This window comes from Bacillus sp. 37MA (assembly GCF_000372765.1).
GTDB lineage: Bacteria > Bacillota > Bacilli > Bacillales > Domibacillaceae > Domibacillus > Domibacillus aminovorans.
This window is the reverse complement of record NZ_KB889752.1, coordinates 3,185,163-3,231,010: the sequence shown is the minus strand read 5'-3', so window position 1 is coordinate 3,231,010 and position 45,848 is coordinate 3,185,163. Positions and strand designations below refer to the sequence as shown.

Annotated in this window: 47 protein-coding genes, 2 tRNA genes and 1 rRNA gene; 3 read left to right on the top strand and 47 right to left on the bottom strand. The window is 42.3% G+C overall.

Annotation, left to right across the window (positions count from 1 at the left end; genetic code table 11):
- Positions 1-330: 330 nt before the first annotated feature.
- From lysS to spoIIE, 14 genes are all read right to left on the bottom strand, one after another.
- The gene (gene lysS / locus A3M5_RS0117685; protein WP_018395124.1) at positions 331-1,815 is read right to left on the bottom strand and encodes a lysine--tRNA ligase; all 1,485 of its coding nucleotides are present in this window, start codon (positions 1,813-1,815) and stop codon (positions 331-333) included.
- A gap of 24 nt (positions 1,816-1,839) precedes the next feature.
- A complete protein-coding gene (dusB, locus tag A3M5_RS0117680; protein WP_018395123.1) occupies positions 1,840-2,838 on the bottom strand; it encodes a tRNA dihydrouridine synthase DusB in 999 nt (332 codons plus the stop codon).
- Positions 2,839-2,858: 20 nt separating this feature from the next.
- Positions 2,859-3,371, bottom strand: coding sequence for a 2-amino-4-hydroxy-6-hydroxymethyldihydropteridine diphosphokinase (gene folK / locus A3M5_RS0117675; protein ID WP_018395122.1), 513 nt, complete (start codon positions 3,369-3,371; stop codon positions 2,859-2,861).
- On the bottom strand, positions 3,371-3,733 hold the full coding sequence (gene folB / locus A3M5_RS0117670; RefSeq protein ID WP_018395121.1) for a dihydroneopterin aldolase: 363 nt from the start codon (positions 3,731-3,733) through the stop codon (positions 3,371-3,373). The genes folK and folB overlap by 1 nt, the downstream gene beginning before the upstream one ends.
- Complete coding sequence (folP, locus tag A3M5_RS0117665) at positions 3,726-4,547, bottom strand: dihydropteroate synthase (protein ID WP_018395120.1); 822 nt, start codon at positions 4,545-4,547, stop codon at positions 3,726-3,728. Before folP ends, folB begins: the two co-directional genes overlap by 8 nt.
- A gap of 92 nt (positions 4,548-4,639) precedes the next feature.
- On the bottom strand, positions 4,640-5,560 hold the full coding sequence (gene cysK, locus A3M5_RS0117660) for a cysteine synthase A (RefSeq protein WP_018395119.1): 921 nt from the start codon (positions 5,558-5,560) through the stop codon (positions 4,640-4,642).
- Between the two features lie 143 nt (positions 5,561-5,703).
- Complete coding sequence (hslO, locus tag A3M5_RS0117655) at positions 5,704-6,579, bottom strand: Hsp33 family molecular chaperone HslO (RefSeq protein ID WP_018395118.1); 876 nt, start codon at positions 6,577-6,579, stop codon at positions 5,704-5,706.
- 1 nt (position 6,580) lies between these two features.
- Entirely contained in the window at positions 6,581-7,357 is a 777-nt protein-coding gene (locus tag A3M5_RS0117650; RefSeq protein ID WP_018395117.1) for a type III pantothenate kinase, read from the bottom strand.
- A gap of 109 nt (positions 7,358-7,466) precedes the next feature.
- Positions 7,467-9,476 (bottom strand): ATP-dependent zinc metalloprotease FtsH, encoded by a 2,010-nt coding sequence (gene ftsH, locus A3M5_RS0117645; RefSeq protein ID WP_018395116.1) that lies wholly within the window; start codon positions 9,474-9,476, stop codon positions 7,467-7,469.
- 103 nt (positions 9,477-9,579) lie between these two features.
- A complete protein-coding gene (gene hpt, locus A3M5_RS0117640; protein ID WP_018395115.1) occupies positions 9,580-10,134 on the bottom strand; it encodes a hypoxanthine phosphoribosyltransferase in 555 nt (184 codons plus the stop codon).
- Positions 10,135-10,157: 23 nt separating this feature from the next.
- A complete protein-coding gene (gene tilS / locus A3M5_RS0117635) occupies positions 10,158-11,612 on the bottom strand; it encodes a tRNA lysidine(34) synthetase TilS (protein ID WP_018395114.1) in 1,455 nt (484 codons plus the stop codon).
- On the bottom strand, positions 11,555-12,442 hold the full coding sequence (prkT, locus tag A3M5_RS23275; protein WP_018395113.1) for a serine/threonine protein kinase PrkT: 888 nt from the start codon (positions 12,440-12,442) through the stop codon (positions 11,555-11,557). Before prkT ends, tilS begins: the two co-directional genes overlap by 58 nt.
- Positions 12,426-13,127, bottom strand: a complete 702-nt coding sequence (locus A3M5_RS0117625) for a hypothetical protein (protein WP_018395112.1) — start codon at positions 13,125-13,127, stop codon at positions 12,426-12,428. Before A3M5_RS0117625 ends, prkT begins: the two co-directional genes overlap by 17 nt.
- Before the next feature lie 53 nt (positions 13,128-13,180).
- Entirely contained in the window at positions 13,181-15,634 is a 2,454-nt protein-coding gene (gene spoIIE, locus A3M5_RS0117620; RefSeq protein ID WP_152333478.1) for a stage II sporulation protein E, read from the bottom strand.
- Between the two features lie 216 nt (positions 15,635-15,850).
- Between spoIIE and A3M5_RS0117615 the strand changes: the two genes are divergently transcribed.
- Both A3M5_RS0117615 and A3M5_RS0117610 read left to right on the top strand, forming a co-directional pair.
- Positions 15,851-15,924 (top strand) — tRNA-Met (locus A3M5_RS0117615).
- Positions 15,925-16,071: 147 nt separating this feature from the next.
- Positions 16,072-16,143 (top strand) — tRNA-Glu (locus tag A3M5_RS0117610).
- A gap of 115 nt (positions 16,144-16,258) precedes the next feature.
- Here the strand turns inward: A3M5_RS0117610 and A3M5_RS0117605 are convergent.
- The 23 genes from A3M5_RS0117605 to metG all read right to left on the bottom strand — a co-directional run bounded on the left by A3M5_RS0117605 (position 16,259) and on the right by metG (position 38,390).
- On the bottom strand, positions 16,259-17,332 hold the full coding sequence (locus A3M5_RS0117605) for a dipeptide epimerase (RefSeq protein WP_018395110.1): 1,074 nt from the start codon (positions 17,330-17,332) through the stop codon (positions 16,259-16,261).
- A 186-nt stretch (positions 17,333-17,518) separates the two neighbouring features.
- The gene (locus tag A3M5_RS0117600) at positions 17,519-17,962 is read right to left on the bottom strand and encodes a S1 domain-containing RNA-binding protein (RefSeq protein ID WP_018395109.1); all 444 of its coding nucleotides are present in this window, start codon (positions 17,960-17,962) and stop codon (positions 17,519-17,521) included.
- Positions 17,963-18,049: 87 nt separating this feature from the next.
- Positions 18,050-18,448: an FtsB family cell division protein gene (locus A3M5_RS0117595; protein WP_018395108.1), complete on the bottom strand. Its 399-nt coding sequence runs from the start codon at positions 18,446-18,448 to the stop codon at positions 18,050-18,052.
- 17 nt (positions 18,449-18,465) lie between these two features.
- Positions 18,466-18,945, bottom strand: a complete 480-nt coding sequence (gene yabQ / locus A3M5_RS26685) for a spore cortex biosynthesis protein YabQ (RefSeq protein ID WP_018395107.1) — start codon at positions 18,943-18,945, stop codon at positions 18,466-18,468.
- Positions 18,942-19,202: a YabP/YqfC family sporulation protein gene (locus A3M5_RS0117585; protein ID WP_018395106.1), complete on the bottom strand. Its 261-nt coding sequence runs from the start codon at positions 19,200-19,202 to the stop codon at positions 18,942-18,944. Before A3M5_RS0117585 ends, yabQ begins: the two co-directional genes overlap by 4 nt.
- A gap of 102 nt (positions 19,203-19,304) precedes the next feature.
- Positions 19,305-19,565: an RNA-binding S4 domain-containing protein gene (locus tag A3M5_RS0117580; RefSeq protein WP_018395105.1), complete on the bottom strand. Its 261-nt coding sequence runs from the start codon at positions 19,563-19,565 to the stop codon at positions 19,305-19,307.
- Positions 19,562-21,031, bottom strand: coding sequence for a bifunctional methyltransferase/pyrophosphohydrolase YabN (yabN, locus tag A3M5_RS0117575; protein ID WP_018395104.1), 1,470 nt, complete (start codon positions 21,029-21,031; stop codon positions 19,562-19,564). The genes A3M5_RS0117580 and yabN overlap by 4 nt, the downstream gene beginning before the upstream one ends.
- Before the next feature lie 6 nt (positions 21,032-21,037).
- Positions 21,038-22,597, bottom strand: coding sequence for a putative polysaccharide biosynthesis protein (locus A3M5_RS0117570; protein WP_018395103.1), 1,560 nt, complete (start codon positions 22,595-22,597; stop codon positions 21,038-21,040).
- Positions 22,598-22,676: 79 nt separating this feature from the next.
- Entirely contained in the window at positions 22,677-23,213 is a 537-nt protein-coding gene (gene spoVT / locus A3M5_RS0117565; protein WP_018395102.1) for a stage V sporulation protein T, read from the bottom strand.
- 75 nt (positions 23,214-23,288) lie between these two features.
- Positions 23,289-26,822 (bottom strand): transcription-repair coupling factor, encoded by a 3,534-nt coding sequence (gene mfd / locus A3M5_RS0117560; RefSeq protein WP_018395101.1) that lies wholly within the window; start codon positions 26,820-26,822, stop codon positions 23,289-23,291.
- A 73-nt stretch (positions 26,823-26,895) separates the two neighbouring features.
- Positions 26,896-27,456: an aminoacyl-tRNA hydrolase gene (pth, locus tag A3M5_RS0117555; protein WP_018395100.1), complete on the bottom strand. Its 561-nt coding sequence runs from the start codon at positions 27,454-27,456 to the stop codon at positions 26,896-26,898.
- A 110-nt stretch (positions 27,457-27,566) separates the two neighbouring features.
- Positions 27,567-28,190, bottom strand: a complete 624-nt coding sequence (locus A3M5_RS0117550) for a 50S ribosomal protein L25/general stress protein Ctc (protein ID WP_018395099.1) — start codon at positions 28,188-28,190, stop codon at positions 27,567-27,569.
- A 138-nt stretch (positions 28,191-28,328) separates the two neighbouring features.
- On the bottom strand, positions 28,329-29,288 hold the full coding sequence (locus A3M5_RS0117545; RefSeq protein WP_018395098.1) for a ribose-phosphate diphosphokinase: 960 nt from the start codon (positions 29,286-29,288) through the stop codon (positions 28,329-28,331).
- A 20-nt stretch (positions 29,289-29,308) separates the two neighbouring features.
- A complete protein-coding gene (gene glmU, locus A3M5_RS0117540) occupies positions 29,309-30,685 on the bottom strand; it encodes a bifunctional UDP-N-acetylglucosamine diphosphorylase/glucosamine-1-phosphate N-acetyltransferase GlmU (RefSeq protein WP_018395097.1) in 1,377 nt (458 codons plus the stop codon).
- A gap of 236 nt (positions 30,686-30,921) precedes the next feature.
- Entirely contained in the window at positions 30,922-31,236 is a 315-nt protein-coding gene (gene spoVG, locus A3M5_RS0117535; RefSeq protein WP_018395096.1) for a septation regulator SpoVG, read from the bottom strand.
- 121 nt (positions 31,237-31,357) lie between these two features.
- Positions 31,358-31,735, bottom strand: coding sequence for a RidA family protein (locus tag A3M5_RS0117530; protein ID WP_018395095.1), 378 nt, complete (start codon positions 31,733-31,735; stop codon positions 31,358-31,360).
- Positions 31,732-32,577 (bottom strand): pur operon repressor, encoded by an 846-nt coding sequence (gene purR, locus A3M5_RS0117525; protein ID WP_018395094.1) that lies wholly within the window; start codon positions 32,575-32,577, stop codon positions 31,732-31,734. Before purR ends, A3M5_RS0117530 begins: the two co-directional genes overlap by 4 nt.
- 68 nt (positions 32,578-32,645) lie before the next feature.
- Positions 32,646-33,515 carry a 4-(cytidine 5'-diphospho)-2-C-methyl-D-erythritol kinase gene (gene ispE / locus A3M5_RS0117520; protein WP_018395093.1) on the bottom strand — a complete coding sequence of 290 codons (870 nt, stop codon included), beginning with the start codon at positions 33,513-33,515 and terminating at the stop codon, positions 32,646-32,648.
- Between the two features lie 136 nt (positions 33,516-33,651).
- A complete protein-coding gene (gene veg, locus A3M5_RS0117515; protein WP_018395092.1) occupies positions 33,652-33,912 on the bottom strand; it encodes a biofilm formation stimulator Veg in 261 nt (86 codons plus the stop codon).
- A gap of 197 nt (positions 33,913-34,109) precedes the next feature.
- Positions 34,110-34,985: a 16S rRNA (adenine(1518)-N(6)/adenine(1519)-N(6))-dimethyltransferase RsmA gene (gene rsmA / locus A3M5_RS0117510; protein ID WP_018395091.1), complete on the bottom strand. Its 876-nt coding sequence runs from the start codon at positions 34,983-34,985 to the stop codon at positions 34,110-34,112.
- The gene (gene rnmV, locus A3M5_RS0117505) at positions 34,982-35,539 is read right to left on the bottom strand and encodes a ribonuclease M5 (RefSeq protein ID WP_018395090.1); all 558 of its coding nucleotides are present in this window, start codon (positions 35,537-35,539) and stop codon (positions 34,982-34,984) included. The genes rsmA and rnmV overlap by 4 nt, the downstream gene beginning before the upstream one ends.
- Positions 35,540-35,582: 43 nt before the next feature.
- Positions 35,583-36,350 carry a TatD family hydrolase gene (locus A3M5_RS0117500; RefSeq protein WP_026221793.1) on the bottom strand — a complete coding sequence of 256 codons (768 nt, stop codon included), beginning with the start codon at positions 36,348-36,350 and terminating at the stop codon, positions 35,583-35,585.
- Between the two features lie 45 nt (positions 36,351-36,395).
- Complete coding sequence (gene metG, locus A3M5_RS0117495; protein ID WP_018395088.1) at positions 36,396-38,390, bottom strand: methionine--tRNA ligase; 1,995 nt, start codon at positions 38,388-38,390, stop codon at positions 36,396-36,398.
- A 379-nt stretch (positions 38,391-38,769) separates the two neighbouring features.
- Between metG and abrB the strand changes: the two genes are divergently transcribed.
- A complete protein-coding gene (abrB, locus tag A3M5_RS0117490; RefSeq protein WP_018395087.1) occupies positions 38,770-39,054 on the top strand; it encodes a transition state genes transcriptional regulator AbrB in 285 nt (94 codons plus the stop codon).
- Positions 39,055-39,074: 20 nt separating this feature from the next.
- Here abrB and rsmI read toward each other — a convergent pair whose 3' ends face one another.
- The 10 genes from rsmI to rrf all read right to left on the bottom strand — a co-directional run bounded on the left by rsmI (position 39,075) and on the right by rrf (position 45,840).
- The gene (gene rsmI / locus A3M5_RS0117485) at positions 39,075-39,974 is read right to left on the bottom strand and encodes a 16S rRNA (cytidine(1402)-2'-O)-methyltransferase (RefSeq protein WP_018395086.1); all 900 of its coding nucleotides are present in this window, start codon (positions 39,972-39,974) and stop codon (positions 39,075-39,077) included.
- Positions 39,946-40,233: a GIY-YIG nuclease family protein gene (locus tag A3M5_RS0117480; RefSeq protein WP_018395085.1), complete on the bottom strand. Its 288-nt coding sequence runs from the start codon at positions 40,231-40,233 to the stop codon at positions 39,946-39,948. Before A3M5_RS0117480 ends, rsmI begins: the two co-directional genes overlap by 29 nt.
- Positions 40,202-40,963 carry a tRNA1(Val) (adenine(37)-N6)-methyltransferase gene (locus tag A3M5_RS0117475; RefSeq protein ID WP_018395084.1) on the bottom strand — a complete coding sequence of 254 codons (762 nt, stop codon included), beginning with the start codon at positions 40,961-40,963 and terminating at the stop codon, positions 40,202-40,204. Before A3M5_RS0117475 ends, A3M5_RS0117480 begins: the two co-directional genes overlap by 32 nt.
- A gap of 60 nt (positions 40,964-41,023) precedes the next feature.
- Positions 41,024-41,338, bottom strand: coding sequence for a DNA replication initiation control protein YabA (gene yabA, locus A3M5_RS0117470; RefSeq protein WP_051080882.1), 315 nt, complete (start codon positions 41,336-41,338; stop codon positions 41,024-41,026).
- A 49-nt stretch (positions 41,339-41,387) separates the two neighbouring features.
- Positions 41,388-42,215 (bottom strand): PSP1 domain-containing protein, encoded by an 828-nt coding sequence (locus A3M5_RS0117465; RefSeq protein WP_018395082.1) that lies wholly within the window; start codon positions 42,213-42,215, stop codon positions 41,388-41,390.
- Positions 42,208-43,215 carry a DNA polymerase III subunit delta' gene (gene holB, locus A3M5_RS0117460; RefSeq protein WP_018395081.1) on the bottom strand — a complete coding sequence of 336 codons (1,008 nt, stop codon included), beginning with the start codon at positions 43,213-43,215 and terminating at the stop codon, positions 42,208-42,210. Before holB ends, A3M5_RS0117465 begins: the two co-directional genes overlap by 8 nt.
- A 15-nt stretch (positions 43,216-43,230) precedes the next feature.
- On the bottom strand, positions 43,231-43,560 hold the full coding sequence (gene darA, locus A3M5_RS0117455) for a cyclic di-AMP receptor DarA (protein ID WP_018395080.1): 330 nt from the start codon (positions 43,558-43,560) through the stop codon (positions 43,231-43,233).
- A 43-nt stretch (positions 43,561-43,603) separates the two neighbouring features.
- On the bottom strand, positions 43,604-44,233 hold the full coding sequence (gene tmk / locus A3M5_RS0117450; RefSeq protein WP_018395079.1) for a dTMP kinase: 630 nt from the start codon (positions 44,231-44,233) through the stop codon (positions 43,604-43,606).
- Positions 44,234-44,236: 3 nt separating this feature from the next.
- A complete protein-coding gene (locus tag A3M5_RS0117445; RefSeq protein ID WP_018395078.1) occupies positions 44,237-45,646 on the bottom strand; it encodes an aminotransferase class I/II-fold pyridoxal phosphate-dependent enzyme in 1,410 nt (469 codons plus the stop codon).
- Positions 45,647-45,724: 78 nt separating this feature from the next.
- Positions 45,725-45,840, bottom strand: a 5S ribosomal RNA gene (gene rrf, locus A3M5_RS0117440).
- Between the last annotated feature and the right edge of the window lie 8 nt (positions 45,841-45,848).

Below are 45,848 nucleotides of genomic sequence, written 5' to 3'. Positions count from 1 at the left end.
AACTCTCCAAAAAGTGTTTGACTTGCTCATTTGTTTATCTGCAGATGACAGGCATCTGCCAGATAAGATTTAAAACTAAAACGTTGACGTTTTTATTGATTTTGTTCAGTTTTCAATGTTCAATTCGTCATTTGCGACTTTAATATCTTAACATCTTCAAAATACAATGTCAATTATTTTTTGAAAATGTTTTTTCATTTCGTTGTTCTATGTTGCTGACAACGTTTATAAATATACCACCGTGCTTTTCTAGAAGCAAGTACTTTTTTTCATTTTCTCATTTTTTTTCAAAAACATAAAAACCCCGGCTAATTCGCCGGGGATACTCATTTAATCTTTATGTCTCATAAGCGGGAATAACAGCACATCACGAATAGACGGAGAATTTGTCAAAAGCATAACGAGACGGTCAATCCCAATACCTAGTCCTCCTGTCGGTGGCATGCCATACTCTAGTGCTTCAATAAAGTCATCATCCATTTCATGCGCTTCATCATTTCCTTGCTCACGCTCTTTTAGCTGCGATTCAAAACGTTCGCGCTGGTCGATCGGGTCATTTAATTCCGTGAATGCATTGGCATGCTCACGCCCTACAATGAACAATTCAAAGCGATCTGTGAAACGTGGATCTTCTGGATTTTTCTTCGCCAAAGGTGATATTTCAACCGGATGACCATAAACAAAGGTAGGCTGAATAAGCTCTTCCTCCACTTTTTGCTCAAAAAATTCATTGATAATATGACCGAATTGCATCGTTTCTTTATATTCAATACCATGTTCTTTTGCAAGCTGACGTGCTTCTTCATCGCTCATTTCACGCCAAAAATCTACACCTGTGTATTCTTTTACAGCATCAACCATATGAAGTCGTCTCCATTCAGGTTTCAACTCTACTGTATATTCACCATATTCAATTGTTGTTGTACCAATGACATCTTCAGCTACGTGAGCAATGACGTTTTCAGTTAACCGCATAATATCGGTAAAGTCTGCATATGCCTCGTACAATTCAATCATTGTAAATTCCGGATTATGCCGTGTTGATACACCTTCATTGCGGAAAACACGACCGATTTCATATACTTTCTCCATTCCGCCAACTATCAGACGTTTCAAATGAAGTTCAATTGCGATTCGCATATATAATTCCATGTCGAGTGCATTATGATGTGTGACGAATGGACGGGCGGCTGCACCACCAGCAATGGAATGCATCATCGGTGTTTCCACTTCCAAATAGCCATTGTTATCAAGGTAACGACGCATCGATTGGATAATGCGACTGCGGGCGATAAAAGTTTGCTGACTTTCCGGGTTTGTCATCAAGTCCAAATAACGCTGACGATAGCGTTGTTCAATATCTTTCAGCCCATGATGTTTATCTGGAAGAGGCCGAAGTGATTTCGTTAAATACACGTATTCTGTTGCTTTCACAGATAGTTCGCCTACGTTTGTTTTAAATACTTTCCCTTTGATGCCGACAATGTCTCCGAGGTCAGTCATTGTAAAGAGATCATACGCGTCTTCTCCAACAGTATCTTTACGAACGTAAATTTGAATTTGACCGTTTAAGTCCTGAACGTGGGCAAATCCCGCTTTCCCTTTCCCACGCTTCGTCATAATACGTCCAGCAATGACAACTTCTGCTTCTTTTTCTTCTAACTCTTCTTTTGAAAATGAATCAAACTGCGCTGTAATTTCTTCTGATGTATGCGTACGCTCGAAACGGCCTCCAAACGGATCAAGTCCTTTATCTTTTAAAGACTGCAATTTTTCTCTTCTGACCAACAGCTGGTCGTTTAATTCTTCACTCATTTTTCCGTTCACTCCTATATTCAATTAAACCGCCTGAATCGACGCTTCCTTTTCTTCCACTTTGTCTACAAATGTTGTTAATAATGTGACGAGGTCACTTCTCGTTTCACATGTATTGATCTCTTTACGTACTTGTCCGTTTCCACGTATGCCTTTCAAATACCATGCGGCATGTTTGCGCATTTCACGTACAGCAATGTTTTCATTTTTCAAGTTAATTAAACGGTCTAAATGAAGAAGACATACGTCGATTTTTTCGCGCGCTGTCGGTTCATCTGCAAGCAGGCCTGTTTCAAGGTATTGCACCGTCCGGTAAATCATCCACGGATTTCCAAGTGCAGCACGGCCGATCATCACCGCATCGCACCCTGTTTCATCAAGCATACGTTTCGCATCTTGTGGTGTTTCCACATCGCCATTTCCGATCAATGGAATATTAATTGAGTTTTTCACTTCTTTAATAATGTCCCAGTTCGAATGGCCTTCGTACATTTGCACGCGCGTACGGCCATGAAGCGCCACCGCCTGACCTCCTGCACGCTCAACGGCGCGGGCGTTCTCAACCGCATAAATATGGTCTTCATCCCAACCCATACGCATTTTAACCGTTACAGGCTTGTCAACTGCATCGACGACAGCGGATACCATTTCATAAATTTTATTCGGATCAAGAAGCCATTTCGCTCCTGCATCACACTTCGTAATTTTCGGTACCGGACAGCCCATGTTAATATCAATAATGTCTGCATTTGTATTTTTATCAACAAAACTTGCCGCTTGTACGAGCGATTCTCTTTCACCGCCAAAAATTTGAAGGCTAAGTGGTTTTTCGCGCTCATCGATATAAAGCATATTCATGGTTTTCTCGTTTTGAAGTACAATTCCTTTATCACTGACCATTTCCGCGCATACCATTCCGGCACCGAATTCTTTTACTGTCAAACGGAAAGCAGAGTTACATACGCCGGCCATTGGCGCGAGCACTACCCTGTTTTTCAGTTCAACCGGTCCGATTTTCAACATAAATAATCACCTTTCTGTTTTCATAAGGACGAAAAAGCGTCCGCCGTTTTCCAGAGGTTGACGCCTTCTCTTCCCTGAACATAATGTAAATATTGTTCCAGCGGCATTCCTGTATCAGGAATTTCGATCGTTGCATCTATTTCTGCCAGCGGAATAAGTACGAAAGCACGCTCTTTCATCCGCGGGTGAGGAATAATAAGGTTCTCTGATTTAATATTGTCGTGATTATACAACAAAATGTCAAGGTCTATTGTCCGCGGCCCCCACCTTAAATCCCGCTTCCGTCCAAGCTCATTTTCAATTTCCATACAGACGTCAAGCATCTCAACCGCCGACAATGATGATTTCACTTTCAATACGATGTTTAAAAAGGGCGGCTGATCCGTAAAACCAACCGGGTCTGTTTCATATATAGAAGAGATCGCTTTAATATGCATCTTTTCTTTTTGACGGAGAAGCTTCACGGCTTCCTTCAAGAAGAGTTCACGATCGCCCATATTCGTTCCGAGAGATAAATAAACTAGATGATTCATTATTCACGACCTCTCGTAATTTCGATCGCGACAAAGTCATAATGTCCCGCAATGGGAGGGTCTGGTTTAATCACTTTTACTGTACATGACTGCACAGTAATAAACTTTTCTAGAAGATCGCCTGCTATTTTTTCAGCCAGCGTTTCCACAAGCTTCACTGGACTGCCTTCCATAACTGCTTTACACGCTTCATAAATCTCCCCATAATTGACCGAATTCTTAAGATCATCTGTTTCGCCTGCTTTTTTAAGCGAAACATCAAGTGTCACATCTGCCCGAAAACGCTGACCGAGTTTATTTTCTTCAGGAAAAACACCGTGATAGCCGTAAAATTCCATACCTGTCACATAGATTTTATCCATTGTGATGCCCCTTTCCGACTAGCGCATCCATCATTTTCATCATGCGCGCGATTGGCAATACATCATGAACCCGAACAATATGACACCCTTTTTGAATACCAAAACAGCAAGTTGCACCTGTCCCTTCCATCCGCTCCTCTACCGGTACATTCAATACATAATCAATCATTCGTTTACGTGATGTACCTAGCAATACCGGGAAACCGAGCGCCGCAACACGATCAAGGTTTTGCATCATCTCCATATTTTGCTCCATCGTCTTTGCAAAACCAATGCCCGGGTCAAGAATAATATGTTCATCTGGCACACCAGCTTTTTTTGCAATTGTAATGCTTTCATATAAATCTTGTAAGCAATCCCTCATAAAATCTCCGTAATTCATTTGTTCCCGGTTGTGCATTAAAATAATAGGTACTTCTTTTTCAGCAGCGACTGCTGCCATATCTGGATCTTTTTTCGCACCCCAAATATCGTTCAGGATCGACGCTCCGGCTTCAACTGCTTTTTCAGCTGTTTTTGCTTTAAACGTATCGATAGAAATTGGAACGTCTACTGAGCGATCGATTGCTTCAATAATCGGCTGCACCCGGTTGATTTCATCTTCGGTAGAAACTGGTGTATAGCCTGGGCGAGTGGATTCACCGCCGATGTCTATAATATGTGCCCCGTCCTTTACCATTTGAACAGCGTGGTGAACAGCTGTATCATGCTCGTTAAACCGACCGCCGTCTGAAAAAGAATCCGGCGTCGCATTTAAAATGCCCATCACGTACGTTTGCTGTTCAAAATCAAGTGTGTATTTTCCCGCTTTCATATTGTACATCTCTCCAGTTTCTTTAATCATTCTTTTTATTTTAACATAAAAAAAAAACAGACTGCGCGAATGCAGTCTGTTGCGGTTTTAGCTTAATCGAATTGGTAAAGCGGTGTGCTAAGGTAGCGTTCGCCATTTGATGGAAGAATCGCCAATACTTTTTTGCCTTTACCAAGTTTTTTTGCCACTTGAATAGCAGCAGCAATCGCTGCGCCTGAAGAGATACCTCCAAGGATCCCTTCTTCACGTGCAACAAGGCGCGCTGTTTCAAATGCTGTATCATTGTCAATTTGGATAACTTCATCGTAAATTTTCGTATCAAGAATAGCCGGAATAAAGCCCGCACCGATTCCTTGGATTTTATGAGGACCCGGTTTACCACCTGAAAGAACCGGTGAATCTGTCGGCTCCACTGCATAAATTTTTGCATTTGGCCATTTTTCTTTAATGACTTGTCCTGAACCTGTAATTGTCCCACCCGTACCGATACCGGATACGAAACCATCGAGTTGGTCAAATTGCTCAGCAATCTCTTTCCCTGTTGTCAAACGGTGAATTTCAGGATTTGCTTCGTTTTCAAACTGCTGCGGCAAGAAATAACCGTTTGCATCAGCAAGTTCTTTCGCCTTGCGGATTGCTCCACCCATTCCTTCTGGTCCCGGTGTTAATATAAGCTCTGCACCATAAGCACGAAGCAAGTTGCGGCGCTCCATGCTCATTGTTTCAGGCATAACAAGGATTGCTTTGTATCCTTTTGCTGCTGCGATCATCGCAAGGCCAATTCCTGTGTTGCCGCTCGTAGGTTCAATTAATGTGCCGCCTGGCTGCAAGTTTCCTTTTTTCTCCGCTGCTTCAATCATTGCAAGTGCGATCCGGTCTTTTACACTGCTTCCTGGGTTCATGTATTCAAGCTTTACGTACACTTCTGCACTGTTTTCATCTACTACATTATTTAATCTTACAACTGGTGTTTGACCGACTAAATCGGCTACTGAATTCGCTACACGTACCATTAATTATTTACCTCCATTTAAATGCCGAGTATTTTCATTGGTTATATAGAATTTATCAGCTTTTGATTGAAAAGTCAACCATTTTGATTAAGTTCGAGGTCACATAGATAAAAACCTGCCAATTTTAGCAGGTTTTATAAAGATCAGGCCTCTTCTTTTAGTTGTTCAAGTTCTTCTTTTGAAAATATATATCGTTCGTTACAGAAATGACATTGTGTTTCAGCACCGCCATCTTCTTTAATCATTTCTTGAATTTCCCCACGTCCAAGACTGACAATTGCATTGCCAAATCGCTCTTTTGAACATGTACATTCAAATTGAACCGGCATTGTTTCCAAAAACTTTACGTTCCCTTCACCGAAAATGTACGTTAAAATCTGCTCCGGTACTAATCCTTTTTCAATGAGCTTAGATATAGGCTCCATATTCGTAATGCGTTCTTCTAAAATCGTAATCGTCGCATCATCTACATTTGGCATGAGCTGAATAATGAAACCGCCCGCAGCCAGTATCGAGTTATCTGGGTTAACAAGCACACCGACACCAACCGATGATGGTACTTGCTCAGATACGGCAAAATAATACGTAAAGTCCTCTCCAAGCTCACCTGAGACAATCGGTGTTTGACCGCTGAAGTTTTCACGAAGGCCAAGATCTTTTACGACTGTCAGCATGCCGTCTGTTCCAACGGCACGACGTACATCAAGTTTGCCATTTTCGTTCAAATCAAAGTGGGTTTGCGGATAGGTAATGTAGCCACGCACATTTCCATTCGCATCACTGTCAACGAGAATCGGACCCGCTGCGCCACCACCTTCAATTTTCAATGTGATTTTTTCGTTTCCTTTCATCATTGCACCCATCATGACACCTGCTGTCATGGAGCGGCCGAGTGCTGCAGACGCTGTTGGCCATGAACCGTGTCTTCTTTGCGCTTCCCCAATTGTTTTCGTTGTATTTACTGCATAGGCACGGACCTGTCCGTCAAAAGCCAATGCTTTTACTAAATAGTCACTCACTCTAATCTTCCTTTCCTACATTTCTTTTATAAATTAACAAAAGACCTTTTAATGTTAATTCCAGATCGACGACATCAATCTCATCACACTCTTTAGCAATGAGTGCCGCGAGACCTCCCGTTGCAATAACTGTTGGATCGATATTACTTTGGCTTTTCATTCGTCTGACTATACCTTCTACTTGACCAACATATCCATATAAAATACCTGCCTGCATCGCAGAAATCGTGTTTTTGCCCACAATATTATCCGGCCGTGCAATTTCAATACGCGGAAGCTTTGATGCACGCGTATAAAGCGCTTCTGTTGAAATACCTATTCCAGGTGCAATTGCACCGCCCATATAATTGGATTTTTCATCTATATAGCAGTATGTGGATGCTGTCCCAAAGTCGACAATAATAAGCGGAGAACCGTATTCATGAATGCCCGCTACTGCATTGACAATTCGGTCTGCTCCAACTTCGCGCGGATTTTCATATTTAATATTTAAACCGGTTTTCACACCAGGGCCGACAACAAGCGGATGAACGTGAAAATATTTTTTACACATGCGCTCAAGTGCCGCCATAATCGGTGGTACAACGGATGAAATGATCACACCATGAATTTGTTCAAATTGCAAACCGTCATGCTGAAATAAGTTTTTAATTATCATACCGTATTCATCTTCTGTTTTATTACGGTTCGTTTCAATACGCCAGTGATACTTTAATTTTTCTCCTTCGTACACACCGAGCACTGTATTTGTATTTCCCACATCCAGTACAAATATCAACGTTCTCACCACACCTGTTCATCTATTTTTTTCGTGTTTTATCATATCACACTATTCAAAAATGAAAACAAAAGACGCCCGAAAAGAATACTTTCCGGGCGTCTGTCTATTATGCTTTTGGTTCTTCACCGTTTAAAGGCATTTTAAGATCGTCTCGCACTTCCGGTACATCCACAGCGTTTTCCGGCAAATTCGTCGTTTCCGTTGCTGGTGTTCCTTCTGTCGCGTCTGTCTTTTCAAGCACTACTGTATTGTCTTTTAACTTTTCTTCACCGTCAGAACTGTAGTTTCGTTCCGGCAATGTCCCATGATCAGACAAGTGTTTAATTTGTGCTGCATCAAGCGTTTCGATTTCAAGTAGTGTATTCGCAATGAGTTCGAGCTTATCACGATTTTCTGTCAAAATCTGTTTCGCTCGTGCATAGCACTCTTTAATAATCGTTTGAATTTCCACATCAATTTCATACGCAATGCGGTCTGAGTAATTTTGTTCGCTATTAAAGTCGCGGCCTAAAAATACTTGTCCTTGCGATTGACCAAATTGAAGCGGTCCCAGTTTGTCACTCATTCCGAATTCCGTGACCATACGGCGGGCAATACCTGTTGCACGTTGGAAATCATTGTGAGCACCTGTTGAAACTTCACCAAAAATAATATCTTCCGCTACACGGCCGCCAAGAAGACCGGTAATTTTATCAAGAAGTTCCGGCTTTGTCATGAAATAACGGTCTTCTTTCGGAAGCATGACAGCATAGCCCCCTGCCTGTCCGCGTGGAACAATCGTCACTTTATGAACCATGTCCGCTTCATCTAGTACAAGACCGATGACGGTATGTCCCGATTCATGGAACGCGACGATTTTTCGTTCTTTTTTGGAAATGACGCGGCTCTTTTTGGCAGGTCCAGCAATGACACGGTCTGTTGCTTCATCTACATCAGACATATCGATTTTTTTCTTATCTGTACGAGCAGCCACAAGCGCGGCTTCATTTAGTAAGTTCTCAAGGTCTGCACCAGAGAAACCCGGTGTACGCTGTGCAATCGCACGCAAGTCAACAGATTCATGAAGCGGCTTGTTGCGGGCGTGTACACGAAGGACTGCTTCACGGCCATTTAAATCTGGACGGTCAACCGTAATTTGACGGTCAAAACGTCCCGGACGAAGAAGTGCAGGGTCAAGAATATCAGCACGGTTTGTTGCCGCAATCATAATAATTCCTTCGTTCGCACTAAATCCATCCATTTCAACGAGCAATTGGTTGAGCGTTTGCTCACGTTCGTCATGACCACCGCCCAGTCCAGCGCCACGCTGGCGTCCAACCGCATCAATCTCATCGATAAAAATGATACATGGTGAGTTTTTCTTCGCATTCTCGAACAAATCACGAACACGGGAAGCACCGACACCGACGAACATTTCAACAAAGTCCGAACCACTAATCGAGAAGAATGGCACACCCGCTTCGCCAGCCACCGCTTTTGCGAGCAATGTTTTACCTGTACCTGGAGGTCCTACAAGAAGCACTCCTTTTGGAATACGGGCACCGAGTTCAGTAAACCTGCGCGGATCTTTCAAAAATTCAACAACTTCAACAAGTTCTTGTTTTTCTTCATCTGCGCCCGCTACATCGTCAAAGCGGACTTTTTTCTTTTCATCGTTGTAAAGGCGCGCTTTACTTTTGCCGAAGTTCATCACACGGCCGCCGCCGCCACCCTGTGCCTGGTTCAACAAAAAGAAGAAGAAAATAAAGATAATGAGGAATGGGATGATCGTTGTGAAAAACTGTACCCATCCACTTGTTTCTTTTGCCGGAAGAATGTTCACTTCCGCATTTTGAGATGCAGCATTTACTTGATTCAGCATCGTATCATTGCCCGTTACATATGTAACGAACATTTCATTTTCCTCAGCCCCTTTTAGCGTTCCGCGTATTTCATATACGCCACGCTCCGGCTGCATAGTAAAGGTTTCAACATCATCTTGCTTCAGATACGTCAGAAATTCATTATATGTGACATTATTCGTTGGTGCGTTATTGTTGTTGAAATAGCTAACAACACCAATAATGACAAGAAAAACGAGTAAATAAAATATGGTGTAACGAAAAATTCTGTTCATCCCTTACCTCCTCCCAAAAAAGCTGACTATATGCAATGTTATCATATAGAAAGTTAGTGTTACAACTATTTGAACCTTCTTTTAGCCTGTTTAATCCGCTCACTTATTTACCTTCAGCCGCCATATAAATAATTGGTTTTAATACACCAATATATGGAAGATTACGGTAGCGTTCTGCGTAATCAAGACCGTAGCCAACCACGAATTCGTCCGGAACAGTAAAACCTATCATATCTACTTTGATTTTTGCTTTCCGGCCAGTAGGTTTATCCAGAAGAGTAGCAATTTTCACTGATTTCGCTTTCCGATAATGAAATAACTCCGCTAGATAGCTTAAGGTCAAGCCGCTGTCAATAATGTCTTCGATAATTAACACATCGCGTCCTTCTACAGATGTGTCCAAATCTTTAACAATTTTCACTTCACCAGATGACACCGTTGATTTCCCGTAGCTTGAGACGTCCATAAAATCAACTTCAAGATGTGTATCCACACGTTTAATAAGGTCAGACATAAATGGCATAGCACCTTTTAATACACCTACAAACAGTGGATAACTGTCTTTATACTCTTCTGTCAACTCCGCGCCAAGCTGTTTTACTTTCGCCTGTATTTCCTCTTCCGAAATAAGCACCTTCTCAATATCGTTACTTAACAATAGACTTTCCTCCCAGAATTGGCTTATTCCTTTTCATAAATTAACAGCAACGGCCCAGACTGCTCATGAATGGATTTGCGGACACCCGGTACCCAGAGCAGTGTTCCATCTGCATCCGTCACAACCGGAAGATCATCCCGGTATGCTAAAGGGATCTTTTCGTCAATAAATAAACGGGCTAGCTTTTTCGAACCACTCATTCCTTTTAACTGAATTTTGTCGCCTTCTTGACGCGTTCGAATGCAGATCGGCCATTGTATATGATCCGAATCCAATTTAAAACATGCTAATTCAGCTGAACATTCCCCTTCTGTTTGAACCCTAAATGTGCCTCCAGATGGCCACTGTACAACGTCCCCAGGATAAAGAAAAAGCGGTTCGCTCTTTTTTTTCGACTCCCCCGTTTCAAATGAAAATAAACAATCGTCTCCAATTTTCTGAACAGTAAGACTAGATGGAAGGTTCAATTTCCCCGATGGAGAAGATGATTGAAGCAGTTGTAAAGTGTGCTGAATATGTAGAAATGAAAACGCTGTTTTTCCATGATAGAGATAGTTTAATATTAGATGAATTGCCCTTCTTTGTAAAGGCAAAGGCACTGTTTTGAACGGATCAGTTTTTAGAGATACGTCCCGATGTTTCCATATTGTCATATTCTCGATTTTCTGCCGGGCAAGTACTGTTAAAAATTCTTCATCTTCTCTCTTCTCTTCACTGAAACGCTGCACATGAAAATGCGCTTTCTTATTTTCTTTTTTAATGAAAGGCAGTAAGTTATGCCGGAACCGGTTGCGTGTGTAATCGTTTTTTTCATTGCTCGGGTCATCACGGTATTGAATGTTATTGGATACGCAATAAGTAAGAATATTTTCTTTCGTTACTGTCAGAAAGGGACGGATAATAGATCCCCCTGCAAATGATCGCTCAGATGGGATACCTGTATATGTATGGGATCCTCTCGTCAACTGCATAAAAACCGTTTCAATTTGATCGTCCGCATGATGAGCAGTAGCCAGTTTAGCAGTACTATATTCTTTCATCACTTGCTCAAAAAAAGAATAGCGGACACTCCTGGCGGCTTCTTGAATACCCGCTCCTGTTTTAATTGACTCGGCGCTTGCATCCACCTGCCCTGCTTTAAACGGAATATTTCGCTCCCGACAAAATGACTCCACAAACAGCAAATCTTCGTACGATTCGTTTCCACGCAGCATATGATCTACATGAATGGCACTAATCCGAATAGACATGTCCTTTTGATTCTCATAGAGAAAATGAAGAAGCGCCATTGAATCGGATCCTCCTGAAACAGCAGCGACTACATGATCGCCCGGTCGAATGAGTTTATGTGTATAGATAAATGCTTTTACCTGTTTTTCAAAAGACTGCATATCTTCCGCTCCGCTTCTCATCGTTTCTTTTAGTGTAACAAAAATACCATGAGGATGAACGTAAAAAAAACCAATACCACAGGCCATTTTTTTGATTTACGCTTCTTTCTTGTTCTCATCTTCGTCGGCTCTTTGCCTGATAAACAAATAAGCAGTTCTTTTTTCATCGTCTTCGCACAATTATATTGACCACTAATCGCCTGCTGCAAAATAGGCGCGGCCAGTTGAAGTACCGGTGATGATTCAATAATGGCTATTAAGCGTTCGATTTGTCCACCGGCCTCTTGCACTTCTTTTTTATGCATCAGTGTAATCGTCAAAACAGAAGCAGCGAATAGATCGTACGCTGGTTCCGCTTCTCTCGTCCCTGAGTGCCAGGCAGCCCGATCGTAAAGAGTAGTGTACTCTTTCACAGAACGCCCCTGTTTTGTGATACCGCCCATATCCACTGCCCGAATCATATGGGTAGGGCCAGAAACAATTAAGTTTTCCGGCTTTAAATCACCCATAATTTTGCCTGAACTATGAAGCGACTCCAAAAAATCAAGCAATCGAAGCAGCAGGATAAAACTCCATTCTTCTTTTTTATTTTTCATAAATGTATGCAGCATTAACCCGTCAATATACTCCATAATGTAGAAAGGATAAATGACACCATTTTTTTCAACATCGTCTGCTTCAATAAAAAAAGGGCCGGGAGATGCTTCCCTGACCCGTTCAAGTGATTTCAATGTATTCGTTTCAGAGGCAACAGCGGCCGAATCGGCAAATTTTAACGCGGCCTGTCCAATCGCACCTGTTACAAGGTAGACAATTCCATTCGCGCCGCGGCCAATTTCTCTCTCTACCCGCCATTTATGTCCAGTCCATTTGCCTATTAACAACTCGCCGGGCATTGCTTCATATCGATTTTTCATCGTACTTCTCCATATCGAGAAATGAAGAAAGTGCCTGTCTAATCGCCGGACCGGTCGGTGTAATACCGCCGGACGCAAGCTGCGGAAATGATTCAGCTAATTTTTTTGCATTGTCTGTCCAGCCAATCCGCTCTTCTGCCGCACTATATTTCCCAGGAAATGTCCACAATGAAAAAGAAGAGTGACCGCTTCTTGACTGCATACTAACCGATAAATCATAAAGCGCTTCTTTAACAGCTGGCAGTTTCAGCTTCATGCTGGCACTCATATCTGTCAACACAAGCAATTTTAATTCTGCTTCTTCGCTAATGTCTTCTACCTTTTCCGCGATTTTGCCTCTTTTTTCAGGCGGCAGCGACTCAATTTGCGCATCTTCATTTAAAATATCACGCAGTTCCTGATTAATAATGCTATAAATTGTACCTGTCATGGCCTGACGCGTCACATTCACAACAGTTTCTGATAGTGACCTCGCTTGTACAATCCGACTTTCTCCACCACCGGACCTCGCAATAGATTCAATTTCCTCCAGTCCTTCTGCCCTTTTGCTGTCATCGACAATCCCAATGACATTGACAGTAATACCTTGTCGTAAAGCAAACGCAGCCATCGCAGCCGGATCTTCTCCTGTGTTTGAGCAGCCATCCGTTAATAAAAGAAGCTGCCTGATCGTTCCCATCTTCATGATCGTCTCCGCCTTTCACCTTTTTTCTTCATGTTCGACGGAAATGAACAAAATTATACGGCCCGGCGTCTCATCGGACGTTTTTTCCTTTTCTCAGACGGTTCAATATCATAAATTGGAATTGCCGCCCACTCTGGTAAATTATGCTCCACGCGCGCAACGCATAGCGTCATATCATCTTTTATTTCCCCCGCCTGTGTACGAATCACTTCATCCATTAATAAATCAGCAAATTGCTGAGGATCGTTCGTCTCAATCGATTTAATTTTTCGTTTCATCCAGATGTCAGCGTTTTCAATAAAATCAGGCCCTTCGAATACCCCATCACTCATCATTATAAGCAAGTCTCCCGACTTCAGTTGTTCATGAACAGTGTCCACTTCAAACTGTTGTAAAATACCTATTGGCAAATTACCGGATTCCACCTTTATTACTTGATCACCCCGTTTAATAAAGCTCGGTGATGAACCAACTTTCAAAAAGACAGTCTGTGCATCCTGCAAATCAATAATAGCTAAGTCGAGCGTTGAAAACACTTCATCATTCGTCCGCAACGACAAAATAGAGTTAATCGATTTCACTGCTACTTTTTCTTCAATGCCGGACTGTAATATCCGCTTCAATAAACTGATCGTAGCGCTGCTTTCATCGTGTGCTCTATCTCCATTCCCCATCCCGTCACTGATCGCAAGCGCAAATTTCCCTGTCCCAATTTCGATTGCTGAAAATGAATCTCCCGATACAAGACCGCCTCCTTTTGCGGCGTGTGCCAGTCCTGTCACAATGCGGAATGCTTTCGCTGATCGGAATACACTTCTCATTCCAGAACCGTCCTCCTGCTCGCGAACAACAATGATATATTCATCGAGTAATTCCGATAAAATAGGTGCAATAATTTTTTCGCTTTCTCCATGTCCCTTTGAATACGGAATCGTCATTTCTATATCGATTGCTCCTTTTTGAACACTGAATACATCAATATCAGTAATTTCCATTCCGAATGATTCGATTGCAGACGTTATTTTTTCTTCCTGTGTACAATGCGCCGCTTCTTCACGCTGCATTTCACTCGCAAAGTCACGCATCACTTTTGATACTCCTTCCAACTGATCCGCAACGATTTTTCGGCTGTCTCGCATTTGTTGTTTCAACTCTTTATTCGCCCGGTAATACGTCAGTTGTGAACGAATCTCTTCTTCTACACGAACCGGTCGGAAACAGCGGGTTTCCAGTTCTTTTACAAGTGGCGGTGATAAGCTGTCTTTTTCCGTGTCTACTTCTTCGAGTATGTCTTTCATCAATTTATATGTGTCATCAAATTGATACACCCAACACTGCTCTTTTTTGAAACAAGTTTGACATGTTTTTTCCGTAACGCCGCTTAAAAACAAATCAAACTCTCTATCTTCACCCTCCAAAGGTTGATTCGGCTGCGAGAAACTATCGGCCAACGCATCAAATAAATCCGAAAACTGTTCCATTCGATCTGAAGTCACATCTCGTACTTTTCGTAAATATCGCTGCTGTTCTATCGAGTGCTCTGTCGTTCCGGGAATTAATTTAGACACATGGTCTGTCCATGCTTTCGGCGTCATAAATAAAAGCAGTGCAGCCGCAGCCGATTCATACAATGTCGTCATATTCATGATATCGCCTTCACCGTAAAAACCGGCCAATACAGTGGCCGCCATCAAGCCAGCCACTGCACCGCCCCGTTTCCATTCTTTGAATAACCCCCCCAGCAGCCCGGCAAACGCTAGAATGCTCATTTCATGAAAATCGCTAACACCTGCTAAACTTAAAATTAGCCCACTTACAACACCAGCAGCCGATCCGAATGCGGCACCTGATAAAAACGAAATAGCCGTTACGAGATACCGAGCCGCTATATGATCTGCCTCAAGTCCGCCAATGGACCAACCGACCATTCCCGTCGCTGCCGAGGCGAAGACAATAAGTAATCCAATCCATTCTTCCGTTTTTAGTGTACGAATTCGCCCTGATAAGGATAAAAACGGCAAGCACTGCATAAAGATAAGTGTTAGCACAAAAGCAAGTGATGCTTCCACAGCAGCGAGCACAAGATCATATGCCGGTACAAATTCTGGACCGTTCACTGTATACGCCAAAATACTTTTCACTGTAAGAATTGTAAAGAAGACAAAAAATGGAACAGGTGCTGTTTCCCCTTTATGAAGCGTCCTGAATAATCGATGTAAAAGTAAAAAACTAAACAAAACTGCAAAGGTGCTTACTGTATTCAGCGGTGAAACCGTAAATGCTCCCGCAAGAACAGCTATACATACACGGGGTGCCATCTCTTTTCTCATGACAAATACAGCTGCAAAGAAGGAAAGCGCAAAAGGCGACAATTGTGAAAGTAATAAAGCCCGTCCAAATAAAAAACCCGCTGGAAACAGTATCCAACCTCGATCAAGTAATAAAAAGGCTGCCTTTCCTGCATATCCGTTGCCCCACTCCCGGCCCAGAACTGCTTTCCCTGTCATCCCATACTCCGCTCTTTGCAATACAGCCCACTCTCCTTTTTATTCGTTTCCTTACATGAAGTATAAAAGAAAGCAAGTTCAAATTTTGTCAAACGAAGGAATCATTGCCAATAAATCGTTCGACAAATTAACTACGCTAAAAAAAAAAAATAATATTGACATTTCATTCCCGCGCCGTTATTATTGAATCTGTGCTATAAAAGAAAGCACATTTTTGGCGGTGTAGCTCAGCTGGCTAGAGCGTACGGTTCATACCCGTGAGGTCGGGGGTTCGATCCCCTTCGCCGCTATTTTGAAATGCATAGTTTGCCTATTTAAGGGCGACAGACATAAGATGAACTGATGAAATGGCGTTCTTCAGAGCCGTGCAGTCAAAACAGCTTATGATCCAAGCCCTCGGCAAACAGAGTTGACACCACAACACTCTTTCTTATCATGGCCCCTTGGTCAAGCGGTTAAGACACCGCCCTTTCACGGCGGTAACACGGGTTCGAATCCCGTAGGGGTCATACTAAAAGGTTCGGCGAGCTTAACTCGCCGAACCTTTTTTTGTCACCGATATTCTTTCGCTATCATCTTCTTGCATCAGCATATTCTTCACTATCATCCCTTAATCACTATTTTTTATTTTTTGAAAAAATCGTATCCGATCCCTGGATTTTCACTCAACATAATCATTGGCCCTTGAAATGGTGACGTTTGGGCATCATTGCTTTCCAGCCATAGTGGGGCATCAAGGTCGATTTTCAAAATATTAGGATGAGCACAGGCCAAGTGGGCCGCGGCCAGAACACCCAGTCCGCTTTCCATCATGCTGCCGATCATACATGGAATTCGGCCCGCCTCTGCAATACTGGCAATTTGCAGTGCCCGCACGATACCACCCGCTTTCATCAACTTAATGTTTAACCAGTCAACCGCCTTTGTTTGAACTAATTCCAGTGCCTGTTCAGGAGAAAAAACACTTTCATCTGCCATAATCGGCGTATACACATGATCGGTCACATATTTTAACGAATCAATATCGCCTGCTGAAACAGGTTGTTCAATTATACTAATGTTTAATCTTTCATCTTCCCATCCCTTAATAATGTTAACAGCTTCTTTTTTATTCCACCCTTGATTGGCGTCTACTCTAATTTGAATAGACGGCCCTACTGCTTCACGTATTGCTTTAATTCGTTCAAAATCTTTCTGTCCATCCAGTCCCACTTTTATTTTCAACGATTTAAATCCTTTCTCCACACTCTCCACTGCATCGCGGATCATCGTATTCGCCTGATTAATGCTGATTGTCATATCATTTTCAAGTGTATTTGTTTTTCCTCCAAGCAGTTGATAGAGCGGGATACGTAAAAATTTTGAATAGGCATCAAACAAAGCAATCTCAAAGCCTGCTTTTGCGCTCGTGTTTCCAATGCATGACGTCTGGATCGTTCGTGAAAGACTGAATATGTTTAAAATGCTTTGACCGATCACCGCAGGAGCCAGTGTATTTTTGATCGTTGATTCTATACTTTCAATCGATTCGCCTGTTATAACAACGGAAGGTGAAGCCGTTCCAATTCCCTGTGTTCCATCCTTTAGTTTAAGGCGGACGACTGCTACCTCAATGGAAACAACCTTCCTTAACGCTGTTATAAATGGCTTTTTTAGTTTTAACCGTTTTATTTCTACCTCAACATGGCTTATTTCCAAACTAATTCTCCTTTCTTAAAATGCTAATCATGCGTATTCCAGATAAATAAAAAGAATCCAGCTGCAAGAGAATATAATTTCTCACATAGCTGAATTCTTTCCTACATAGAAAACGATCTCGAATATCGGTATTCGAGACCGCTTAATAAAATAAATACAATTATATTGTATCGACAGGGAGCAGCATTAACCGCGTCTTCCGCCTCTTCCACCTCGGCGTGAGTCTGTTTGACGTTTTAATGTTGTCATGCGTTCTTCGCTGTCTTTCAGGAAACGGGCCACTTTCGATTCAAAGTTCTCTACAGGTGGCTGTCCTCCACCTCGTGGTCCCCCTTTTTGACGGAAATCACCCTGGCGTTGTGGACGCGGACGATATTGCGTTTGCGGTGGTGGATTATCCTTCGCTTTACGAATTGACAAACCGATTTTACCGTCCTTCTCAACATTCAATACTTTTACTTCCACTTCATCGCCGACAGTCAAGTGATCATTAATGTCTTTGACATAATTATCCGCCACTTCACTAATATGAACGAGACCCGTCGAACCTTCCGGCAATTGTACAAACGCACCAAACTTTGTAATGCCGGTCACTTTACCCTGTAACTTGCTGCCCACTTCGATTGACATAAAAAAATTGTTCCTCCTTAAAATTGTTCGAGCTTTATTTATTATTATAGTACGTAAAAAAAGCGTGTCAATAAGACACTGCTTTCTTTATTCTTCTTCTCTCTGCTCTTTTTGATCCGTTTCTGGAAGATTAAAGATAATTTCCCCTTCTTCAGACAAGAAATAGTCTTTCCGTGCGAGATCCGCAATATACTCATCATCCTTCAATCGTTCAAGCTCTTCTTCCGAAAGTTTTTGCTGCTGTTCCAGCTTGATCAGCTGCTGCTCCGCTTTCACCAGCTTTTCCTCACTCGCCTCAAGACTGGCAGATTGCGATATGACAGCTGATAGCATCGTACCAAGAATAATAAGCCCTACCACCCCAAAAGCTGCTAATCGGCGCATGAGTTTTCGTTTATGCTGCATTTTAAAAATTGTTTTTTTTTCCTGAGACAATATAAATGCATTTTTCAATGATGACACTTTTTCTTTGTTCAGTCCGCGCATTGCAGTTCCTCCACCATTTATTTTTTTGAACGGCCTATTGCCGAAAACGGTCGTAACAATAATGTCTTTATCATCCATAATAATAGAGAATGGATCATTCTGGCAAGGAAAACCACGGTTTTCACAATGAAAAGGACCGGAGTGATGAAAAAAATGTGTATAATTGTTTTGATAATATTCCCTATGAGCCGACATAGAAAAAAAACGGCATTCATCACAGGAAGAAAAAAGCGCCGGATGAACAGGAAATAGAGCAGAACGCCAACGAATAGAAACAAAAAGAACGGAAGCCTTACTTGTCCGTCATTTACATAATATAAAGAGATAAATAATCCGATCGCATAACTACTCCAAAATAAACCATCACTTAAAACGAGCAGAACAATCTTTTTTTTGTTCTTACATCTGATCCGCCGGTATACATCAAGCAGCATACCGAAGCAAATGCCCGTCACAGCCATCAAAAGTGCCGTTTCAATTTGTGTACCGAGATTCATTTTGACCGTTTAAAAAATAATTTTCCTGCACTTCCATCTACGTATAAAAAGGCCGTGATCCGCCCTTCAATGGCGGCCTTTTTATTGACGGTATCAAAATGTTTCATTTTCAGCCCACTGCCGCGTACTTTCAGCTTGCCCATTACCGTCTGTAGTAAAAATTCCGAACTATCGAAGCGCTCCACTTGCTGAACACCTGTTAATTCCACTGTTTTCCGCCCCGTTATATTCACTGTATGATCCTGCTTTATGTCCATATTGCTCATCTCCTTTTTATAATCTCTATCTGAGATAATATGCAAAAGGCTTGAAAATTATGAAAAAAGCACCCACTCTTTTTGAAGTGAATGCTTTCTCGCTTATTCAGACAGTTGTTCTTCTTTTAGCACATCGTACATACCCGCTGCTTCTTCCTTTTTCGTTGTATCCAGCAACTTCTCAACACGGACAGTCATAATGCGGCGACCAAGACGAATTGCCAATTCATCGCCGACTTTTACATTAGAACTTGCTTTTCCTGCTACGCCATTAATGGAAATACGCCCTTGATCTGCTACTTCTTTTGCGAGTGTCCGGCGTTTAATAATACGTGATACTTTTAAAAATTTGTCCAGTCTCATCTATCTCTCTCCTCTTTTTTTGCTTCATTCCAAAATGAATCGAGTTCATCCAGCGTAAAGTCTGTAAATTGGCGGCCGCTTTCTCTTACGCGGTCTTCTACATAGCCGAAGCGGCGCCGAAATTTGATGTTAATTGCTGCGAGTGCTTCTTCTGGATGAATGTCATAAAAACGCGCGACGTTAATGAATGAAAAGAGGACATCCCCGAATTCTTCCCGTAGATGAGCAGCGTCATCCGCCTCTGTTTCAACGAGAAATTCGATCCATTCTTCTTTCACTTTTTCGATTGCGCCAGCTGCCTCGCTCCAGTCAAATCCGACTTTCGCCGCTTTTTTCTGAATGTCGTACGCTTCGAGTAATGCCGGCAGTCCTTTCGGGATTCCATCGAGCCATCGAGCTTGCTTATACCCTTTCTCAGCTGCTTTGATTTCCTGCCAATTCGCTTTCACATCATCTGCGGTTTCAGCCTGCCCATCCCCAAACACATGCGGGTGGCGTCGAATCATTTTAGAAGAAGTCGATTCAATTACATCTTCAATGGTAAACATGCCTTCATCTTCGCCAATTTGCGCATGAAGGAGCACTTGCAGCAAAACGTCACCAAGTTCGCCTATCATTGCATCATCGTCTTTGTCATCAATCGCTTCAAACAATTCATATGCTTCTTCTATTAAATATTTTTTTAACGATGAATGCGTCTGTTTCAAATCCCATGGACAGCCGCCGTCTGGTGCGCGTAAACGGGCAATGATCTCTCTTAGCACAGAAAACTCTCGATATGTATCTTCTTCTTTTTGAACAGGCGGCACGTACACACTCGTTAAATTATTAATCTCCATATTGCGATCAAGCTCGTAAAGCGGCATCTTTTTCAGCACTTCCTGTTCGCTGCCCGCTGCCGTTATAACTGTCACTTCATGGTCATCCGGATATTTTTCCATCAATGTCAATTTCACATCAGATGCTACAAATGAATCGTACACTTGAGCAATGATCAAGTGACCAAAAATATGAATATCGTCGCGATTCAATGCAGTACCATCAAGCAGTTGAAAGCCATCAGCTGGATCGATTTCAATGCTGGCAAAAAGCGCATCTAGAAAGCTTTGTCCGCCTGCAATCACCACATCTACTTCGCCTGACCGTTTTCGCTCAAGCAACAGTTGTACGGTCTTCTCTGCTGCCATTGGATGACCAGGTACGGCGTATAAAACAGGCTCGTGCTTCGATGCTTCAAGCAACAGCTCGACAATTTCCTCATATACATCTTCAAACCGGTCATGCCGTTCATAAACGGTATCAAAACTTTCAAACTGTACACCTTCTTGTTGCAATGCGGAAACGACCGGATGACCCATCGTTCGAAGCCAGACCGTATTTGATTTTTTTAAAAGCCGGTACACACCGAGTGGCATTTGATCGAGATCAGCAGCTCCGAGTCCTACAATCGTTATCTTTTTCTTCATTACACGTCACATCCTCTTATTGCGCTTCGCCGTCCAGTCAATGATTTTCAATCCGAAAGGCAGCATCCGCAGTTCATCTTCATTTAATACTTTCCATTTTACCATGAAAGCAAAAAACAGACAGGCTCCGAGCATTGCCCCACTGACCGCTGTCCCCCCGCTTACGAGGCGACCCGATCCTTCCGGCAAAAGAAAATAAATACATATGTATACGATAACCGCCATGAAAAATGAAGATGCTATTGCTTTAAGTATAAATGTACCGCTAAATAACGGGCGCTTTTCATGTTTTCTCAACGCGGCAGTTAAAAATAATACACCCGCAAACAGTGCACCTGATGTTGCGAACGAAGCGCCATACAATCCGTATACTGGAATTAAAATTGCATTTGCTGTCCATTTAAAGGCAAGGGCGATCACAGCACCAGCTGCCGGAATCCAGTCCTGTCCCTGTCCTTGAAAAATAGCACTCATTGTCGACATAATGGAGTAAAAAAAAATCGATATCCCGAATATTGCCAGTACACCAGAACCATCAGTCGTTTCAAACAACATTTTATTCAGTGGATTCATTATAGCAGCTAAACCACTTGACGCTGCAAGACCGAGTACAAAGCTAATCCGAAGTGCTGTCTGGCTGTACACTAGAGCAGCATGGACTTCTTTTTCTTTTATCGCTTTTGTGATAAGAGGAACAACGGTTAACGAAATCGACACTGCCGCAACGACACCGAGCTGAAGCAAAGGCTGGCCCCGATCATATATACCCTTCCATTCTTTCGCCATATCAGCTGGAACTCCTGATAAGACAAGTCCGCTATAAATTTGAAACGAATCAGCCAGCTGGAATAAAACCAGCGTTAAAGCAGACAAACAAATCGCACTGCCTTTCGTTATGATAGTTGTCGCAATTTGAACATCGAATTGAAAAGGGGTCGAAACCTTTTTCTCCGTTTTATACAGAAATAACGCAATGATGGACGCGATCATACCGAACAGCGAACCGACGACGGCACCGAGACCAGCTTCATATAGTGTCCTTCCTGAATAAACAGCATAAAAAGAAAATAATAAAATACAAAGAACACGAATGGACTGTTCAGCCATTTGCGACATGGCTGTCGGCATCATGTCACCCCCTCCTTGAAAAGTACCACGGCGGACAGTTATATACGGCATCGCCAAAAAGAAAAAGGCACTTAGCTGAATAAGCGGTGTCAGCTGCGCATCTCCCATTGCTATTGCTATCCAGCTTGCAGAAAAAAATAAAATTAAAGAAGACAAGATACCCATTATACTAATTGTAAAAAATGCTGTACCGATCAACTGTTGTTTCGATCCTTTATCTGCTCCCGCAACAAGCCTTGAAAGTACAATCGGAAAGCCTGAGACAGCAAGGCCCGTGGCAATTCCATAGAAAGGATATACTTGCTGATAAATGTAAAAGCCGGTATTACCGACAATATTTTGAAATGGCACGCGGTATACTGCACTCAATACTTTTACAAATAACGCAGCTACTGTTAATAGCACCGCTCCTTTGATAAATGATTTTCCTTCTTCCATATGACCACCTCTGTCACTACTTTACTCATTTTCGATATGTTTGCAAAGAAAAACCCGGCTCCTCAGCCGGGAGTCCGGGTTAACGCTCCATTTGTTTGCCGAAAAAAGCAGCGGCGACAAATGCCGATTTTTGTTCTGCTTCTCCTGCTGATCGTTCTTCTGAAAACAAGACGACGGCACCAATTGCATCGCCGGATGCAATAATCGGCGCAATAAAATATGATGCAGCCTGAATCATGCGACCGTCCACAAATTCCACTTCGCGCGGGTCATTGCTTTCAGCAGAACGGCGCTCTTGAATGACTGTTTCAACAATCGGTCCAATTTTCCGTTCAACGAAGTCTTTCTTTTTCACACCGGCAGCCGAAATGACTGTATCTCGGTCGCAAATTAAAATTGCGTAATTTAAACTGTCATATAACGATTCTGCATACTCCTGAGAAAAATCGCCGAGCTCTGTAAACGGTGAATACTTTTTCAGAATAACTTCGCCGTCTCGATCGACAAAAATTTCGAGCGGATCTCCTTCTCGAATGCGAAGCGTACGACGTATTTCTTTCGGAATGACCACACGGCCCAGATCATCAATTCTACGAACAATACCTGTTGCTTTCATGTTAGCTGCCTCTCTTTCACCATCAAAATATCGAAACATTTTGCTATGGTGTTAGTATCTTTCAATAGAGACATTCTATACATGTTGTTGTGGCTGTTTTTTTGCCGTCTCAAGTTCGCTGATTAATTCGAGTGCCGCATTGAACCAGCCCTGTTCCGGTGCTTTTTTAATATCAATCGTTACTTTCAGTTTTTGCTCATCCATTCCAAGTCCACACATGCGACCAAACTTGTTGCAAATGGAAAATACTTTCGTGCCATCGATTTCTTTCGTTCCCTGTTCGCTCATCAAAATGGTGACCGTCCCTTTCGACTGCTTCATCGACTCAAGCTTCGTCTTCGCCGCATGTATTTTCATTTCAGCCACTTTAAATAAATCAGCTGTTTCAGCCGGATAATCACCAAAGCGGTCGGTCATTTCTTCTTTTAATTCAGCGATTTCATCAAATGAATCCACTGAGCGGAATCTCTTATACATATCAATTTTTTGCGCGCTATCCCCGATATATGAATCTGGAATGTACGCATCAATCGACACATCCACTTCAAATGATGGTACTGTATTCTCTGTATTACCACCGCGTTTTTGTTCAACTGCTTCTTTCAACATTTGTGAATATAAATCGAATCCGACCGAATCAATGTAGCCATGTTGCTGAGCACCAAGCAAGTTTCCTGCACCTCGAATCGATAAATCACGCATCGCAATTTTAAAACCTGACCCGAGTTCTGTAAATTCTTTAATCGCTTGAAGACGTTTTTCCGCTGGTTCAGACAGCACCTTGTCTTTCCTATACGTGAAATAAGAATACGCGACACGGTTTGAACGACCGACGCGTCCACGTATTTGATACAACTGTGACAGTCCCATTCGGTCAGCATCATGTACAATAAGTGTGTTGACGTTCGGAATATCCACGCCTGTTTCAATGATCGTCGTCGTAACCAAAATGTCTGTCTCTCCTTCTAGAAAGGCAAGAATGACCGCTTCAAGTTCTCTTTCCGTCATCTGTCCGTGCGCATACGAAACACGTGCATCTGGCACGAGCGTGGAAATTTCATCCGCACGCCGCTCAATATCTTCAACCCGATTGTATAAATAAAACACCTGACCACCGCGGGCTATTTCACGCTCTGCCGCTTCACGCACAAGACCAAGGTTATGTTCAACGACATATGTCTGCACTGGAAAACGATTCTCCGGCGGTGTTTCAATGACCGACAAGTCGCGCACACCGAGCATTGACATGTGAAGTGTCCGTGGAATAGGCGTGGCAGTCAATGTCAAGACATCGACATTCGTTTTCAGCTGCTTAATTTTTTCTTTATGTGTCACACCAAATCGCTGCTCCTCATCGACTACCAGCAAACCAAGATCATGATACTGCACATCTTTCGATAAAAGACGGTGTGTACCGATAACAATGTCTACCGTACCTGCTTTCAATCCTTTTAACGTTTCTGTCTGTTGTTTACGTGACCTAAAACGGCTAAGCAGCCCCACTTTTATCGGAAAGTCTTGAAGACGTTCTTTTAACGTTTCATAATGCTGCTGGGCGAGAATTGTAGTTGGCACTAAAATAGCTACTTGTTTTCCATCCTCTGTTGCTTTAAATGCCGCACGGATCGCCACTTCCGTTTTGCCATATCCGACGTCTCCGCAAAGAAGACGGTCCATTGGCTGCTCCCGCTCCATATCGCGTTTTATTTCTTGAATGGAACGAAGCTGATCTTCCGTTTCTTCATATGGAAAAGCCGCTTCAAATTCACGCTGCATATCACCGTCCGGTGAAAAAGCGTATCCTCTCGCCGCTTCCCGCTCCGCATATAACTTTAATAAGTCATCAGCAATATCCTGCACAGACGACTCGACTTTCTTTTTCACCCGTTTCCATTCATTGCCGCCAAGTTTATATATCTTCGGTTCTTTGCCTTCTGAACCAACATATTTTTGAACCAGTTCAATTTGCTCGACTGGCACAAATAGCTCATCGGTTCCCTGGTATTTAATCTTCAAATAATCTTTATGAACGCCATTAATTTCAAGCGTTTCAATACCAAGGTATTTCCCGATCCCGTGATTAACGTGAACGACATAATCTCCCGTCTTCAGTTCAGAATAGCTTTTAATTCGTTCTGCATTCGACAGCTTTTGGCGTCGTTTGCTTTTCGATGCCTTTTTATTAAATAACTCCTGTTCCGTTATAACAGCTAATTTTAAAAGCGGGAATTCGAATCCGGAAGTAAGCGCACCGGGACCTATTTGAATGACCCCTTCGATGACATCATTCTGATCTTTTAACTTTGTCGCTTCCATGCCGTAATCGTCAAGTGTTGCTTTTATTTTTTCAACTCGTTCGACCGTTTCGCCTAAAAACAAAACCGTTGTCCCAGATTTTTTCCATCGGTCTATTTCACCTTCAAGCACATTCATCTGACCATGAAAGTTTTGCATTGGACGCGCGGAGAAATTAACGATATTTTCCGGCTTTCCTCCTGCCGTCTGGCGCATAAAGAGCGATAAGTAAACTAACGGCTGCCTTATTGATTGCACGGCTGCCTGCAGCGAATGCGCAAGCTTTAATCCATGCACCGCTTTTCCTTCTTCAATAAGGCCTGTATACCACTCTGCTTCTTCTTTCTCAAGCGACTCACTTATTTCCTTAATACGGCTCATTTCGTCAAAAAAAACAACGCCGCCTTCTGGCAAATAAGAAGTGACAACAGCAGTTTCTTCGTATAGAAGAGATGTGTATTTCCCGAGCTCATTAATGCGGACGCCTTCTTTTAGTTTTTCAATATCCGCACCAATATAGGCGGTCAGTTGCTTTTTTACATCTGGGCTGCCTATTTTCTTCACTGTTTCCATGAGTGACTGCTCTAGCCGTCCAGCAAGTGCCGCCAGTTCTTCTGTCGATGCTGGCATTTCCCCTGCTGGTCCGATTAAAACAGATATCATGCTATCAATTGAGCGCTGCGTATCCGGTGCAAATGTCCGAATCGAGTCAATTTCCGTATCGAAGAGCTCAATACGGATCGGATGCTCTGATGTAAGCGGATAAATATCAACAATTCCTCCGCGAATACTGAACTCACCTGGTGTATAGACCATATCCGCACGCTCATAGCCCATTTGTACAAACTCTTGCTTAAGCAGTTCGAGATCAATATCCTTGCCGATTGTAAACGTTTTTTGAAGTCGCTTCCATACTTCTTTTGGCGGGATGAGTTTTTTCAAGCCTGCTGCAGGAACAATGTAAATACCTGTACCATGCAGTGCAAGATGATTGAGCATTTCAATACGCTGTGCACGCAATTCAGGACTTGCGATGCTAATTTCAGCGGCGATTAACTCATTGGCTGCATATAAGTATATATTTTCTTCTGATATGAATTGTGTTAAGTCATCATATAGCTTTTGCGCCTGAAGCATATTATATGTAACAATCATAACCGGCTTTTGCAGCTTTCGATAAGCGGCGGCCGCAAAAACAGCACGCAGTGAGCCGGACAGCCCCGCGGCGAGCTGTTCTTTCATACCCACCTCCATTCCGTTTACAATTGATACAGCTTCTTCATTTTTTAAAAATAAATCAAGTAAATGATTCATTACCCGGACCCCCTTTTCCAAAACAGAAAAACGCTTTGGAGCATACGCCCACAAAGCTTTTTAACGCAATGCATCATTGATTGAATTCATTCATCACATCAATAAATGTGTTGTCGATTGCACTTGTACAGGCAGCGGCACTTTTTTTGACTGCCGAATCCATGACATTTCGTTCTTCTTCACTGAACTTGCCAAGCACATAATCAACGGTTTTAATTGGACCATCTGGACGTCCGATGCCAACACGCACGCGCTTAAATTGATCCGTACCGAGGTGCGCAATTGTCGACTTGATCCCGTTATGACCACCGGCACTTCCTTTTTGACGGAGCCGTATTTTCCCCTGTGGCAAATCCAGATCATCATATACAACAATGACATCCTCTTTATCGATATCATAATAGCGCATCACTTCACCAATGCATTCTCCTGATAAATTCATATATGTTAATGGTTTTAATAAAATGACTTTTTTCGTTCCTTTTCTTACGATGGTATACACACCTCTATGCTTTGCTTCTGAGAGCTCGACTCCAAACTGGTCAGCTAACTCATCAATAATATCAAAGCCAATATTATGACGTGTCCCTGCATATTTTGCGCCTGGATTACCAAGGCCCACGATTAATTTCATATTTATTTGCACCTCATTTTTTACAGTTATATTCAGTATACATGACTAAACACAAAAAAAACAGGCAGAGCTGCTTTTATCGCAGGCTGCCTGTATATTACACTTAAATGTTAATTTTCTTTTGCCTCGTCTATAACGGGAACATCTGCATTAGCAGTGCCTTCGCCTTCTTCATCTTCTTCCATTTTTTGCGGAGGAAGAACCGAAACAATTGTTTCATCATCTTCGTTTTCGATCACGAAATTAAATTGATCGCGAATATCACCAACCAAAATAGAGTCACCTATTGCCAGTTCCGAAATATTCACTGTTACATGTTCAGGGAATTCGGATACTTTGGCTGTAACATTCAATTCGAACAACGGCTGCTGAACGACGCCGCCTTCTTTTGCACCGACCGCTTCACCTTCAATGTCAACACGCACCTGTGATGTAATTTTAGATGATTTATCTACCGCAAGGAAATCGGCATGGATGATATGTCCTTTCAGTGAATCTTGTTGATATTCCTGCAAAATCACGTCATATTTTTCACCATCAACGTTTAGCGATATCATTCCATTCCGTCCAACTTCACGGATCACTTTAATAAATTGGGGTTCTTCCACTGATACTGGCTCAGATTCTACACCTTTACCGTATATGACAGCTGGAAATGAACCCTTTGTACGAATTTCTGTTAATGCAGCTTTCGTAAAGCCCTCACGTTTTTTAGCTTCTAATACATTACTCATATTGAATAGTCACCTTTCTGATTTTAAGTTACTTGTTTTATCTGTACACAATTGTGTATTCCCTAAACAAACGCTTTATAAACCTGATAAGGCAAAAAAAGAATCGGTTCTGTAAAAAGAACCGATTCCCCATTTTTATTAATCAAATAATGTACTGACTGATTGCTCTTCGTGAACACGGATAATCGCTTCACCAATAAGAGGCGCAACAGACAATTCAACAACTTTATCTGTTTTCTTTTCAGGTGCAAGCGCAATTGAATTCGTCACGACGAGCTCTTTAATGATAGAGTTGCCAATCCGCTCCAGCGCAGGACCCGATAAAACAGGATGTGTACAACATGCATACACTTCTTTTGCTCCACTTTCAGTAATTGCCTTCGCTGCAAGTGTTATCGTACCGGCTGTATCAATAATATCGTCGATTAAAATGGCGATTTTCCCGTCTACATTGCCAACGATGTTCATCACTTCAGATACATTCGGGCGCGGACGGCGTTTATCGATGATCGCAATCGGCGCTTTCAAACGATCTGCCAATTTGCGGGCACGCGTTACCCCCCCATGATCCGGTGACACGATAACGAGATTCTCTTTATCGAACCCCTTTTTCTTGAAATATTCACCTAAAATCGGCACACCTAGTAAGTGATCAATTGGTACATCAAAAAACCCTTGAATTTGCGGTGCGTGGAGATCCAGTGTAATTAAACGAGTTGTTCCTGCCGTTTCCAGTAAATTTGCAACGAGTTTCGCTGTAATCGGCTCACGGGCACGGGCTTTACGATCCTGGCGTGCATATCCGTAATATGGAATGACAACGTTAATTGTTTTGGCAGAAGCACGTTTCAACGCATCAATCATAATGAGCAATTCCATTAAATGTTCATTTACCGGTCCACTAGTTGACTGCACGATGTATACGTCACAGCCACGTATACTTTCTTCGATGTTAATTTGAACTTCGCCATCGCTAAAACGTGTAACTGAACATTTGCCGAGTTCCACACCGATAAATTCCACAATTTCTTGTGCCAATGCTGGGTTGGAATTCAACGAAAAGATTTTTAAATTTGGATCTAAATACTGGTTGCTCATGATGACCTCCACTGTCATTTTTAATCGTTTTTTGAAAAGATTTTTTGAACATAATTTTCTTTATTTACTTGACGCGCACGTGCAATCGCAAGCGCTTCTTCCGGTACTTCATTTGTGATCGTCGAACCTGCCGCCACATAAGCACCTTTCTTCACCGTGACCGGAGCAACAAGATTCGAGTTACAGCCGATGAACACGCCATCTTCAATTTTTGTGAGAAATTTATTTTCACCGTCATAGTTCACAGTAATAGATCCACAGCCAATGTTTACATCGCTGCCAATCTCCGCATCACCAATATAGCTTAAATGTGACGCTTTGCTTCCTTTGCCAAATACAGCCTTTTTAATTTCGACAAAGTTGCCGATCTTCACTTCATCATGAATGAAAGATTCAGGACGAATATGTGCAAATGGACCAATATTGACATCTGCTCCAATTTCACTGTTAAACGTTGCAGACTGGCGAATTACCGTACGGTCCCCAATAGCGCAGTCACTCACTTCTGTATTCGGGCCGATTACGCAATCTATGCCGATAGACGTCTTGCCAGAAAGAATTGTACCAGGATAAATAACCGTATCCGCCCCAACCTCGACGTCTGGTCCGATATATGTGTTAAGCGGGTCAATAATCGACACGCCGGCACGCATGTGCTGCTCGTTAATTCGGGCACGCATAATCCGCTCTGCCTCACTGAGTGCGACACGATCATTGACACCAAGGGTTTCATCGAAGCTGTCTGTCTGGTGAGCAGATACAATTTCACCTGCCGCTTTTAAAATTTCAATAACATCCGGCAAATAATATTCGCCTTGCACATTTTCATTTGATACATTTTTAAGCGCATCAAACAGCGCTTTGTTATCAAAACAGTACGTACCTGTATTAATTTCATTAATGGCTCGTTCTTCATCCGTTGCATCTTTATGTTCAACAATGCGGCTCACAGAAGCGTCTGCACCGCGAATGATGCGGCCATAGCCATCTGGTTTTTCTGCAAGAGCCGTTAAAATTGTTGCTTTAGCTCCTGTTTCCACGTGATGATTGACAAGCGCCTCCATCGTTGACGTTTGAATAAGCGGTGTATCGCCGCAGACAACGAGTGTACAGCCTTCTTTACCTGCCAGCATCGGTTCTGCTTGAATGACTGCATGAGCCGTCCCGAGCTGCTCTTCCTGCAGCGCATAAGCAGAACGTTCACCCAGCTGCGCCTTTACTTTGTCCGCTCCGTGGCCGACAATTGTGACAATCTGCTCTGTATGTAAACCTGAAATTTGATCAATAACGTGTTCTACCATTGGCTTTCCACAGACAGGATGCAGCACTTTGTACAATTTAGACTTCATGCGCGTTCCCTGTCCTGCAGCCAAAATGACGGCATAAATGTTTGTCATAAAAGGCCTCCTAACCTGTTTATCCCTATTGAATATATCTTAAAAAAGCGTTTATTTCAATAATGGGGGGAAATTGACACATTATTGACAACGCATATAGTGAAACTTTCATCGATGGAAGTTTTACCACCTTTTAATCTGCCATAAAAAGCAAAAAAAAGAGCTCTACACTAAAAGTAGGCTCTTGATGTATAAAACTCATGAGGCGGCTATAACGGCGCCCAAGCGATGAACGTCTAAACGCGTGACGAAACTGCTCCCGCTTCTTCAAGTTCGACAAGTTCTGTTTCGCTATATTCATCAATGCGATGATACGCTGAGAGGACTGTGTCTTGAATTTTCCCGCGCGTACTGGAATTAATGGGATGCGCAATGTCACGGAATTCTCCATCCGGTGTTCGTTTGCTCGGCATTGCGACAAACAAGCCATTGTTCCCATCAATAACACGAATATCATGAATCACGAATTCTTCATCAAACGTAATGGACGCAATTGCTCTCATTCGGCCGTCCGTTTGTACGCGTCGCAATCTTACATCTGTTATTTCCACGCATATTCACCACCTCTACCCGTATTAAAAAATGTATAAACTAATTATTCAATAATAATTGAAATATTCCTTCTTTTTCACTCGAAAAAATTTTCATAAAAAAAACCGGCACAGGGCCGGTTTACGCTTTTATAAGAGCAATGACTTCAATCTCTACTTTTACATCTTTTGGAAGACGCGCGACTTCTACGCACGAACGGGCCGGTTTATGAACCGAGAAATACTCTCCGTATACTTCATTGACCGCACCAAACTCTTCCATGTCAGATAAAAAGACTGTTACTTTCACAACAGACTCAAGAGAAGCACCTGCTTCCTCGAGTACTGCTTTTAAATTTGCAAATACTTGATGTGTCTGTTCTTCAATTGAACCGTCTACCAGTGTTCCTTCTGCTGTTAACGGAATCTGACCGGAACTATAGAACAAATTGTTTACGATAATACCCTGTGAGTATGGGCCGATTGCTGCAGGTGCTTTTTTTGTGTTAATAATCTTCATTCTGATTCCTCCTGTAAAAATTCAATACTTTTTGAAAAGTAGTTTCCTTCGACAACAGAGATCGCTGCTTCTTTTTCGTTTACATCTTTCAGTTTTACAAGCGAAATGTAGTCGTTGATCAACCGATCCGAATACTCTGCTTCAACAAGAACGGCAATGCCGGCAACAGATGCATTAAATTCAGCAAGCAGACTGATCATTCCATTAATCGTTCCACCGCCTTTCATAAAATCATCGACGAGCAGTACTTTGGATCCTTCTTTTAAACTGCGCTTTGACAAAACCATTGCCTGAATGCGCTTCGTTGATCCGGATACATAATTAATGCTCACAGTTGGCCCTTCTGTTACTTTACTATCGCGGCGTACAACGACAACGGGTACATTTAAATGAGCCGCAATCGCGTGTGCAATTGGAATCCCTTTTGTAGCGACCGTCATAACAGCATCAATCTTTTCATCCGCGTAAGCCGAAGCAAGCAGCTTGCCTATCTGATTCATAATACTTGGATGCCCGAGTAAATCCATGATGTACAAGTAGCCGCCCGGCAGTAATCGATCCGGATTTTTGAGCTGACGGCATAAATCATTAATAAACATCTTCGCATCCCGATTATTCACTCTTGAATAAAACTTCACACCGCCCGCTGCACCCGGTACCGTCTTCAGCGTACCGATGCCACATTTTTCAAATGTCTCTTTTATAATCGCCAGGTCCTCACTGATCGATGACTTAGCCGATCCAAATCGTTCCGCAAAAAGCGTCAACGAAACGAGCTGGTGTGGATTCTCCAGTAAATAGTGCGTCATATAAATAATACGTTCACTTCGACGAAACTTCATCGCTGTATTTAAACCTCCTGGGGAGTAAAACCGAATATTTTATATATAATATATCTTAATATACGGTTTTAATCAACAGAATTCCCATCCCCTAACATCCGAACTGCGTACACTTGATCGCAAAAGCCGCGCAGACAATTATACACGCGATGCATGCGTGAGTCATGGCGAATCAGCCCGAAGACTGTTGGCCCGCTGCCGCTCATTAACACTGTATCTGCACCGAACCGAATCATCTGCTCTTTAATAAGTGCGACTTCCGGATGAGCATTTAATGTGACTGATTCTAAAACATTGCCGACATTTGCACACATTTTATCATAATCGTTTTCACGAATGGCATCGATCATGGCATTTGTATCCGGCCGATTCATACGGTCTAGTTTCAAGTTTTTATATACTTCACCTGTTGAAACACCTATTGTCGGTTTAGCAAGAATGACCCAGCAATTCGGCGGCGCAGGCAATCGGTTAATTTTCTCACCCCTTCCTGTCGCAATTGCTGTACCGCCATACACACAAAAGGAAACGTCTGAACCAATTTCCGCTCCAATGTCGGCCAATTCATCAAGCGACAGCCCAAGACCCCACAATGCATTTAATCCTTTCAATGTAGCTGCCGCATCACTGCTTCCGCCAGCTAGTCCCGCTGCAACCGGAATAATCTTGTCGATTTGAATAGCAATCCCTTGTTTAATATTATACCGCTGTTTCAAAATTTTAGCGGCCTGATAAGCAAGGTTCCGGCTATCATCTGGAACGAAGCGATTATGGGAAATAATCCGAATCTCATCTTTCTCAAGACTTTCAAGCTCAAGCCGATCAGCGAGATCAACTGTCGTCATAATCATTTCTACTTCATGGTAGCCATCTGGCCTTTTGTGAAGTACATCGAGCGTTAAATTAATTTTCGCCGGTGCTTTAATCATTAATTTCATTTTAGTCCACCTACTTTATACACAATAAATTATTTCTTATTTTATCACAAAGAAAAAGAGCCGGCTCAAAAGATTCAAATCGAATCTTTTGAGCCGGCTCTCCGGTGTTTTGCTTTATTAAAAAAGCAAGCTTTGTTTATACTGCACTGCCTGCTGCTGCTGCATCTTCAAATGTCAGTTCAACGGTTTCAGTGAGCACATCTGCATAGCTGTAAGAAACGCGTTCAAATGAATTTTCATCCTGATCAAGTTCTACGACAAAAACAGCAGGGTACGTTTCCGCTAAAACACCGGAACGCTCAATCGTCTTACGTCGACCACCATTCGCTTTAAGCAATAATCTTTTACCCAAATGACAATCAAGCGACTTTTTAATATCGGATAATGTTTTCGGCATTTGCTTCCACCTCACTTCACTCATGTTTAGTATAGCACAATCTTTTGTTTTAGTCAAACAAATTTATAATTTTATCAGCGTCTCTTATTGTTGTCAATATTTTTTTATTGAAAAAACACCGTTTTTTTTCGTCACGGCTATTATTTCCCACTTTCGAAAAAAAAACCGCTCTTTTTTTCAAGAGCGGTTCATATGTGTTATATATCTTCATTCAAAAGAGCATCAGAAAGCATCCCGAACTCAGCCAGTGATAGCGTCTCTCCTCTTCTAGACGGTTCAATTCCTGCCTTTTCAAGTGCAGCGATAATGCGTTCTTTTTTCTCTTTTCCATTCGGCAACCCGTTTACAAGATTATTTAAAATCGTTTTGCGACGATGAGCAAACGATGCACGAGTGACGGTAAAGAAAAAGTCTTCATTTTGAACGCGTACTGCCGGTTCACCGCGGACCATCAGTTTGATAATCGCTGAATCAACATTTGGCGGCGGCGTGAAGACTGTTTTCGGTACAATGAATGCCAATTCCGCTTCTGTATAATATTGCACAGCGATCGATAGTGAACCATATTCTTTCGTTGATGGCTTCGCCGAAATGCGAGCACCCACTTCTTTTTGAAGCATCACGACAAAACCGTTCACCGGAACTTTATCTTCAAGCAGCTTCATAATAATTGGCGTTGTCACATAATAAGGTAAATTTGCGACGACCATGAGACGGTCATATCCCACAAACTCCTTTTCAACAACTGCTTTTACGTCGGCTTTCAATACATCTTCATGAACGACTTTTACATTATCATAGGGCGATAGTGTTTCATCTAATATCGGCAAGAGACGCTGGTCAATTTCAAAAGCAACGACTTTTCCAGCTGTACGGGCTAAATGTTCCGTCAACGCACCGATTCCCGGTCCAATTTCAATGACACCTGTTTCTTTCGTCAAACCGGCCGTTTCAGTAATACGCTGCAAAATATTCGAATCGATCAAAAAGTTTTGACCAAGACTTTTTTTAAATGAAAATCCGTGCCTAGAGAGAATATCCTTCGTCCTGGACGGTGTAGCGATGTCTTTCATCGTAGTTCCTCCTCCATTACTTCTTTTAATGCAGCAATGAACTGTTCACGTGTCACTTGAAACATAATGAGCCGTTTGTACAACTGTTTTCCATTCGCGTAGCCTATTTTTAATTTCCCACCAAGCTTTTCTCGTCTTGCTTTCGCTCGATCACCACCTATGAGCCCCGCATTCACAAGATCTTCCATCGTCATCTGTTCCTCTGCTTGCTTTTCCATATATTGTGCATCACGAAGCGCTTTACGGATCGATTCAATCGACGCGTGCTCAACACCGACACCTCGGCCAAGCTTTTCGATCGCTTCTTCTTTGGGCAAAAAAGCATGTCGGCAGCCTGGCACTTGCTCTGAAATCATATTGCGAATGCGCTGTCCCGGATAATCAGGATCGGTGAAAATAATCACCCCCCGCGTTGCCTGAGCGTGTCGCACTTGCTCAATGACACGTTCATCGACAGCAGATCCTCTCGTTTCAATCGTATCAGCATTAACTGCCAGCTTTATTTTCACTGTATCATCTTTGCCTTCAACAACGATAATTTCTTTTATTTTCATTTTTTCCTCCGAACGAAAAAGCAGAGGCTGTGAGACCCCCTGCTTAATCAATTTGAAACAGTGTTTGCGCGTTTTTCATCGTAGCGTCTGCCACTTCTTCGTAAGAACATTCTTTTAATACCGCAATTTCTTCCGCCACAAGCTTCACGTATGCCGGCTCATTGCGTTTGCCTCGATATGGATGTGGTGCTAGATATGGACAGTCCGTTTCAATCAATAACTTGTCTAATGGAACAGCCATAGCCACTTCTTTCGGCTTTTTTGCATTTTTGAACGTGACAGGACCACCGAGTGAAATGTAGAAGTTCATTTTTATGCATTCAAGCGCTGTTTCTGCACTGCCGCTGAAACAATGCATAATGCCGCCCACTTCTTCGGCGCCTTCTTCTTTTAATATATCGACAATATCCTGTGTCGCTTCCCGATTGTGAATAACAATCGGCAGCTTCACTTTTTTAGCCAATTGAATTTGACGTCTAAACACATCCTTTTGAATGTCTTTCGGCGATTTGTCCCAGTGATAATCAAGACCCGTTTCGCCGATAGCAACAACTTTTGGATGTAGAGCAAGCTCTTTAATCCATGCAAGATCTGCGTCACGCATATCGATCGCATCAACTGGATGCCAGCCAATTGCTGCATATAGCCCATCGTATCGTTCAATGAGATCCATCGCGCGCTCAATCGTTAAACGGTCAAAGCCGACAACGACCATCCGGGTGACACCGGCTTTCTGAGCCCGTACGACGACTTCTTCTATATCTTCTTGAAATTGATCCGCATTTAAATGAACGTGTGTATCAAAAAGCATATTATCACCCGTTTTCATTCTTGTTTCACGTGAAACAATTTTATTTTACTTTATTTTCGCTCCATTAGGTAAGTTTTCCGGTACTTCAGCAAGAGTCAAAATCCCTTCTTTAGAACCGGCTAGAATCATACCCTGCGATAATTCACCGCGCAATTTGACCGGCTTCAAGTTTGCTACAACAACGACTTTTCGTCCAACAAGTTCTTCCGGTTTATAATACTGCGCAATGCCTGAAACCACCTGTCGTTTTTCAAAACCAAGGTCAAGCTGCAGCTTTAACAGCTTATCCGCTTTTTTCACAGGAGCCGCTTCAATAACAGTCGCCGCGCGAAGGTCCACTTTCATAAAGTCATCAATGCTAATCTCTTCTGAAATTGGCGCGTACTCTTCCACTGGTTTCTCTTCTACGACAGGTGCTGAAGGACCTTGCATCTTGTCTTTAATAAAGTTGATTTCTTCTTCCATATCAAGACGCGGGAAAATCGGTTCGCCTTTTTTCACAACTTGAATGCTTTCTGGAATTGCTCCGAATGCCTCTAAGCTTTCCCAATTTTGCAACGATGATTCATTCAACTGTAACTGTTCAAAAATTTTGTTTGGTGTGCTCGTCAAAAAAGGTGTTAAAAGAACTGCTGCTCGGCGCAATGATTCCGCCAGGTGGTACATAACCGTACCGAGTTCCGCTTTTTTTTCTTCTTTCGCTAGTACCCACGGTTGTGTTTCATCAATATATTTATTTGTCCGGCTCACAAGCTGCCAGAGCGATGTTAACGCGACGGAAAACTCCATGTTTTCCATCGCTTCTTCATATTCCCGGACTACTTTTTCATTTATGTCCACAAGCGCTTGTTCAAATTCACCGTCAGAACCCCTGTAAGCCGGGATAATGCCGTCAAAATATTTATTAATCATGGCAATAGTACGATTCAATAAGTTGCCAAGGTCATTTGCCAAGTCATAATTAATTCGCTCAACAAACCCTTCCGGCGTAAACACACCGTCAGAACCGAACGGTACTTCACGGAGAAGATAATAGCGCAGCGCGTCAAGACCGTAGCGGTCAATTAACGTAACTGGGTCAACCACATTGCCTTTTGACTTCGACATTTTGCCATCTTTCATTAACAGCCAGCCGTGTGCAAATACTTTTTTCGGCAGAGGCAGATCAAGAGCCATCAACATAATGGGCCAGTAAATCGTATGGAAACGGACAATTTCTTTTCCAACAAGGTGTACATCTGCCGGCCAGTATTGATTAAATTTCTCAGTATGATCTGTTCCATACCCGAGCGCAGTAATATAGTTAGACAAAGCATCAATCCATACATATACAACATGTTTTGGATTTCCTGGTACTTGCACACCCCAATCAAATGTCGTCCGTGAAACCGCAAGATCTTCAAGCCCCGGCTTAATGAAATTGTTGATCATTTCATTTTTACGCGATTCTGGCTGAATAAATGTCGGGTTCTCTTCATAATATTTCAGAAGACGATCTGCATATTTGCTCATGCGGAAGAAATACGACTCTTCACGCACTTTTTCTACCGGGTGACCGCTATCCGGACTTTTCCCACCAATTACTTCTCCTTTATCATTTACTTCTTTATCAACGAGCTGTGTTTCTGTGTAAAAGGTTTCATCTGGTACGGAATACCAGCCCTCATATTCACCGAGATAAATATCGCCTTGATCCAAAAGTTGTTTAAAGATTTTTTCTACAATGTCTTTATGACGTTTTTCAGTTGTTCGGATAAAATCATCGTTGGAAATATGCATAGTTTCCCACAGCTTTTGAATACCAGCAACAATCTCGTCCACGTATTGCTGTGGCGTGATTCCTTTTTCATTTGCTTTTTCCTGGATTTTTTGACCGTGTTCGTCCGTTCCGGTTAAGTACATAACATCAAAACCACGCAGCCGTTTATAGCGTGCCATCGCATCGCCTGCTACGGTTGTGTATGCATGACCAATATGCAAATTACCGCTCGGATAATAAATAGGTGTTGTTAAATAAAACGATTTTTTATAATCGCTCAATGGATTCCCTCCTTATTGCTCTTTCTTCTTATAGATAAAAGCTTCCGGCCACCTGCCGGAAGCTTTTACATCACTTCTTTTATTTTCCCCCATCCATGAATAAATGTAAATATGCACGCTTTCTTTTCTCTAAGTTCCTCAGTTAAACTTTCAACGAAATTCGACAATTTTCGATATGGAATAGTTATTTTCTAAAAATATTGATAAATCAGTGTTTTCTGACTTACAGTTAATTGAAGATTTACATTTTATTTGTTGACGTTTATGGGAACTCTTGGTATGATTACGATACAGGTTAAAAATTTTGTCGAATAATGACGAATTCATTTACGCAACACATTTTAATACAATCAAAAATGGAGAGGAGAATATTTTTTAAATGAAATCAACAGGTATTGTACGTAAAGTAGACGAGCTAGGACGGGTCGTTATTCCAATTGAATTGCGCCGTACACTTGGAATTGCAGAAAAAGATGCACTTGAAATTTACGTAGATGATGATAAAATCATCCTTAAAAAATATAAACCAAGCATGACCTGTCAAGTAACAGGTGAAGTTTCCGACGACAACATCAAACTTGCCGGTGGAAAGTTAATCCTTAGCCATGAAGGTGCTGAGATCTTGATCAAAGAAATTCAAGAAGCGTTTGAAAACGGTAAATAACATCAAAATCCCGATGGTGATTACTCGCCATTGGGATTTTTCTTAGTGTGATAGGCGGCATATACATCGCGTTTCGGTAAACCTCTATCTTTAGCTGCCTGTTTCACTGCTTCTTTCGGTATCATGTCTCGTTCGATAACATACTGTTCAACATGCGCTTCCACAGTCATCTCACTCCACCATTCAGAATTAGCCCGCTCTACCAGTTCCCCGGTACTTCCTTCAATCACAAGGCAAAATTCACCCATGATCTTGGACTCGTTCGCCCAGTCTGCTGCTTCGCCAACTGTCCCTCGTAAAAACTCTTCAAACTTTTTCGTCAGTTCCCGGCAAAGTACAATCCGACGGTCTGCACCGAAAAAGGCTTCCATTAAAATGAGTGTTTCTTTTAACCGATGCGGCGATTCATACAAAATAAACGTATCGCGGAATAACGCCAGTTTTTCAAGCTCTTTCTTTTTTTCTTTTTTCCCGCGGCTTAAAAATCCATAAAAATAAAATGGCTGTGGTGCAATGCCTGATGCAATGAGTGCCGTGACAGCTGCATTCGCACCTGGAAGTGGGACGACATTCAATCCTTCTTCTATTGCTAACAGTACAAGCTCATGACCCGGATCGGATATGCATGGCGTGCCTGCATCACTGACAAGTGCTACTGTTTCACCTGATTGAATGCGGTCAATCAATTTACGTCCGGCTGCTTCACTGCTATGTTCATGGTAGCTGATGACAGGTGTAGCAATGTCAAAGTAATTACACAACTTTTTCGTATTGCGTGTATCTTCCGCAGCAATGACATCTGCTTCTTTCATAATGCGGAGTGCTCGCACAGTCATATCTTCCAGATTGCCAATTGGCACCGGCACAAGATATAAAATACCCTCTATTTCTTCATTCGCAAAGCTTTTTTGTGCTTTCAACGGCCACACCTCTTTTCAACAAATAATCAATTTTTTTCATGCGAGGAAGCTGTTTAAACGCGTATTCTGCTCTCATTGCTTCTTGCTTCGTGTCGAACAACTCACTATGAATAAGTGTAACCGGCAGACGGGCTCTCGTATACTTTGCTCCTTTACCGGCATTGTGAACGCTCATTCTTTTTTTTAAATCATTCGTATACCCTGCATAAAGCGAACCGTCATGACACTTAACGACGTAAAAATGGTGGTTCACCGCCATATAGCAGCGTCCTCACTTCCTCAGTATACTCGCCCTTTTCATCGTACACGTAAAGAGGCATTAAAATTTTCAAATCCGGTGCACCATCTTTTATGCCTTCAACAAGGACGGTGTTTGCTTCTTTTCCATGCTTCGGGTAAACGAAACGAAGCCGCTTCGGTTCCACACGGTACTTCCTCATCAGTGTCAAAATATCTAAGAGCCTGCCTGGACGGTGTACAAACGCTGCTTTTCCGCCCTGCTTTAATAACCTTGATGATGAACGAATGCAGTCTTCAAGCGTACACTTAATTTCATGGCGGGCAATCGCAACATGTTCATTCATGTTTAATTCTCCGTCAGAAGGTGTTAAAAAATACGGAGGGTTGCACGTAATAAGTGTATGTTTCTCCATCCCAAGTAGCTCTGGCGCATTCTTTAAATCGCCGTTTACCATCTTAATTTGATCATCCAATTTATTGTACTGGACACTGCGGACAGCCATATCACAAAGCCGTTCCTGTATTTCGACACCTGTAATCGGTACACTTGTTTTTGCAGACATTAGCAGCGGAATAACGCCATTGCCAGAACATAGATCAATAATTGAACCACGCGTTTTTGGAACGGAGGCAAATCGGGCCAACAGCACTGCATCAAGCGAAAATGAAAACACGGTCGGACTTTGAATAATACGCAGCTCTTCCGCCAACAAATAATCGAGCCTCTCATCTTCCTTTAATTCCGTCATACCTATCACTCCTCTTGCACAAAAGAGCCTTCCTTTAGAAAGGAAGGCAAAAAATCGTCATTATTTTTTATTTAAAAACGATAAACAAAACAGGCAGTCTTCGTCTTTACGAGGGCTTCCAAAATGCACACTACAAATGTGGAACCCTTCCTGATAAAGACGGGCCAGATTATCGTAGCCTTCACCAATGTCAGCTCCTCGCGCCTGAACATTTTCTGCCCCTGATGCTCGTTCATGACCACGTTCTAATTGCTCAAGCCTGCGGCGCAAATGATCATTTTCAATCGTTAACGAATTGTTTTCTTCCAATATTTCAGCGAGCTGCATTCTTACTTCACCAAGCTGTTGATAAAGCTCACCAATTTGCAATTCCATATGACTGACGGAATCAAAGATCGCCTTTTTATCTAGTTTTTCCACCGCATCAGTCACCTGCTTTCACAGAAACGGCTCCTTCTTTTCCGAGTTCATCGGATGAGAACTCAAGCGTCCGTTCTAATTCCGGTATGTGCACCTGCACGAGCCGCTCTAAAATATTCAAGCCCGTTACTTTCCCATAACCGCTCGGCGTCTGTACTTTTTGGCCGACATCTGGTAATTCACGGCGTGCCGCTTCATATTCATCATTTTCATATTTCAAACAGCACATAAGACGGCCGCACAATCCAGAAATTTTGGCAGGATTTAATGACAAGTTTTGATCTTTTGCCATTTTAATCGATACAGGCTCAAAATCACCAAGAAATGTCGAACAACAAAGCATTCGGCCACATGGGCCAATACCTCCAAGCATTTTTGCTTCATCTCGGACACCTATTTGGCGAAGCTCGATCCGTGTTCTAAAAATGGACGCCAAATCTTTCACTAGCTCACGAAAATCAACTCGCCCGTCCGCCGTAAAATAAAAAATCACTTTGTTACGGTCAAATGTATATTCCACATCAACAAGCTTCATATCTAACTTGTGCTCGACAATTTTATCTACACATGTCGTAAATGCGGTAGTTGCTGCTTCACTATTTTCTTGAACTGCAAGACGATCTTTTTGATCTGCTGTCCGAATTACCTTTTTAAGAGGCAAGACGACATCACTTTCATCAACATCTTTCGGTCCGACGACGACATGACCGTATTCAACACCTCTTGCGGTTTCAACAATAACGTGATCTTCTTTCTGAATACCGAGTTCTCCTGGATCAAAATAATATATTTTACCCGCTTGTTTAAAGCGTATACCTACTACATTACACAAAGGCATGTCCTCCCTGTACCTTTAACAAAAGCTGTTCCATTAGCAGCTGCTGGTTCATGTTATTGTTAATTCTGCGCTTCGCTTCCAAAATAAAACTAAGACGATCTACAAGCGCTTCAGCTGTTAAAAGCAATGCATCCTGTCTGAAGGAAACGAGATAGTCAGGAAATGCAAGACCATATTCTTCTCCGGTCATAATGGAAAGCAGATCCCTGTGAATGAGAACAAAAAGATCAAGGGCAAGACTGATCTGTTCCTTCTCTTTAAAATGCGAATGAAAGTCCTCCGATAACTGAACAAGACTTGTCAGCCCTCCAGCTCTAAGGCCTTCGTACAATTTTAACACTATTGAACGTGACTGTGCAAACCACTCATCCCGTGACAACGCATGTGCTTCGTCAAGATGATTCGTTATTTTGGATACAAGCGACGCCATTGAAAGCGGTACTTCTTCCTGAATAAGACGTTCTTTTAACTGGATATCATCAATTGGCCGAAACGATAACTGCTGGCATCTCGATATAATCGTTGGTAGCATCCGGCTACTCTGCTCTGTTATTAAAAAAGCAACCGTATCTGAAGATGGCTCTTCCAAAAACTTAAGCAGACTGTTGGCAGCACTTGCTGTCATTTTATCAGCGTGATTAATAATATATACTTTCCGGCTCGACTCAACACCCGTTTTTGTAAATTCCTGCTGCAAATAATAAATTTGCTCTTTTTTGATCGACAGCCCGTCCGGTTCAATCACATGAATATCCGGATGGTTGCCATGATCGATACGACGGCAATTCACACATAATTCACATGGCATTAATTTTTTTTCTGGCTTCAAGCAAAATAAACTTTTTGCAAATAAAAGCGTAGCTTCTTTTTTTCCTGTACCCGGATCGCCTTCAAGCAAATACGCATGTGCTACCCGATCTTTCAGTATACTATTTTCAATCATTCGCATGACAGTTGGCTGACGCGCCGCTGTCTCTTCCCACTGTTTAGACACGTAATCCACACCCTTTTAATATTGATGAAATTGCTCAATGGGAAGCACAAACACCGTCGCCCCGCCAACTGGTACCTCTACCGGGTAAGGTACGTATGCATCTACATTACCACCAAGCGGTGATAGTGGGGGTGCCACCTGATCGCGCGATTGACAATTTTGTTTTATAATATGAAGCGCTTCCTGAAGACGTTCATCCTCTATCCCGATCATAAATGTCGTGTTTCCTGCTTTTAAAAACCCCCCTGTAGATGCAAGCTTTGTCGCACGAAAATAATGTTCAATCAGTGCATGAGACAATTTATTACTGTCCTGATCCTGTACAACGGCCGTAATTAACTTCATCTCATATCCCCCTAACAGGATTTCTTCTATTATATCAAAAGCGTCAAAGCAACACTTTTTTAATTTTTGCAAGTGCCTCTTGAAAAACCGATTCTTCCTCTTTCTCTGCATCGATTACCACAATCCGCCCAGCATCTCGCTCTGCCAACAATAAATATCCTTCCCGCACCTTTTTGTGGAAGGAAAGCCCTTCTAAATCAAGACGATTCACTTCTCTTCCATCATGTTGATGGATTCTCGCGAGACCCACTTCCGGACTCACATCAAATAATAGCGTCAACTCTGGCATCATACCATCTGTCGCAAACGCATTAATCGACGCTACTTCGTCCATACCAAGTCCTCTCGCGTGTCCTTGATAAGCAAGTGAGCTGTCAATGAACCGATCACAAAGCACAATCGCTCCACGTTCAATTGCCGGTATCACTTTTTCAACGAGGTGCTGACGGCGTGCGGCTGCATATAAAAGCGCCTCCGTCCGTGCATCCATTGCTGTATTTTCTTTATTTAAAATAACAGACCGAATTTGCTCTGCAATCGCAATTCCCCCTGGCTCACGTGTTTGAATAACATCCTTGCCTCTATTTTTCAGTTCCTGAACAATTCGGTTTAACACTGTCGTTTTCCCTGCTCCTTCAGGTCCTTCTATCGAAATAAATATTCCTTTTTTCATTGTTTATACCTCCCCGCGAAAAACAGCAACCCGTCTTTCTTTCAAGCCGCTTCCGCCATGAAAGCGACTCCCGTGTGTTAGCATCCATTCAAGTGATTCTATATGTTGATTCAAAATTCGTTCTCCTTCCATGATCAATGGAATGCCTGGTGGATATGGAATAATCATTTCTCCCGCAATCTGACCTGATGCTTCATTAAATGGAACGAATTCTTTCTTATATTTATTATGCTCATTATACGGCAATGCAAGTGTCGACACACCTTTTGTTTTTTTCACTTCAGGAAAACGCTCTCTCGCTATTCCTTTTTTCAAATGAAAAGAATGCAGTTTTTGTAAAGCACCCTCTTCAAATGTTATCTGTCCTTCTTTTAAAAGTGGAAAAACAAGCAGCACTTGAAAAGGATCTGCCATCTCCGGATATAATCCTGCCTGTTCAAACAATATCTGCAATTCATATCCCGAAAGACCATCTGCCCGTACGAGAAGTTTGTATGGATCATCCGGCTTCACGCACAGACATCCCCTCGACTCTAGCACTGTTTTTACTCTCTCCACTACCTGCATCGAGTAATGACTATCACATTCTTCATAAGTAGCTGTATATGCTCTCGCTGCATCAAGCGACGCCATAATTAGATACGAAGGGCTGCTCGATTGAAATGCATGCAAATAAAACATTACTTTATCCCGGTCTATATGACTTGATTGAATATGAAAATACGACCCCATGGTCATCGCTGGCAGCATTTTATGGGCTGACTGCACTACGATATCGGCCCCCAAATAAAGCGCACTTTCTGGAATACCTTCATAAGGCAAAACAAAATGAGCTCCATGCGCCTCATCTACAAGTATGATTGAACCGTTCTCTTTCGCAATCATAGCCAGCGTTTCAAATGTATCCGCCATCCCATAGTAAGAAGGATACGTAAATATTACGGCTTTAACGTTCCTGTACTGACGATACGCTTTTTTTAATGCCTCGGCCGAAAACAAAACAACGGTTTTCGAATTTTCATCATATTCAGGTGCCAAAAAAACAGGCACTGCTTTTGCTATTTTCAATGCATTTAACACAGACTTATGACAGTTGCGCTGAACAAATACACGATCTCCTTCTGAAAGGGTACCAAGAATCATCGCAAGATTACCAACTGTGCTTCCATTTATAAGAAATTTACTTTCATTTGTTTGATACAAATCACTTAATAATTTCTCCGCATCTTGAATACAGCCTTCAGGAGCATGAAGATCATCTAGCCCACTTAACTCTGTTACATCGTATGACAGACCCCCAAAAGATGAAAGTTGCCCATTTTTATGTCCAGGAACATGAAAAGAAACAGGATTCTGCTTCTTATGCTGTTTCAATGCTTCTACAAGAGGCATCTTTGTTTGATCCATATGCATTCTATCCCATCCTTTCCTTTCATTTTTTATATAGAAAAAGGAGATGACATAAAGTCATCTCCTTTTACACTGTAACGTGCCAGGCGGCGTCCTGCTCTCACAGGGGGAAACCCCCAACTACCATCGGCGCTGAAGAGCTTAACTGCCGTGTTCGGGATGGGAACGGGTGTGACCTCTTCGCTAATGCCACCTGACTATGAAG

What these genes read in the sequence shown, in the direction of transcription:
- lysS (WP_018395124.1), bottom strand. Translation starts at nt 1,815, where the DNA reads ATGAGTGAAGAATTAAACGACCAGCTGTTGGTCAGAAGAGAAAAATTG.
- dusB (WP_018395123.1), bottom strand. Translation starts at nt 2,838, where the DNA reads ATGTTGAAAATCGGACCGGTTGAACTGAAAAACAGGGTAGTGCTCGCG.
- folK (WP_018395122.1), bottom strand. Translation starts at nt 3,371, where the DNA reads ATGAATCATCTAGTTTATTTATCTCTCGGAACGAATATGGGCGATCGT.
- folB (WP_018395121.1), bottom strand. Translation starts at nt 3,733, where the DNA reads ATGGATAAAATCTATGTGACAGGTATGGAATTTTACGGCTATCACGGT.
- folP (WP_018395120.1), bottom strand. Translation starts at nt 4,547, where the DNA reads ATGAAAGCGGGAAAATACACACTTGATTTTGAACAGCAAACGTACGTG.
- cysK (WP_018395119.1), bottom strand. Translation starts at nt 5,560, where the DNA reads ATGGTACGTGTAGCGAATTCAGTAGCCGATTTAGTCGGTCAAACACCA.
- ftsH (WP_018395116.1), bottom strand. Translation starts at nt 9,476, where the DNA reads ATGAACAGAATTTTTCGTTACACCATATTTTATTTACTCGTTTTTCTT.
- tilS (WP_018395114.1), bottom strand. Translation starts at nt 11,612, where the DNA reads ATGGCCTGTGGTATTGGTTTTTTTTACGTTCATCCTCATGGTATTTTT.
- prkT (WP_018395113.1), bottom strand. Translation starts at nt 12,442, where the DNA reads ATGAAAAATCGATATGAAGCAATGCCCGGCGAGTTGTTAATAGGCAAA.
- A3M5_RS0117625 (WP_018395112.1), bottom strand. Translation starts at nt 13,127, where the DNA reads ATGAAGATGGGAACGATCAGGCAGCTTCTTTTATTAACGGATGGCTGC.
- spoIIE (WP_152333478.1), bottom strand. Translation starts at nt 15,634, where the DNA reads ATGACAGGGAAAGCAGTTCTGGGCCGGGAGTGGGGCAACGGATATGCA.
- A3M5_RS0117600 (WP_018395109.1), bottom strand. Translation starts at nt 17,962, where the DNA reads ATGTCAATCGAAGTGGGCAGCAAGTTACAGGGTAAAGTGACCGGCATT.
- A3M5_RS0117595 (WP_018395108.1), bottom strand. Translation starts at nt 18,448, where the DNA reads ATGCGCGGACTGAACAAAGAAAAAGTGTCATCATTGAAAAATGCATTT.
- yabQ (WP_018395107.1), bottom strand. Translation starts at nt 18,945, where the DNA reads ATGAATCTCGGTACACAAATTGAAACGGCACTTTTGATGGCTGTGACG.
- A3M5_RS0117585 (WP_018395106.1), bottom strand. Translation starts at nt 19,202, where the DNA reads ATGGACATAAAGCAGGATCATACAGTGAATATAACGGGGCGGAAAACA.
- A3M5_RS0117580 (WP_018395105.1), bottom strand. Translation starts at nt 19,565, where the DNA reads ATGAGACTGGACAAATTTTTAAAAGTATCACGTATTATTAAACGCCGG.
- yabN (WP_018395104.1), bottom strand. Translation starts at nt 21,031, where the DNA reads ATGAAGAAAAAGATAACGATTGTAGGACTCGGAGCTGCTGATCTCGAT.
- A3M5_RS0117570 (WP_018395103.1), bottom strand. Translation starts at nt 22,597, where the DNA reads ATGGAAGAAGGAAAATCATTTATCAAAGGAGCGGTGCTATTAACAGTA.
- spoVT (WP_018395102.1), bottom strand. Translation starts at nt 23,213, where the DNA reads ATGAAAGCAACAGGTATTGTTCGTAGAATTGATGATCTGGGCCGTGTG.
- mfd (WP_018395101.1), bottom strand. Translation starts at nt 26,822, where the DNA reads ATGAATCATTTACTTGATTTATTTTTAAAAAATGAAGAAGCTGTATCA.
- pth (WP_018395100.1), bottom strand. Translation starts at nt 27,456, where the DNA reads ATGAAATTAATCGTGGGCCTTGGTAATCCAGGCGCAAAATATGCAGGG.
- A3M5_RS0117550 (WP_018395099.1), bottom strand. Translation starts at nt 28,190, where the DNA reads ATGAGTAATGTATTAGAAGCTAAAAAACGTGAGGGCTTTACGAAAGCT.
- A3M5_RS0117545 (WP_018395098.1), bottom strand. Translation starts at nt 29,288, where the DNA reads ATGAGCAACCAGTATTTAGATCCAAATTTAAAAATCTTTTCGTTGAAT.
- glmU (WP_018395097.1), bottom strand. Translation starts at nt 30,685, where the DNA reads ATGACAAACATTTATGCCGTCATTTTGGCTGCAGGACAGGGAACGCGC.
- A3M5_RS0117530 (WP_018395095.1), bottom strand. Translation starts at nt 31,735, where the DNA reads ATGAAGATTATTAACACAAAAAAAGCACCTGCAGCAATCGGCCCATAC.
- purR (WP_018395094.1), bottom strand. Translation starts at nt 32,577, where the DNA reads ATGAAGTTTCGTCGAAGTGAACGTATTATTTATATGACGCACTATTTA.
- ispE (WP_018395093.1), bottom strand. Translation starts at nt 33,515, where the DNA reads ATGAAATTAATGATTAAAGCACCGGCGAAAATTAATTTAACGCTCGAT.
- veg (WP_018395092.1), bottom strand. Translation starts at nt 33,912, where the DNA reads ATGCCGAAAACATTATCCGATATTAAAAAGTCGCTTGATTGTCATTTG.
- rsmA (WP_018395091.1), bottom strand. Translation starts at nt 34,985, where the DNA reads ATGAAAGACATCGCTACACCGTCCAGGACGAAGGATATTCTCTCTAGG.
- rnmV (WP_018395090.1), bottom strand. Translation starts at nt 35,539, where the DNA reads ATGAAAATAAAAGAAATTATCGTTGTTGAAGGCAAAGATGATACAGTG.
- A3M5_RS0117500 (WP_026221793.1), bottom strand. Translation starts at nt 36,350, where the DNA reads ATGCTTTTTGATACACACGTTCATTTAAATGCGGATCAATTTCAAGAA.
- abrB (WP_018395087.1), top strand. Translation starts at nt 38,770, where the DNA reads ATGAAATCAACAGGTATTGTACGTAAAGTAGACGAGCTAGGACGGGTC.
- A3M5_RS0117480 (WP_018395085.1), bottom strand. Translation starts at nt 40,233, where the DNA reads ATGGCGGTGAACCACCATTTTTACGTCGTTAAGTGTCATGACGGTTCG.
- A3M5_RS0117475 (WP_018395084.1), bottom strand. Translation starts at nt 40,963, where the DNA reads ATGACGGAATTAAAGGAAGATGAGAGGCTCGATTATTTGTTGGCGGAA.
- yabA (WP_051080882.1), bottom strand. Translation starts at nt 41,338, where the DNA reads ATGGAATTGCAAATTGGTGAGCTTTATCAACAGCTTGGTGAAGTAAGA.
- darA (WP_018395080.1), bottom strand. Translation starts at nt 43,560, where the DNA reads ATGAAGTTAATTACGGCCGTTGTACAGGATCAGGACAGTAATAAATTG.
- tmk (WP_018395079.1), bottom strand. Translation starts at nt 44,233, where the DNA reads ATGAAAAAAGGAATATTTATTTCGATAGAAGGACCTGAAGGAGCAGGG.
- A3M5_RS0117445 (WP_018395078.1), bottom strand. Translation starts at nt 45,646, where the DNA reads ATGCATATGGATCAAACAAAGATGCCTCTTGTAGAAGCATTGAAACAG.